The 56,934-nt window shown below is 66.2% G+C and carries 48 protein-coding genes and 1 tRNA gene (2 of these 49 running past the window's edge); 12 read left to right on the forward strand and 37 right to left on the reverse strand.

Annotation, left to right across the window (positions count from 1 at the left end; translation table 11 throughout):
• The 3 genes in view from AC0KXH_RS01100 to AC0KXH_RS01110 are tightly spaced (at most 42 nt apart) and all read left to right on the forward strand, a layout consistent with a single transcriptional unit that may run on beyond the window.
• Positions 1-449 carry the 3' end of a 3-hydroxyacyl-CoA dehydrogenase NAD-binding domain-containing protein gene (locus AC0KXH_RS01100; protein WP_488224004.1) on the forward strand. The gene continues 1,657 nt to the left of window position 1, outside the view, so the window shows 449 of its 2,106 coding nt (coding positions 1,658-2,106); its start codon lies off the left edge, out of view; it ends in the stop codon at positions 447-449.
• Between the two features lie 42 nt (positions 450-491).
• Positions 492-1,691 (forward strand): acyl-CoA dehydrogenase family protein, encoded by a 1,200-nt coding sequence (locus AC0KXH_RS01105; protein WP_488224005.1) that lies wholly within the window; start codon positions 492-494, stop codon positions 1,689-1,691.
• A gap of 12 nt (positions 1,692-1,703) precedes the next feature.
• The gene (locus AC0KXH_RS01110) at positions 1,704-2,846 is read left to right on the forward strand and encodes an acyl-CoA dehydrogenase family protein (RefSeq protein ID WP_488224006.1); all 1,143 of its coding nucleotides are present in this window, start codon (positions 1,704-1,706) and stop codon (positions 2,844-2,846) included.
• A 99-nt stretch (positions 2,847-2,945) separates the two neighbouring features.
• Here the strand turns inward: AC0KXH_RS01110 and AC0KXH_RS01115 are convergent, their stop codons facing one another.
• Positions 2,946-3,812, reverse strand: coding sequence for an alpha/beta hydrolase family protein (locus AC0KXH_RS01115; protein ID WP_165562302.1), 867 nt, complete (start codon positions 3,810-3,812; stop codon positions 2,946-2,948).
• A gap of 92 nt (positions 3,813-3,904) precedes the next feature.
• On the opposite strand from AC0KXH_RS01115, the gene AC0KXH_RS01120 reads away from it, so the two are divergent.
• Positions 3,905-4,492, forward strand: a complete 588-nt coding sequence (locus AC0KXH_RS01120) for a TetR/AcrR family transcriptional regulator (protein WP_061338079.1) — start codon at positions 3,905-3,907, stop codon at positions 4,490-4,492.
• Positions 4,493-4,501: 9 nt separating this feature from the next.
• On the opposite strand, the gene AC0KXH_RS01125 is transcribed toward AC0KXH_RS01120, so the two are convergent.
• Positions 4,502-5,284 (reverse strand): IclR family transcriptional regulator, encoded by a 783-nt coding sequence (locus tag AC0KXH_RS01125; RefSeq protein ID WP_043217876.1) that lies wholly within the window; start codon positions 5,282-5,284, stop codon positions 4,502-4,504.
• Between the two features lie 354 nt (positions 5,285-5,638).
• On the opposite strand from AC0KXH_RS01125, the gene rpmB reads away from it, so the two are divergent.
• On the forward strand, positions 5,639-5,875 hold the full coding sequence (gene rpmB / locus AC0KXH_RS01130) for a 50S ribosomal protein L28 (protein WP_041108857.1): 237 nt from the start codon (positions 5,639-5,641) through the stop codon (positions 5,873-5,875).
• Between the two features lie 11 nt (positions 5,876-5,886).
• Positions 5,887-6,042: a 50S ribosomal protein L33 gene (gene rpmG / locus AC0KXH_RS01135; protein WP_003284185.1), complete on the forward strand. Its 156-nt coding sequence runs from the start codon at positions 5,887-5,889 to the stop codon at positions 6,040-6,042.
• A 73-nt stretch (positions 6,043-6,115) separates the two neighbouring features.
• On the opposite strand, the gene aptA is transcribed toward rpmG, so the two are convergent.
• Positions 6,116-7,441, reverse strand: coding sequence for an omega-aminotransferase AptA (gene aptA, locus AC0KXH_RS01140; RefSeq protein WP_041108855.1), 1,326 nt, complete (start codon positions 7,439-7,441; stop codon positions 6,116-6,118).
• 266 nt (positions 7,442-7,707) lie between these two features.
• Here aptA and AC0KXH_RS01145 point away from each other — a divergent pair, with 266 nt between their 5' ends.
• Positions 7,708-9,201 carry an aldehyde dehydrogenase gene (locus tag AC0KXH_RS01145; protein WP_043217880.1) on the forward strand — a complete coding sequence of 498 codons (1,494 nt, stop codon included), beginning with the start codon at positions 7,708-7,710 and terminating at the stop codon, positions 9,199-9,201.
• A 66-nt stretch (positions 9,202-9,267) separates the two neighbouring features.
• Here the strand turns inward: AC0KXH_RS01145 and AC0KXH_RS01150 are convergent, their stop codons facing one another.
• The 10 genes from AC0KXH_RS01150 to AC0KXH_RS01195 form a co-directional block, all read right to left on the reverse strand.
• Positions 9,268-10,668, reverse strand: a complete 1,401-nt coding sequence (locus AC0KXH_RS01150; protein ID WP_488224007.1) for a glycosyltransferase family 2 protein — start codon at positions 10,666-10,668, stop codon at positions 9,268-9,270.
• Positions 10,665-11,789, reverse strand: a complete 1,125-nt coding sequence (locus tag AC0KXH_RS01155; protein WP_488224008.1) for a HEAT repeat domain-containing protein — start codon at positions 11,787-11,789, stop codon at positions 10,665-10,667. The genes AC0KXH_RS01150 and AC0KXH_RS01155 overlap by 4 nt, the downstream gene beginning before the upstream one ends.
• A complete protein-coding gene (locus AC0KXH_RS01160) occupies positions 11,779-12,909 on the reverse strand; it encodes a YaiO family outer membrane beta-barrel protein (RefSeq protein WP_312762732.1) in 1,131 nt (376 codons plus the stop codon). The genes AC0KXH_RS01155 and AC0KXH_RS01160 overlap by 11 nt, the downstream gene beginning before the upstream one ends.
• Entirely contained in the window at positions 12,906-13,295 is a 390-nt protein-coding gene (locus tag AC0KXH_RS01165) for a response regulator transcription factor (protein ID WP_041108847.1), read from the reverse strand. The genes AC0KXH_RS01160 and AC0KXH_RS01165 overlap by 4 nt, the downstream gene beginning before the upstream one ends.
• Complete coding sequence (locus tag AC0KXH_RS01170; protein WP_488224009.1) at positions 13,292-16,159, reverse strand: ATP-binding protein; 2,868 nt, start codon at positions 16,157-16,159, stop codon at positions 13,292-13,294. Before AC0KXH_RS01170 ends, AC0KXH_RS01165 begins: the two co-directional genes overlap by 4 nt.
• A 65-nt stretch (positions 16,160-16,224) precedes the next feature.
• Positions 16,225-17,886 (reverse strand): diguanylate cyclase, encoded by a 1,662-nt coding sequence (locus AC0KXH_RS01175; RefSeq protein ID WP_041108915.1) that lies wholly within the window; start codon positions 17,884-17,886, stop codon positions 16,225-16,227.
• Positions 17,879-18,265 carry a response regulator gene (locus AC0KXH_RS01180; RefSeq protein ID WP_041108843.1) on the reverse strand — a complete coding sequence of 129 codons (387 nt, stop codon included), beginning with the start codon at positions 18,263-18,265 and terminating at the stop codon, positions 17,879-17,881. The genes AC0KXH_RS01175 and AC0KXH_RS01180 overlap by 8 nt, the downstream gene beginning before the upstream one ends.
• Positions 18,262-20,673, reverse strand: a complete 2,412-nt coding sequence (locus AC0KXH_RS01185) for an ATP-binding protein (RefSeq protein WP_488224010.1) — start codon at positions 20,671-20,673, stop codon at positions 18,262-18,264. Before AC0KXH_RS01185 ends, AC0KXH_RS01180 begins: the two co-directional genes overlap by 4 nt.
• 49 nt (positions 20,674-20,722) lie before the next feature.
• Positions 20,723-21,109: a response regulator gene (locus tag AC0KXH_RS01190; RefSeq protein WP_043217889.1), complete on the reverse strand. Its 387-nt coding sequence runs from the start codon at positions 21,107-21,109 to the stop codon at positions 20,723-20,725.
• Entirely contained in the window at positions 21,072-24,077 is a 3,006-nt protein-coding gene (locus tag AC0KXH_RS01195) for a PAS domain S-box protein (protein WP_063613240.1), read from the reverse strand. Before AC0KXH_RS01195 ends, AC0KXH_RS01190 begins: the two co-directional genes overlap by 38 nt.
• Before the next feature lie 408 nt (positions 24,078-24,485).
• Between AC0KXH_RS01195 and desA the strand changes: the two genes are divergently transcribed.
• Complete coding sequence (desA, locus tag AC0KXH_RS01200) at positions 24,486-25,676, forward strand: delta-9 fatty acid desaturase DesA (RefSeq protein ID WP_061338071.1); 1,191 nt, start codon at positions 24,486-24,488, stop codon at positions 25,674-25,676.
• A gap of 143 nt (positions 25,677-25,819) precedes the next feature.
• Positions 25,820-26,815 carry a GGDEF domain-containing protein gene (locus AC0KXH_RS01205; protein WP_041108836.1) on the forward strand — a complete coding sequence of 332 codons (996 nt, stop codon included), beginning with the start codon at positions 25,820-25,822 and terminating at the stop codon, positions 26,813-26,815.
• Positions 26,816-26,857: 42 nt separating this feature from the next.
• On the opposite strand, the gene AC0KXH_RS01210 is transcribed toward AC0KXH_RS01205, so the two are convergent.
• From AC0KXH_RS01210 to AC0KXH_RS01325, 24 genes are all read right to left on the reverse strand, one after another.
• Entirely contained in the window at positions 26,858-28,348 is a 1,491-nt protein-coding gene (locus tag AC0KXH_RS01210) for a sigma-54 interaction domain-containing protein (protein WP_488224579.1), read from the reverse strand.
• Between the two features lie 28 nt (positions 28,349-28,376).
• Entirely contained in the window at positions 28,377-30,977 is a 2,601-nt protein-coding gene (gene tssH, locus AC0KXH_RS01215) for a type VI secretion system ATPase TssH (protein ID WP_488224011.1), read from the reverse strand.
• Positions 30,978-30,986: 9 nt separating this feature from the next.
• Entirely contained in the window at positions 30,987-32,060 is a 1,074-nt protein-coding gene (gene tssG, locus AC0KXH_RS01220) for a type VI secretion system baseplate subunit TssG (protein WP_488224012.1), read from the reverse strand.
• Positions 32,024-33,814, reverse strand: coding sequence for a type VI secretion system baseplate subunit TssF (tssF, locus tag AC0KXH_RS01225; protein WP_488224013.1), 1,791 nt, complete (start codon positions 33,812-33,814; stop codon positions 32,024-32,026). Before tssF ends, tssG begins: the two co-directional genes overlap by 37 nt.
• 54 nt (positions 33,815-33,868) lie before the next feature.
• Positions 33,869-34,579: a hypothetical protein gene (locus AC0KXH_RS01230; RefSeq protein ID WP_488224014.1), complete on the reverse strand. Its 711-nt coding sequence runs from the start codon at positions 34,577-34,579 to the stop codon at positions 33,869-33,871.
• A complete protein-coding gene (locus tag AC0KXH_RS01235; RefSeq protein WP_488224015.1) occupies positions 34,566-35,201 on the reverse strand; it encodes a DUF2931 family protein in 636 nt (211 codons plus the stop codon). The genes AC0KXH_RS01230 and AC0KXH_RS01235 overlap by 14 nt, the downstream gene beginning before the upstream one ends.
• A complete protein-coding gene (locus AC0KXH_RS01240) occupies positions 35,198-37,126 on the reverse strand; it encodes a PAAR domain-containing protein (protein WP_488224016.1) in 1,929 nt (642 codons plus the stop codon). Before AC0KXH_RS01240 ends, AC0KXH_RS01235 begins: the two co-directional genes overlap by 4 nt.
• Before the next feature lie 9 nt (positions 37,127-37,135).
• The gene (gene tssE / locus AC0KXH_RS01245) at positions 37,136-37,543 is read right to left on the reverse strand and encodes a type VI secretion system baseplate subunit TssE (protein ID WP_041108826.1); all 408 of its coding nucleotides are present in this window, start codon (positions 37,541-37,543) and stop codon (positions 37,136-37,138) included.
• Between the two features lie 4 nt (positions 37,544-37,547).
• Positions 37,548-39,026 carry a type VI secretion system contractile sheath large subunit gene (gene tssC, locus AC0KXH_RS01250; protein WP_488224017.1) on the reverse strand — a complete coding sequence of 493 codons (1,479 nt, stop codon included), beginning with the start codon at positions 39,024-39,026 and terminating at the stop codon, positions 37,548-37,550.
• A 26-nt stretch (positions 39,027-39,052) separates the two neighbouring features.
• A complete protein-coding gene (tssB, locus tag AC0KXH_RS01255) occupies positions 39,053-39,559 on the reverse strand; it encodes a type VI secretion system contractile sheath small subunit (RefSeq protein WP_041108822.1) in 507 nt (168 codons plus the stop codon).
• A gap of 32 nt (positions 39,560-39,591) precedes the next feature.
• Entirely contained in the window at positions 39,592-41,154 is a 1,563-nt protein-coding gene (tssA, locus tag AC0KXH_RS01260) for a type VI secretion system protein TssA (RefSeq protein ID WP_488224018.1), read from the reverse strand.
• Between the two features lie 348 nt (positions 41,155-41,502).
• Positions 41,503-42,405, reverse strand: coding sequence for a D-hexose-6-phosphate mutarotase (locus AC0KXH_RS01265; protein ID WP_488224019.1), 903 nt, complete (start codon positions 42,403-42,405; stop codon positions 41,503-41,505).
• Positions 42,406-42,518: 113 nt separating this feature from the next.
• Complete coding sequence (locus AC0KXH_RS01270; RefSeq protein ID WP_043217900.1) at positions 42,519-43,208, reverse strand: ABC transporter permease; 690 nt, start codon at positions 43,206-43,208, stop codon at positions 42,519-42,521.
• Entirely contained in the window at positions 43,205-43,900 is a 696-nt protein-coding gene (locus AC0KXH_RS01275; protein WP_041108814.1) for an ABC transporter permease, read from the reverse strand. The genes AC0KXH_RS01270 and AC0KXH_RS01275 overlap by 4 nt, the downstream gene beginning before the upstream one ends.
• A 115-nt stretch (positions 43,901-44,015) precedes the next feature.
• On the reverse strand, positions 44,016-44,771 hold the full coding sequence (locus AC0KXH_RS01280) for an ABC transporter substrate-binding protein (protein WP_488224020.1): 756 nt from the start codon (positions 44,769-44,771) through the stop codon (positions 44,016-44,018).
• A gap of 15 nt (positions 44,772-44,786) precedes the next feature.
• Complete coding sequence (locus AC0KXH_RS01285; RefSeq protein ID WP_041108811.1) at positions 44,787-45,560, reverse strand: ABC transporter ATP-binding protein; 774 nt, start codon at positions 45,558-45,560, stop codon at positions 44,787-44,789.
• A gap of 235 nt (positions 45,561-45,795) precedes the next feature.
• On the reverse strand, positions 45,796-47,832 hold the full coding sequence (locus tag AC0KXH_RS01290; RefSeq protein WP_043217903.1) for a BCCT family transporter: 2,037 nt from the start codon (positions 47,830-47,832) through the stop codon (positions 45,796-45,798).
• Positions 47,833-47,940: 108 nt separating this feature from the next.
• Complete coding sequence (locus tag AC0KXH_RS01295; protein ID WP_488224580.1) at positions 47,941-48,684, reverse strand: substrate-binding periplasmic protein; 744 nt, start codon at positions 48,682-48,684, stop codon at positions 47,941-47,943.
• A 158-nt stretch (positions 48,685-48,842) separates the two neighbouring features.
• Positions 48,843-50,975, reverse strand: a complete 2,133-nt coding sequence (locus AC0KXH_RS01300) for a TonB-dependent receptor (RefSeq protein ID WP_041108805.1) — start codon at positions 50,973-50,975, stop codon at positions 48,843-48,845.
• Between the two features lie 273 nt (positions 50,976-51,248).
• Positions 51,249-51,324, reverse strand: a tRNA-Phe gene (locus AC0KXH_RS01305).
• 120 nt (positions 51,325-51,444) lie between these two features.
• A complete protein-coding gene (locus AC0KXH_RS01310) occupies positions 51,445-51,717 on the reverse strand; it encodes an oxidative damage protection protein (RefSeq protein ID WP_041108776.1) in 273 nt (90 codons plus the stop codon).
• Positions 51,714-52,781, reverse strand: coding sequence for an A/G-specific adenine glycosylase (gene mutY, locus AC0KXH_RS01315; RefSeq protein ID WP_488224021.1), 1,068 nt, complete (start codon positions 52,779-52,781; stop codon positions 51,714-51,716). The genes AC0KXH_RS01310 and mutY overlap by 4 nt, the downstream gene beginning before the upstream one ends.
• Positions 52,778-54,997: an AsmA family protein gene (locus AC0KXH_RS01320; protein ID WP_488224022.1), complete on the reverse strand. Its 2,220-nt coding sequence runs from the start codon at positions 54,995-54,997 to the stop codon at positions 52,778-52,780. The genes mutY and AC0KXH_RS01320 overlap by 4 nt, the downstream gene beginning before the upstream one ends.
• 117 nt (positions 54,998-55,114) lie before the next feature.
• Complete coding sequence (locus AC0KXH_RS01325) at positions 55,115-55,522, reverse strand: acetyl-CoA sensor PanZ family protein (RefSeq protein ID WP_165562273.1); 408 nt, start codon at positions 55,520-55,522, stop codon at positions 55,115-55,117.
• A gap of 156 nt (positions 55,523-55,678) precedes the next feature.
• On the opposite strand from AC0KXH_RS01325, the gene hisB reads away from it, so the two are divergent.
• The 3 genes in view from hisB to AC0KXH_RS01340 are tightly spaced (each overlapping or abutting the next) and all read left to right on the forward strand, a layout consistent with a single transcriptional unit that may run on beyond the window.
• Entirely contained in the window at positions 55,679-56,272 is a 594-nt protein-coding gene (gene hisB, locus AC0KXH_RS01330; RefSeq protein WP_041108772.1) for an imidazoleglycerol-phosphate dehydratase HisB, read from the forward strand.
• Complete coding sequence (gene hisH, locus AC0KXH_RS01335) at positions 56,272-56,910, forward strand: imidazole glycerol phosphate synthase subunit HisH (protein WP_003282884.1); 639 nt, start codon at positions 56,272-56,274, stop codon at positions 56,908-56,910. The genes hisB and hisH overlap by 1 nt, the downstream gene beginning before the upstream one ends.
• On the forward strand, positions 56,911-56,934 hold the 5' portion of the coding sequence (locus AC0KXH_RS01340) for a DUF2164 domain-containing protein (RefSeq protein ID WP_061339644.1). It continues 237 nt past the right edge of the window; only the first 24 of its 261 coding nucleotides appear in the window; it begins with the start codon at positions 56,911-56,913; the stop codon falls past the right edge of the window.

The following is a 56,934-nucleotide window of genomic DNA, read 5'->3' on the forward strand; positions in this document are numbered from 1 at the left end:
AGCTCTGCGAAGCCGGCATGCTGGGGCAGAAGACCGGCGCCGGCTACTACCGCTACGAGCCCGGTAACCGCACGCCGCTGGAGAACCCCGACCTCGCGCCGATGCTCGACGCCGCCTCGCGTGAGAAGGGCCTCGAGCGGCGCGAACTGGACGAGCAATACATCATCGAGCGGACGATTTACGCATTGGTGAACGAGGGCGCGAAGATCCTCGAGGAAGGCATCGCCCAGCGCGCCAGCGACATCGACGTCATCTACCTCAACGGCTACGGCTTCCCGGCCTTCCGCGGCGGCCCGATGTTCTATGCCGACAGCGTCGGCCTGGACCAGGTGCTGGCGCGGGTCAAGGCGCTGCACGCGCGCTGCGGTGACTGGTGGAAGCCGGCGCCGCTGCTGGAAAAACTGGCCGCCGAAGGCCGCACCTTTTCGGACTGGCAGCCCGGCCAGTGAGCCGCCTGCCAACCCCCTGTCGAACGATCAGAGGATGCATCAATGAACGTCAATTTCACGGCTGAAGAGCTCGCGTTCCGCGACGAGGTGCGGGCCTTCCTCGAGAGCGAACTGCCGGCGGACATCGCCGCCAAGGTCAAGCTCGGCAAGCACCTGTCCAAGGAAGACCACCAGCGCTGGCAGCAGATCCTGGTCAAGCGCGGCTGGTATGCGCCGGGCTGGCCGGTAGAGCTGGGCGGGACCACCTGGGGCCCGGTCGAGAAGCACATCTTCGACGAAGAGTGCGCCGCCTATGGCGCGCCGCGCACCGTGCCCTTCGGCGTCAACATGGTCGCCCCGGTGATCATCAAGTTCGGCACCCAGCAGCAGATCGACCATTACCTGCCGCGCATCCTCTCCGGCGAGGACTGGTGGTGCCAGGGCTACTCCGAGCCGGGCGCCGGCTCGGACCTGGCGAGCCTCAAGACCCGTGCGGTGCGCGAAGGCGATCACTACATCGTCAATGGCCAGAAGACCTGGACCACCCTCGGCCAGCACGCCAACATGATTTTCTGCCTGGTGCGCACCGACCCGGAAGCGCAGCAGCAGCAGCGCGGCATCAGCTTCCTGTTGATCGACATGAGCACACCAGGCATCAGCGTGCGCCCGATCATCACCCTCGACGGCGATCACGAGGTCAACGAAGTCTTCTTCGACAACGTCAGGGTGCCGGTGGAAAACCTGGTCGGCGAAGAGAACAAGGGCTGGACCTGCGCCAAGTACCTCCTGACCCACGAGCGCACGGGCCTGGCCGGCATCGGTGCGTCGAAGGCGGCGCTGGCGCAGCTCAAGCGCATCGCCATGAAGGAAACCGCGGGCGGCCGGCCGATGCTCGACGACCCGCTGTTCCGCGCCCAGGTCGCCGAGGTCGAGATGCAGCTGATGGCCATCGAGATGAGCACCCTGCGCATTCTCGCCGCGGCGAAGGAAGGCGGTGTGCCGGGTGCCGAATCCTCGATCCTCAAGGTCAAGGGCACCGAGATCCGTCAGGCGATAACCCACCTGCTGCGCAAGGTCATTGGTCCTTACGCGCTGCCCTTCCTCGAGGAAGAGCTGGAGCTCGATTACAGCGGTGAGCCGCTGCACGCCGACTACAGCCCCGCGCTGGCCGGCCACTACTTCAACTTCCGCAAGCTGTCGATCTTCGGCGGCTCGAACGAAATCCAGAAGAACATCGTCTCGAAGATGATTCTCGAGCTGTAAGGGGGCACCGCAATGGACTTCAAACTGACCGAAGAACAACAAATGCTGCAGGACACCGCGGCCCGCCTGGTGCGCGACGCCTACCCGTTCGAGCGGCGCGAGAAGTATCGCGAATCCGAGCAGGGTTTCTCCGTCGACTTCTGGAACCAGCTCGGCGAGCTGGGCCTCACCGCCGTGCCCTTCGCCGAGGACTTCGGCGGCTTCGGCGGCACCGGCGTCGAGACCATGCTAGTGATGACCGAGCTGGGCCGCGGCCTGACCCTCGAGCCCTACCTGCACTCGGTGGTGTTCGGCGGCGGGCTGATCGATCAGCTCGGCAGCGACGCACAGAAGCAGGACCTGCTGCCGCAGGTCGCCGCCGCCTCGCTGCAACTGGCCGTGGCTGTCGAAGAGCCGCAGAGCCACTACTACCTGAACGATGTGCAGACGAGGGCCGAGGCGGCCGGTGACGGCTTCAGGCTGTCCGGCCGCAAGGCAGTGGTCATCGGCGGGCACACCGCCGGCCGGATCATCGTCTCGGCACGGGTGAGCGGCGAGCGCTTCGATGAGCAGGGCATCGGCCTGTTCCTGGTCGACCCGAACGCGCAAGGCGTGACCCGCCGCGTGTACCCGACCATCGACGGGCGCAAGGGCTGCGAGCTGTTCCTCGACAACGTCCAGGTCGGCGCCGACGCGGTGCTCGGCGAGCCGGGCAACGCCTTCGCCGCGCTGCGCTACCAGCAGGGGCGCGCCATCGCTGCGCAATGCGCCGAAGCGCTGGGCAACATGGACGAGGCCTGCAAGCTGACCCTCGACTACCTGAAGACGCGCAAGCAGTTCGGCGTGCCGATCGGCAAGTTCCAGGTCCTGCAGCACCGCATGGTCGACATGCAGACCGAGCTGGAGCAGGCCACCAGCATGGCGATCCTGGCCGCGACCTTCGCCGACGGCGAAGACAACGACGACCGCCGCCGCGTGCTGGCCGCGGCCAAGTACATCTGCACCCGCGCCGGCCGCAAGATCGCCGAAGAAGCCATCCAGCTGCACGGCGGCATCGGCATGACCTGGGAATACAACCTGGCCCACCACGCCAAGCGCCTGGTCATGATCGGCCACGAGTTCGGCGACGAGGATCATCACGTCAAGGCGTTCGCGGGGTTGATGCAGGTGGCGTGAGGGCGGCCGGCCGGTGGAAAGCTCGCGCAGCGGTTTTCCACCGGCTCGGCCCAGATCGGTGGAAACGCCTTCGGCGTTTGCCACCCGGCGCCCGCCGGCTCAGGCCGGCGCCAGGGCTGGCAGCAGGTGCTGTTCCCACAGCGCTTCGCGCTGCGCGGGGCGGAAAAAGCCGAAATGGCCGATGCGTGACGCGCCGACATCCTGCGGTGCGAGGCGCTGCATGCGCTTGGGTGCGTTGACGTAGAAGCCGTGCAGCGAAGCGGTGCTGCGTGCGGACATCATTTCGTCGTCGGTGAACGACAGCGATACCAGTGGCGTCCGCACCGCGGCGAAGGCGTCGCGCATCCAGTCGCCTTCGGCGCCGACCAGATATTCCGGATGCAGGCACCAGCGCCGCCACTGGCGAATGACGCCGGCAGGCAGGTCGCCCACCGCACCGAGACGCTTGCCGGGGAAATAGCCGAACAGTGGGGTCAGCGCGGGCGCCAGGGCATGCCAGAGCAGCCATGCCTGCTTGCGAATCTGCGGGCTGTTGTCGCGCCAGTAACCGCTCCCGGCGGCGATGGTGATGACTCGCGCGATGCGTTCATGGCCCTCGACCAAGGGGACGATCTGCGCACCGAGGCTGTGTCCGAGCCAGTACAGCGGGCGGTCGCCGGCAGCTTCGGCGGCGGCGTCGAGCACCGCGCTGCAGTCGTCGCGCGCCCAGCCCAGGATGTCCACCTCGAGTGCGCGCAGCGGGCCACAGCGCGATTCGCCAATGCCGCGATAGTCGAAGGTCACCGCCAGGTAGCCGCGCTCGGCCAGCCAGGCGGCGAAGTCGCGGTAGAAGCGTTGGGGGACGCCGATGGCCGGAGCGAGCAGTGCGACCCCACGGGCTTCGCCGCGCGGCGCGTACCAGTAGCTGGCCAATGCCTGGCCCTGACGGTTTGCGAGGTGGCGTGCCTGGGGGTGCAAGGGCTTCATTATTGTTCTCCGGTGCAGGGCAGGGCGACGGCGTGGCAACATAGGCCGGCTGGAATATAGTTCTAGAATAATTTTCTAGTCAAGGAGCGCCTATGGCCGGCAATGGCCGCAAGCAGCAGATTCTCCAGGCGGCGCTGGCCTGCTTCAGCGAGCACGGCGTCGACGGCACCACGATCGAGATGATCCGTGACCGCTCGGGCGCCAGCATCGGCAGCCTCTATCATCACTTCGGCAACCGCGAGCGGATCATCGCCGCGCTCTATCTGGAAGGCATTGGCCAGTACGCAGCCCTGCTCGAAGCAGGCCTGATCGACACGCTCGACGCCGAGGCCTGCGTGCGCCTGTTCGTGACCGGCTACATCGATTGGGTGGTCGAGCATCCCGATTGGGCGCGCTTCATCCTGCACAATCGCGGGCGGGTGGAAGCCGGCGAGGCTGGCGAGCGCCTGCGGCAGTTCAACCAGGCCCATGGCGAGCGGATCGCGGGCGTGTTGCGCAAGCACCGCCAGGCCGGCGCGTTTCGTGAGTTGCCCGGCGAGTGCTTCGTTTCGGTGGTCATCGGGCCGAGCCAGGACATGGCGCGCAACTGGCTGGCCGGGCGCAGCAAGCGGCCGCTGGCCGAGTACCGCGAGCTGCTGGCGCAGATCGCCTGGGACAGCGTGCGCGCAGCGGCGGTCTGAACGGCGACGTTAGACGCCGAGGCTTTCGATGTCGCGGGCGAGCATTTCCAGCTGTTGCGCCAGCGAGCTGCGCAGGGTCGCCTCGTCGAGCTGGAACGATGGCGCTCCGCAGGTCAGCGCCATGATGCTGCCGTCGGCCAGGCGCAGCGGCACGCCGGCGGCGCGCACGTTGCGGTCCCAGTCGCCGAGCGACAGGCAGAAGCCGTCGCGCTCGTACTCGGCGAACGAGCCGCGCAGCGAGGCTTCGATGGGCGCCCATTCATCGCCGTACTTGGCGGCCAGCGCGGCCAGCAGATGCTCGCGCTCCTTTTCCGGCGTGGCGGCAAGAAACGCCCGACCTGCAGCGGTGGTCGCCAGCGGCAGGCGCACGCCGGCATCCATGCGCAGGGTGGTGACCTCGGCGGGGCGGCAGTTCTCGACGTAGATCATCGACAGCCGGTCGCGGCAGGTCAGGCCGACCGTGGTGTGCGTGCGCCGGGCAAAGTCGTCCATGTAGGGCTTGGCCAGCTGCCGCACGCGCAGGTTCGAGACATAGGCATAGCCGAGCGCCAGCACGCCGGAATCGAGCTGGTACTTTTCCAGCTGCGGTGAATAGCTGAGGTAGCCGAGGCGGGTCAGGGTGTAGGTCAGGCGCGAGATGGTCGGCTTCGGCAGGCCGGTGAGGCGGGCGATGTCCTGATTGCCGAGCACTACCGAGCCGTGGGTGAAAGCCCGCAGCACCTCGAGCCCGCGGGCCAAGGCCTCGACGAACTTGCGATCCTTGGGTGGGCTGGAGTCGGGGTGGTCGGTCATGCTCTGGGGTTCCGGCAAAAGGGCAGCGGGGCGAACGATAACAGATCGCCCCGTCAGCGGCAGTGCGGCATGCGGGGATGCGCGAGGCGGGCTTATAAAGGAAGCGGAACGCCGGCGAGACGGCATCGCGCAAGATGCGCGCAGCAGCAACCGTTCGGGTGGAAAAACCACACCGCGCTTGTTGCACCGGGGGGTTTCTGATATAAAGCAGCGCTCTTTTCTAGGGGCACGCTTTGTTCGTTCGCAGCGTAGCCGGTAAGACCCCGATGAAACGCGGCGCCAAGCGCCAGATGACAATTGATTTCAAGCGGCCAACCCATGCCGGGTTGGGCATGTGGTTTAGAGGGCTGAGGCATGTCGAGAGTCTGTCAAGTTACCGGTAAGGGTCCGGTAACCGGGAACAACATTTCCCACGCACACAACAAAACCCGTCGTCGTTTCCTGCCGAACCTGCAGCATCACCGCTTCTGGGTCGAGTCCGAGAAGCGCTTCGTGCGTCTGCGCGTTTCCGCCAAGGGCATGCGCATCATCGACAAGCGTGGCATCGACGCCGTTCTGGCCGAGCTGCGCGCCCGTGGCGAGAAGGTTTAAGGAGAACAATCATGCGTGACCTGATCCGTTTGGTGTCCAGCGCCGGTACCGGCCACTTCTACACCACCGACAAGAACAAGCGCACTACGCCCGACAAGATCGAGATCAAGAAATTCGATCCCGTCGTTCGTAAGCACGTGATCTACAAGGAAGCCAAGATCAAGTAATTGATCGGCCCTTGAACGAAGAACCCGCCAATCGGCGGGTTCTTTCGTTTTGGCGGCTTGTGCAGGCAGCCGCTCAGGCGGCTGCACGAATGCCGTCGGCGAAGCGCTCGATCATCGCATCGATGTGCGGTTTGTCGATGATCAATGCCGGCGACAGCGCAATGGTGTCGCCGCTGGCACGCACCATCAGACCCTTTTCGAAGCACTGACGGAACACCTCGTAGCCGCGCTTGCCGACCCCGTCGGGGTGTGCCTCGAACTGCACGCCGGCAACCAGCCCGACGGTGCGGATGTCGATCACGTGGGGCAGGTCGCGGAGGCTGAACAGCGCCTCCTGCCAGTACGGCTCGAGCTCGATGGCTTTTTCGAACAGCCCCTCGCGCGCATAGATCTCCTGGGTCGCCAGGGCCGCGGCACAGGCCACCGGATGCCCGGAATAGGTGTAGCCGTGAAAGAACTCGATGGCACTTTCCGGGCCGGTCATGAACGCCTCGAACAGGTGATCGGCCACGAACACTGCACCCATCGGCACCGAGCCGTTGGTCAGGCCCTTGGCGCAGGTGATCATGTCCGGGGTGACGCCCCAGCGTTCGGCGGCGAAGGCCTTGCCGACACGGCCAAAGCCGGTGATGACCTCATCGAAGATCAGCAGGATGCCGTGCTTGGCGGTGATCTCGCGCAGGCGCTGCAGGTAGCCGACCGGGGGCAGGATCACGCCGGCCGAGCCAGACATCGGTTCGACGATCACAGCGGCGATGTTCTCTGCGCCGTGCAGCGTGACCAGTCGCTCCAGCTCGTCGGCCTTTTCCACGCCGTATTGCGGCAAGCCGCGGCTGAAGGCATTGCGCGCCAGGTCCAGCGTGTGTGGCAGGTGGTCGACCCCCGGCAGCAGGGCGCCGAAGGCGCGGCGGTTGTTCGGCATGCCGCCGACCGAGATGCCACCGAAGCCGACGCCGTGATAAGCCAGTTCGCGGCCGATCAGTCGCGTGCGCGTGCCTTGGCCGATGGCGCGCTGGTAGGCCAGCGCGACCTTCAGCGCAGTGTCCACCGACTCCGAACCCGAGTTGGTGAAGAACACCCGGCTGAGCCCGGCGGGGGTGATGTGGCTGAGTTTCTCGGCCAGCTCGAAGGGCAGCGGATGACCCATCTGGAAGGTCGGCGCGAAGTCCATCTGTGCGATCTGCCGGCTGACCGCTTCGCTGATTTCGCGTCGGCCGTGGCCGGCGTTACAGCACCAGAGGCCGGCGGTGCCATCGAGGATCTGGCGGCCGTCGCTGGCGGTGTAGTAGAGCCCCTCGGCCTTCTCCAGCAAGCGCGGGCTGGCCTTGAACTGGCGGTTGGCGGTAAAGGGCATCCAGAAATGATCGGGCGAGGCGCTGGGGTGGAAATCGTTGGCCATGGCAAGCTCCGGCAGGAATGCGGGTTCGGCGGCTATGCTGTGAGGCGACCGGGCGGTGCTTGCACAGCGATACCTGGAGTCTATGTTTAATAAAACGAACAAAACAAGCCGATATCCTGGGCTTTCGTAAAAAATATTGATAGCCCAGAGCCGCTCATTTAGGGTGCCTGTCTGACGAGGCGAAAACCGCCTGGCGGGTCCTGCGGGATCCCGTCGCTCGGCTGGTTGGCGCAGCTCATTCGACTCCATCCACAAGAGGACGCTCCATGACCACTCTGACCCTCGCCGACTGGCAACAGCGTGCGCGCGATCTGCACATCGAAGGCCGCGCCTTCATCCAGGGGCGCTACACGCCGGCGGCGAAGGGCGAGGTGTTCGACTGCATCAGCCCGGTGGATGGGCGGCTGCTGACCCAGGTAGCCAGTTGCGACGAGGCCGACGCCGAACAGGCCGTGGCCAGCGCCCGGGCGGCCTTCGACAGCGGTGTCTGGTCGCGCATGGCGCCGGCACGGCGCAAGGCCGTGCTGGTGCGCTTCGCCGAACTCATCGAGGCGAACGCCGAAGAGCTGGCGCTGCTGGAAACCCTGGACATGGGCAAACCGATCGCCGACGCCCTGGCGGTGGACATGCCGGCCGCCGCGCGCGCGATCCGCTGGAATGGCGAAGCGATCGACAAGGTCTACGACGAGGTGGCCGCAACGCCGGAGGACCAGCTGGGGCTGGTCACCCGCGAGCCGGTGGGTGTGGTCGCCGCCATCGTGCCGTGGAACTTCCCGCTGCTGATGGCCTGCTGGAAGCTCGGGCCGGCGCTGGCGACCGGCAACTCGGTGATCCTCAAGCCGTCGGAGAAATCCCCGCTGACCGCGCTGCGTGTCGCCCAGCTGGCGATCGAGGCCGGTATTCCGGCCGGTGTGCTGAACGTGCTGCCCGGCTACGGGCACACGGTGGGCAAGGCGCTGGCATTGCACATGGATGTCGATACGCTGGTGTTCACCGGTTCCACCCGCGTGGCCAAGCAGCTGATGATCTACGCCGGCGAATCGAACATGAAGCGGGTCTGGCTGGAGGCCGGCGGCAAGAGCCCGAACATCGTCTTTGCCGATGCGCCTGATCTGGCTGCGGCGGCCCAGGCAGCGGCCGGCGCCATCGCCTTCAACCAGGGCGAGGTATGCACTGCAGGGTCGCGCCTGCTGGTGGAGCGCTCGATCAAGGAGCGCTTTCTGCCGATGGTCGTCGAGGCCCTCAAGGGCTGGAAGCCGGGCAATCCGCTCGATCCGGCGACCAACGTCGGCGCGCTGGTCGACAACGGGCAGCTGAATACCGTGCTCGGTTACATCGAGGCCGGCCGCGAAGCCGGGGCCAAGGTGCTGCTGGGCGGCGCGCGCACCCTCGAGGAAACCGGTGGCGTCTATGTCGAGCCGACGCTGTTCGACGGGGTCGACAATGCGATGAAGATCGCCCGCGAGGAAATCTTCGGCCCGGTGCTCTCGGTCATCACCTTCGACAGCGCCGAAGAGGCGGTGGCGATCGCCAACGACACCCCCTACGGGCTGGCCGCTGCCTTGTGGACCGCCGATCTGTCCAAGGCGCACCGCACGGCGCGCGCCCTGCGCGCCGGCAGCGTGTGGGTCAACCAGTATGACGGCGGCGATATGACGGCGCCCTTCGGGGGGTTCAAGCAGTCGGGCAACGGCCGCGACAAGTCGCTGCATGCGTTCGACAAGTACACCGAGCTCAAGGCGACCTGGATCAAGCTGTAGCAGCCGACACGGCGCTGGCACGGATCACCGCCCGATCCGTGCCGGCAGCGCCACAGAGCGGCCGAGTCACTGGCCCCAGCTGCCACTGCGGCGCATTACACCCCACTGATGTTTGCGCCGTGAGAACCACTGCCACAGGCCGCGCACGCGCCACAGGGTGTTGAGCTGGCGGTAGCCAAAGTTCTCCAGCACCGCCATGAGAAACAGCTGCAGCATGTCGCGGCGGCGGCTGTAGACGTGAAACGACAACGTCTCGAGCAGCAGGCCGTTGACCGACAGCAGGATGCCCATTCCGATCGCCACGAGCAGGAACAGGGCCAGGGCCGCCGGCGATACGGCACCCAGGGCGAAGCCGCCGAGCATGAACCCATAGCCCGCCAGTTCGATCAGCGGGCCGAGCCATTCGAAAAGCGCCATGAACGGCCAGGCCAGCCAGCCGGGCGTGCCGCCGCGCGGGCTGAAGGCCAGGCGCGTATGCCGGCCGAGGCTTTCGGCCAGGCCGCGCTGCCAGCGGCTGCGCTGGCGGCCGAGGGTACCGAGGTCTTCGGGGCATTCGGTCCAGCAGATCGGGTCGGGCAGGTAACGGATGCGGTAGGGAATGCGCGCCTTGCGATGATGGCGATGCAGGCGCACCACCAGCTCCATGTCCTCGCCCACGGTATCGGTGCGGTAGCCGCCGACGGCCATGACCCGTTCACGGTCGAACAGGCCGAAGGCGCCGGAGATGATCAGCACCGCGTTGAGCGGCGACCAGCCGAGGCGGCCGAAGAGAAAGGCGCGCAGATACTCGACGATCTGAAAGCGCGCCAGCCAGTTGCGTGGCAGCCCGGCGCGGATGAGAAAACCGCCGCGCACCTGCGAACCGTTGGCGATGCGCACGGTGCCGCCGGCGGCAATGGTGCGCTCGTCTTCGAGGAACGGCTGGACCACCCGCAGCAGGCTGTCGCGCTGCAGGATGGAGTCGGCGTCGACACCGCAGAACAGGCCGTAGCGCGACGCGTTGATGCCGGCGTTCAACGCATCGGCCTTGCCGCCGTTGGCTTTGTCCACCACCCGCAGGTTGGCGTAGCGACGCGAGCGGTAGATGGCAGTGACCGGCTGGTGCGGCACCGCCTGGCGCAGCGGCTCGGGATGCGGCAGCAGCTCGAATTCCTCGATCAGCAAGGCCAGGGTGCGGTCGCTGGAGCCATCGTTGATCACCACCACCTCGAACTCGGGGTACTGCAACTGCAGCATCGAGCGCACCGAAGTACGAATGGTCGCCTCTTCGTTGAAGGCGGGCATGAGCACCGACACCGGTGGCTCCACGCCCAGGTAGGGCGCAGCTTCGCCCGCTTCGGCGCGCCGCCGCATGTAGCCCATCAGGCTGGCCATCGACAGCAGGTTGAGCAGCAGATAGGTGCCATTGAGCAGCAGGAAGTAGCCGATGAAGCCCAGCTGCAGCCACCAGAGCCAGTCAACGCTCATCGCTTCAGCTCCACCATGGCACGGCGCAGGGCGTCCTGGCCGTAGCGGTCGTCGACCTCCTGCAGCAGATGCTGCAGTCGCTCCGGCGTGGCGCCGGGCAGGTGCGCCAGGGCGTCGGCCGCGGCCTGGCGTACCGCCCAGTTGCTGTCGGCGAGCAGGGGCACGAACAGCGGACTGTCGTCGCGGCGCGCCTGGCGCTGCAGCGCTTCGAGGGCGGCCAGACGCACGTCGGCCCCGGCGTGTGCCAGGGCTCGCTGCAGGCGCGTCCGATCACGCGGGTCGGCAAGCTCGCCGAGGCAGCGCAGGGCGATCTGCAAGGCTTCGGCGGCGGCGCCCTCGTCCAGCCGGGCGCGAGCCCAGGGCGCGGCGTGACGTGGGTCGCCGTACACCAGCAGTGCCGCCATGCGCGTGCGCTGCGGCTCGTCGAGCAGGTTCAGCAGGGCCAGCAACGGGCCGGTAACCGCCTCGGCGCCGGCCTGCAGACAGAGTCCGGTGAGCCGTGGCAGCGCCCAGTCCGCGCGCTGCGCGGCGAGCGGCAGGAGGGTCTGCATGGCGCGCGCCGGGTCCATGGCGATGAGCGTCTGCGCCGCGGCCAGGGCAACGCTGGTGTTGCGGTTGCGCAGCAACGGCAACACCGCTTCCCAGTGACGCGGGTCGGCCAGGTGGCGCAGGCAGGTCAGGCCGATCAGCCGGGCACGAACGCGGCCGCGCAACAGGTCCAGCGCCCGGCGCTCCATGCCCAGGGCGACCAGCGCGCGATTCATCCGCTCGTGGGCGGCGCCGCGCAACTGCAGCTGGGTGCGGTTCCATTGCAAGAGAAACCACAGCCGATGGTTGCGGGCACGCGGTGCCGTCGCTTCAGGCAGTTCGTCGCTCAGGCTGCACAGTGCGAAGTAGGGGCGCCAGTGATCGTTGAAGGCCTGCCGGCGACGGCCGCGCAGCCGGGTCAGCTCGCCCAGCAGGAGCACCTGCAGCAACACCAGCAGGGTCAGGCCGGCCAGGGCCAGCGCGCAGTAGAACGCCAGCTGCAGGATTGCATCTTCCGGGCGTAGCGCCGCGAGGAGGTCTGCCGGCGCTTCGCAGAGCCAGGCCGGGCAGCGCATCGATCCGTCAGAAGGCATGGCGCAGGCCGAGCTGCAGCCACTGGCGGTCGTAATAGTCGCCCTGGCGGTGATGGCCGATTTCCCAGGTCAGCGCCCAGCGCCGGCTGAACCAGTGGCGACCCTGCAGGCTGATGGCGCGCACGTCGCTGGTGATCACCTGGCGCTCCTCGACCGCCTCCTCCTCCCCCGCGGTGAGGCGCAGGCCGGCGTAGCTCAGGCCGTCGTAGTAATAGTCCAGCGCCAGGTCGTGGCCGATCGGCGTGCCGGCGTTGGCGACATCGGTGAGGTTGAGGGTGTAGCCGGCGCGCCAGTTGCCCCAGTAGCGTTCGGCCGCCAGCGCCAGGCGGTCGACCCGGGTGGTCGCATACTCGGTACGCCGCAGGCTCAGCGCGCCGAGATAGCCATGCGGCAGTCGGCGCTGCAGGCGCAGGTCGGCATGCCATTCGGGCAGGAAGTAGGGCGAGGGCTGGTAGCCGATCTCCGGTTGCAGCGCCCAGTTCGCGTCCAGCGGCACCACGGCGCCGAGTTCGGCGCCCTCGTCCCACTCGCCGAAACGCTGCTCGCGCAACAGCGCGGCATACCAGCCAAGCCCCTCGGGCTGCGTCGAGCTGTAGTCCAGGCGCTGGCTGCGCCAGTTGTCGAAGCCGTTGTCGAGCCAGTCCTGGCGGGCAGAGATCTCCAGTTCATGCCGGCGGGTCGCTGGCGCGGCGACGGTTGGCGCGGCGCCTGTCACCGGCACGCTGAGGGCGGCGCGCGCCTGCTGGATGACTTGCTGCACTTCGGCATAGCCCGGTGCGAGGCGCTCGGCGCGTTCCAGCGGGACCAGCGCGCGCTGCGGGAAGCCGGCCCAGAGCAGCGCTTGGCCCTGGCCGAGCAGGTAGTCGGCGTTGTCCGGCTGCTCGCTCAGCAGGCGCTGGTACAGGGGCAGCGCCTGCTCGGCGTGGCCCTGCCAGGCGAGCACGCGCGCCAGCAGAAAGCGTGCGTCACGGTCCTGCGGTGCGGTGGCGAGATGCGTCTCCAGCGTCTGGCGCGCCGCGTCCAGGCGCTGCTCGCGTACCTGGCGCTCGGCCTCGGCGACGCCGGCGCAGGCTCCGGTGCCGTACAGCGCGAGCGACAGCCACAGGGCCAGGCGTCTCATCGGCGCGTCCTCAGCAGGCGGCGGATGCGCGCCAGCAGCTCTTCGGGCTGGAATGGCTTGGTCACATAGTCGTCGGCGCCGAGTTCCAGCGCGCGCACCACGTCGACTTCGCGGGCCTTGGCGGTGAGCATCAGGACCGGCAGCGTTTCCCAGCCGGGTTGCGCCCGCAGCCGCTCGATCAGTTCCAGACCGTCGTGATAGGGCAGCATGATGTCCATCAGCGCCAGGTCGGGCGGTGCGTTCGTAGCCAGGCAGTCGAGCGCCTGGCGGCCGTCGGCCGCGTGCTCGACGGCAAAGCCGTGGCGCTCGAGCAGAAAGCGGATCAGAAAGGCGATGTCCTCCTCGTCCTCGACCATGAGAATGCGTTGGCTGGCGGATTCGGTCATCGGTGAACCTCGTCAGTGTCGGGTTGTGCGCGTGGCGGCCAGTGTTGCAGCAGGTGCTGGATCAGCCTGGCCAGTTGCTCGCCGTCGTGGCGCGACTTGACCAGCTGGCGCAGGGTCAGCCGGCTGTCGTGGACCGGGGCGTCGAGCGCGGAGAACAGGATCACCGGAGGCGGCGGGTCGCTCTGCGCCAGTTGGTCGAACAATTCGCTGCCGCTGCCGTCGGGCAGCATCAGGTCGATAATCGCCAGATCGAAGGATTGCGCGGCGAGCAGCTGGCGCGCCTCGCTCAGCGTCGCTGCGCCGTGCAGCTCGACGTCCAGCGCCTCGAAGCGCCGCGCCAGGAGGGTGCGCAGATCCTCGTCGTCCTCGACATGAAGCAGGCGTGGCCGGCCGTGGCGGGGCGGCAGGCAGGCCTGGATCACGCGCAACACCTGCGTGGGGTCGACGGGCTTGCTCAGCCAGTCGATCACGCCGACCGCGCCGCCGCGCAGCGCGCCGTCATCTTCCGCACGGCGCTGTGGCTGCAGCCCGACGATCAGCACCGGCAACTGCTGATAGCGCGGCTGGCTACGCAGGTTTTGCAGGAAATCCAGGCTGTCCGCGTCGTCCAGCGCCGGGCTCAGCGTCAGCGCATGGATAACGTATTGCCCGAGCAGTTCGCGGGCCTGCCCGGCGCTGTGTGCGATGACGGCCTGATAGCCCTGCGCACCGAGCGCCTCGGCCAGTTGCACGGCGGCGGCCGCGTCCGGCTCGAGGATGAGAATCCGTGCCGGTCCGCTGCCTGATGCCCGCGGCTCGGGGGCGACGACTGTGGTATCGGGCGGTGGGTCGGCGTCGGCTGGAAGCGGCAGGCGGAACCAGAAGCGCGTGCCCTCGCCGGCCCGGGTGTCGAAGCCGATCTGCCCGCCCATCTGCTCGATCAAGGCGCGGGTGATCGCCAGCCCCAGGCCGGTGCCACCGCGCTGGCGGGCGTCGGAGGCGTCCGCCTGGGCGAAGCGCTCGAAGATGCGCGGGCGGAAATCCTCGGCGATGCCAGCGCCGCGGTCGCGCACGCCGATTTCCAGCTGCTGGCCGTGCCGTTGCAGGTCGACCGTTACCGCGGCACCGCGCGGCGAATGCTTGATGGCGTTGGACAACAGGTTGGCCATCACCTGGGTGAAACGATCCGCATCGAGCCGCGCTTCGCTGGCGAACGGCTCGGCCTGCGGGGCCAGCTCGAGGCTGACGTCGTATTCGCGGGCGTAGGGCGCGAGGTCGAACAGCGACTGTTCCAGCAGGGGGCGTACATCGCAGCGGCGCAGATCGAAGGCCAGCCGGCCGGCCTCGAGCTTCTCGATGTCGAGGATGTCGTTGATCAGCCGCACCAGGCGCTCGGTGTTCTTGTGCGCGATGCCGAGCAGCGGTTTGAGGCCTTCGTCGAGCGGCCCGGCGGTGCCGCTGATGAGCATGCCCAGTGCGCCGCGAATGGCGGTCAGCGGGGTGCGCAGCTCGTGGCTGACGGTCGAAATGAACTCGGTCTTCATCTGCTCCATTCGGCGGCGCAGCGAGATATCCACCGCCACCGTGACCACCCGGGTGCCCCCCGGGGCGATGCGCAGGGGGCGCTTGACCACCTGCAGCCAGCGCTCCTGGCCGTCGGCATCGGTGAGCGCGACCTCGCTGATGCGCAGTTCGCCGTTGCCGCCCTGCAGTTCGCCCTGGCCGAACAGCAGTGGCTGCAACAGGTGCGCGGCCGGCACCTCGGCCGGCGTGCGCCCCTCGATATCGGTCGGTTGCAGCCCCAGCACGGCCGCCAGGGCCGTATTGCACAGCAGAAAGCGCCCCTGCGCGTCGCGGACGAAGATGAGGTTTTCGTCGCTGTCGACCACGCGGCGGAGGAACAGCTGCTGCTCGCGCAGCGAGTCGCGGCTGTACTCCAGTTCGCTGACGTCGCGGGCGATCGCCAGCTGTTCGCCTGCTCCGGTCGGCATCAGGCGCACCTCGAAGATCCGCCGCGTCTGCGGTTCGCACCACAGGCTCTGGCGCAGCTGGCCGTCCTCGTGGCGCGCTGCCAGGTCGAGCAGCAGCGGCTCGATGATGTCCGGCGGCGGTCCGCGGTGCGGTGCACCCTGCGAAAGCGTGGTGACCCGGCGCTGTGCGTCGACCGCGTAGAGGTGGTCGGGAATGGCCTGCAGCAGCGCGTCGAGGCGGGCTTCGCCGGCCTGGGCGCCTTCAGCCAGCCGCTGGCGGATGCGCAGGTTGCGCTGCACGGCCCAGAACGCGGCCAGCGACAGCAGTGCCACCAGCAGGCTGCCGATCAGCGCCAGCCGCTGGCTGTGTTGTGTCGCCTGCGCCACGGCCTCGTTGGCAGCGGCCAGACGTCGGCGCTCGTGCTGTTCGACGGCATTGAGCATGCCGCGCAAGCGATCCATCAGCTCCTTGCTGCCCGAACGCTGCAGCCGCTCGATGGTGATGGCCAGGCCCTCGCTGCGGCGCGACTGGATGTTTTGCGCGGCGACCTGCAGCCGTGCGGCGATGGTCGAGTCGAGGGTGTCGAACCAGTGCCAGCTGGGGTATTCGCGCCCACGCAGCTGTTCGAACAGTGCGCGTCGCCGCCATTCCAGCTGTTCGAGGCCGCGTTCGTAGGGTTCGAGGTAGCGCGAGTCGGCGGTCAGCATGAAGCCGCGCGCACCGGTCTCGATGTCCTGCAGCGACGACAGCATGGCCTGGATCGAGGTGATGATTTCCAGGCTGTCGCTGACCGAACGATTGGTTTCAAGCAGCGCTTCCTGGGTGCGCTTGCCCTGCCAGCCGAGGGCGACGAGCAGGATCGACGCGAACAGAAACGCCAGCCAATGCCAAGCTTTCGCGGGGCGTGCCGGCAAACCAGGACTCCTCTGGCCGGGATCTATACCTCGCTATAGACCCGGCGGAGCCGGCACGGTTCGCCTCAGCGGCTGGCCGAGGCCTGTGCGGCGGCGATGCGCACCCGATTGCGGCCGTCGTGCTTGGCCCGGTACAGCGCCTGGTCCGCGCGCTCGAGCAGGGCGCTGGCCGCGGCATCGCCTTCGGTTTCGCAGATGCCGGCGCTGAAGGTGACGCGAAACGGCCGGTCGCCGCTGCCGTTGAAGGTCAGTTCGGCGAAGCGCTCGCGGATTTCGTCGAAGATGCGTGCCGCCTCGGCCGCGGGGCACTCGGGCAACACCACGACGAACTCCTCGCCGCCGTAGCGCCCCAGGCTGTCGATACGGCGCAGGCGCTGGCGCAGCAGGTTGGCCAGCGCCCGGATCACGCTGTCCCCGGCGGCGTGACCGTGGGTGTCGTTGATCGCCTTGAAGTGGTCGAGGTCGAGCATCACCACGCTGGTCGGCTTGTTTGCCCGCGAGGCGCGGTAGGCTTCCAGCGCCAGTTGTTCCTTGATGTCGGCATGCTTGAGCAGGCCGGTCAGGCTGTCGCGCGCCAGCGCGTTGCTGAGCGCCCGTGCCCGCTGAGCATGGGAGAACACCGAGGCGATCAGCTGGCTGTCGCTGATCGGCTTGGTGATGAAGTCGTCGCCGGCCTTCAGCAGCGCAGCCATTTGCCGGGCGATGTCGGTTTCGGCGGAGAGGTAGATGATCGGCACGCGCAGCCATTCGTCGTGCAGGCGGATCATCTGCGCCAGTTCCGGGCCGCTGCAGCCGGGCATGTTGACGTCCAGCAGCAGCACCTCGGGATTGAAGGCCTGCATCATGTCCAGCACCTGCTCCGGCGCGGAGGTCAGCCTGACCTGCATCTGCGAGTTCTGCAGCACCAGGCTGTAGTGCTCGGCGAGGACCGCATCGTCGTCGACGATCATTACCCGGTAGGGCTCGTGTTGCGGGCGGTTCAGGCAGCGCTCCAGGCCGGTCTCCAGCTGGGTGATGTTCAGCGGCCGGGCGAAATAGCCCTGGGCGCCGGCGCGCACGGCGGCGAGCTGGCTGGCGAAGTCGAAGCGGTCATGGATGACCAGCAGCGGAATCGGCGCCTCGAGCCCCTGTTGCAGTGTGGCGACTTCCGCCAGGTCGGCGTCGTCGCGCACGCTGACCACCAGCGCATCGGGGGCCTGCCGGGCGATCGCCTGGCGCAGCGCCGGGCGGTCCTGGCACAGCAGCACCTCGTAACCGAAATTGCGCAGCGCCTGGGCGGTGGCCTGCGCGGCCAGGGCGAGGCTGTCGAGCAGGTAGATGCGGCAACCCGACGACAGCTCTTCATCCGTTTCCGGGTGCAGCGGCAATGCCAGCTCGCTGTCGATGACGAACGCTTCGCCAGCGAACTGGCCGATGCTGCTGGCCAGCGCTGCCAGGGCCTGGCCGCTGGGCTTCTGGCTGTCGAGCCAGCGGTCGATGCGTTGTTCGAGGGCGCGCGCGCGATTGCCCACCTGGGTAAAACCGAAGGTGCCTGCGGCCCCCGCCATGCGGTGCAGGCGGTCGCGCAGGTTCTGCACCTGCTGGCGGCGCGACTCCAGCGCCCCGGGCTGCTGCAGCCGGCTGGCCAGCGCGGCCAGTTCCGGCAGCTCGCTTTCCAGGTGTGCGGCGTACTGTTCACGTTGTGCCTGTAGCTGCTGTTGCAGCAGCAGGCGTGCCTGCTCACCCATGCGCGGCATCCCAGATGTCGCGCAGCTGCCTGGCCAGCTGCAAGGGGTCGAAGGGCTTCTTGATCACGGCGCGCAAACCTTGCTCCTGCAGTTGCTCGAGATTGTCCAATTGAGTCTGGCCGGTGAGAAACACCACCGGCACCTGCGTCAGGTCGAGCCGCTCGCCAAGGGCGTGCAGCAACTCGACGCCATCCATCTGCGGCAGCATCACGTCGAGCAGGATGAGGTCGGGCGCGAAGTCGGCCGCCTCGTCGAGCGCCTGCTGGGCCGACGAGCAGGTACGCACTTCGAAGCCACCGAGCTTTTCCAGGGCGATGCGGGTGATGACCTGGATCGACGGCACGTCTTCGACGTGCAGGATGCGCCGTAGCGAATTCATGTCGATGCGACGCCGTTGACCGGCGCCTCCTGGCAGGGCAGCTCGAACCAGAAACAGGCGCCCTGGCCCGGCTCGGAGTGAAAGCCGATATGTCCACCCATTCGTTCGATCAACTCCTTGCTGATGGCCAGTCCCAGGCCTGTGCCACCCTGCTGGCGGCTGTCCGATGAATCGGCCTGGGCGAACTTCTGGAAGACCCGCTCGCGAAAGCTGTCGGCAATGCCGGGCCCGTGGTCTCGGACGCTGACGCGGACGAAGGCGTCACGTCGGTCGGCGCGCACGTCGATGTGCTCGCCGGCCGGGGAAAACTTCGCGGCGTTGGACAGCAGGTTGCTCAGCACCTGCTGCAAGCGCATCGCGTCGACCTCGACCAGCACCGGGTCGCAGTGCTCGAGGCGGAACTCGACGCCGCGGCGCTCGGCGTAACTGTAATTGGCGCGCAGGGCGCTGCGCAGCAGCGGTGCCAATGCTTGCTGGCGCATGTCGAAGCGCATCTTGCCGGCGTGCAGCTTGTCCATGTCCAGCAGGTCGTCGATCAGGGCGCTCAGGCGCTGGCTGTTCTGGTGCGCGATCTCCAGCAGCTCGCGCAGCGGCTCCGGCACCTGGCCCAGAACGTTGGCGCTGATCAGCGCCAGCGCCCCAGTGATCGACGTCAGCGGGGTGCGCAGCTCGTGGCTGACGGTGGAGATGAATTCGCGCTGCAGGCGCTCGATGCGCTTGCGCTCGGTGATGTCGTAGAGCACCGTCACCGCGCCCATCAGCTGGCCGCCCGTGCCGTACAGCGGGTTGGCGTTGCAGATCACGTAGCGCGGCGCGCCGTTGCAGACGATCGCCATTTCCAGGTCGGCGATGTGCTCGCCGGCCAGGGCACGCAGCAGCGGAATCTGCTCGGTCGGCATCGGCGTCACGCCGTCGGCGAGGTAGAGGTGGTAGCGCCTGGCCCACTGCATCGGCGAAATCGCCTCGGCATCGCCGCCATGCCACTGCTTGGCCTTTTCGTTGAAGACCGTCAGGTTGCCTTCGGCATCACAGGCGATCACCGCTTCGGACAGGGCCTCGAGCAGGCGGCGGTTCATCTCCTGCTGCTTGTCGAGTTCGAGCTGTTCGGCCTTGCGTTCGGTGATGTCGGTGACCAGGCCGTTCCAGAGCACCGTGCCGTCGGCCTGGGGCAGCGGGGTGGCGCGTGCCTCGACCCAGCGCAGCCCGCGCTCGGGATGCTCGACGCGGTATTCGGCCTGCCAGGGCACCAGCTGCCTGGCCGCCTGACGCAGGCTGCGCTGCACCTCGCGCAGGTCGGCCGGGTGCACCCGCTTGTAGATGGTGCGGATGTCGTTGCTGATCTGCCCGGCGCTGAGCCCGAAGATGTCCTGCACGCCCTGGCTGATGTAGGGGAACTCGCCACCGCCGCGCGGGCGCCAGTGGAACTGGTAGAGCATGCCTGGCACCTGCGCGGCGATCTGCTGCAGGCGCAGCTGCAGCTGCTCCTGGTAGGCCAGGTCGAAGGCGCTGAGCAGGTAGCCATGCAGGCGCTCGTCCTCGTCGCGGATGGCCATCACGTGCAGCAGCACCGGGACATCGCTGCCGTTGCGGTGGCGCAGGCGCCACTGCGCCATTTCCGGCAGGCCGCGCTCGAGCGGCAGGGTGAGCACGTCGAAGCAGGCCTGCACCGGGTGGCCGAACTCTTCGGCCAGCAAGCGCGCACGGCGCTCGAGCATGATCGGGTCGAACAGGGTGTTGCAGATGCCGCGGCCGACCAGCTCCGCTGCGCTGTAGCCGAGCAGTCGCTCGGCAGTCGGGTTGAGGCTCTCCAGCCGGCCGAGGATGTCGGTGGTCATCACCGCGGTGGCGGCGCTGCTGAGGATGGCCTGCTGCAGCGCGGCCTGCTCGGCGTGCCGGCGCGCCAACAGGCGCTGCTCGAACAGGCGCATCACCTGGCGGCCGAGGCGACCAAGCGCGTCGCGCTGATCGGCGCTCAGCCTGCGCGGCTTGCGGTCGATCACGCAGAGCGTGCCGAGGTTGTGGCCGTCCGGGGTGCACAGCAGGGTGCCGGCATAGAAGCGGATGCCGGGCTCGCCGGTCACCAGCGGGTTGTCGCGAAAGCGCGGGTCAGCCAGGGCGTCCGGCACCTCGAAGATTTCGCTGCCGCGGATCGCATGGCTGCAGAAGGAGATGTCGCGCGGCGTTTCACTGACCGCAAGGCCCACCCGGCTCTTGAACCACTGGCGGCGGTCGTCGACCAGCGAGATCAGCGCGATCGGCGTATCGCACAGGCGCGAAGCCAGCTGGGTGAAATCGTCGAAGGCCGCCTCTTCGGCCGAGTCGAGGATTTCGTAGCGCAGCAGCGCCGCCAGCCGGGACAGCTCGTTGTGGTGCGCATCGGCATCCGTGCCTGCTTTGGGTGGTTGCATGAATGGCCTGTACGGGGGTCGGTAAGAAGGCGCGGGGCCTGGGGCTACCCTAGTATCGGCCAGCACTCCAGATCGAGCGAATCTGCTCGGCCAGACGCATCGGGTCGAAGGGTTTGATGATCACGTCGCGCGCACCGAGCTTGCGCAGGTGATCGATCTCGCTGCTCTGCACCTTGGCCGTCATGAAGGCTACCGGAATTTTCTCCAGATCGATGCACTCGCGCAGCCGGGCGAGGGTTTCCGGGCCATCCATGCCGGGCATCATCACATCCAGCAGGACGAAATCGGGGGCGAAGCCGGGTGCTTCGCGCAGGGCCTCGGCGCCGGACGAGCAGCTCAGCACCTCGAACCCGCCAACCGCTTCCAGGGCCAGCTTGGTGACCGACTGGATGGAAGGGTCATCCTCGATGTGCAGGATCCGTCTCAGCTCGCTCATCCTCGTTCTCCGCTGTTCGTTCAAAGGTTGTGTCGGTTGAAGCCTGTGCCGGCGGCCGGGCGACCGGCAGTTCGAACCAGAAGCAGGTGCCACGGCCGGGCTCGGACTCGAAGCCGATGCGCCCGCCCATGCGTTCGACCAGCTCCTTGCAGATCGCCAGCCCCAGCCCGGTGCCGCCCTTCTGGCGCGTATCGGACGAGTCGGCCTGGGAAAACTTCTGGAAGATCCTGGCGCGAAACTCGTCGGGGATGCCCGGCCCCTGGTCGCTCACGCTGATCCGTGCCCAACCGGCCCGGGCACCCGCCGAGAGTTCGACGGTGCCACCGGCCGGCGAGAATTTGACCGCGTTGGAGAGGAAATTCGCCAAGACCTGCTGCAAGCGATTCTCGTCGACGTTCAGCTGCACGGCCGGCACCGCCGTCAGACGCAGCCGGACCTGCTGCTGCTGGGCATGGCCCTGGCTGCTGTCGAGCGCCTGGGCGAGGATCGGTGCCAGCGGCTGGACCTTCAGTTCGAACTTCATCTTGCCGGCGACCAGCTTGTCCATGTCGAGCAGGTCGTCGATCAGCCGCGCCAGGCGCTGGCTGTTCTGGTGGGCGACCTGCAGCATGCGCCGCAGCTGCTCGGGCTGGGTGTCGAGCGCGCCGCCGGCGATCAGCCCGAGGGCGCCATTGATCGAAGTCAGCGGCGTGCGCAGCTCGTGGCTGACGATCGAGACCAGCTCGCTCTTCATCCGCTCGACACGCTTGCGTTCGCTGATGTCGCGCACCAGGCCGATGAACTTGCGCTGGCCGTGGTGGCTGAATTGCGAGACGCGCAGCTCGATGCTGAACACCTGACCGTCACGGCGCTGGGCCTGCAGCTCGCGGGTCCGCTCCAGCACGCGCGGCTGCGCGCCGCTGACATATTCGCCCAGGTAATGGTCGTGCGCCGAGCGCACCGGCTCGGGCATCAGCAGCGAGAGGTTGCGCCCGACGATCTCGTCACTGCGGTAGCCGAAAATCCGCTCGGCGGCATGGTTGAAGGATTCGACCAGGCCGTGCTCGTCGATGATCACGATGGCATCGATCACATTGTCGATGAGCATGCGCAGGTAGCGCTCGCGCTCCAGCATCTCGGCCTCGGCGCGTGCCTGCGCGGTAACGTCCCAGATGAAGCCGTCGCACCAGCCCAGCGGTTCGTCTCGGTCATGCAGCAGGCGGGCTCGCTCGCGAACCCACACGGTGCTGCCGTCGGCGTGGCGCAGGCGATAGGTCAGCTCGTGGCTGCCGCGCTCGGGCGCCAGCCGGGCCCAGTCGCGGTCGTCCGGGTGGATCAGGGCGCAGTAGCGCTGTGCGCCGTCGCCGGTGAAGTGCTCGGCGGGGTAGCCGGTCAGGCGCTCGATGCCTTCGCTGACATAGCGCATGCGCCGCTCGCCGTCGTTGCGGCAGCGGTACACCGCGCCGGGAAGGTTGCCGACCATCGCGCGGAAGCGGCTTTCGCTCTTCTGCAGCGCACGGGTGGCTTCCATCACTTCGGTGATCTCCGTGACGAAGCCTTGCCAGACTACCGAGCCGTCGCGCCGGCGCTCGGCACTGGCGCGGCATTCGACCCAGATCAGCCCGCGCTCGGGGTGGCGGATGCGGCATTCGGTCGAGGCGCTGCCACCCTGCAGCGCCAGGCGCAGCAACGTCCCCCTGAGTCGCGGCAGGTCTTCGGTGTGCACCGCCGCCAGCGCGCAACCGGCGTCACGGATCAGGCTCGAAGGCGGCAAACCGTAAACCGCGCGTGCACCTTCGCTGACATAGAGAAACGCATAACGACCGTCGGCGAAGCGCTTGAGTTGAAAGACCATGCCCGGCAACAGGCGGGCGATCTTGCGCGCCCGGTCGAGCAGGCGTCGGCGGTTGCGTTCCTGCTGGCGCCGGCTCAGCTGGTGGCGTAGCTGTGCGCGGATGCGCCGGTACAGCAGGACCGCAAGCAGCAGCAGCAGCGCTTCGGCAATCAGCCAGGCGAGCGCCCATTTGAGCAGCAGTTGGCGGCTCTCGCGGGCATGCTCGGCGACCAGTTCGGTGACGTCGCGCCAGACCAGCGCGGCGGCGAGCGGGCCGGTAGCGTTGCCGGCCTCGCCTGCACGGGTCGGGAGCGGAATCTGGTTGAGCAGAAAGGTCCGCTCGTCGGCATCGAGCAGGCGCCAGACCCGTCCCTCGGCGGGACTGGGCAGCGTGCCCATCTGCGCCCAGTGCAGGGCCTGGGTCGCCGAGTGCCCGCCCGACAGCCAGTCCGGCCCCAGCTGCACGCCGCTTGGTGGGTAGCCGAGCGCCTCGGTCAGCGCGACCCGATTGATCATCAGCGCCAGCCCGGCGTCGAGCCGTTCGCCGAGGTCGACCAGCTCGGGCAGCAAGCCGAGGCTGACTTCGAGCGCGCCGATCGGCTTGCCGGCGGCATCCTGGATCGGGGCGACGGCGCGAATGCTGGCACCGTAGCCGTCGATCTCGGCGTCCGAGCGCGGCTGGCCGTTGCGCATCACCTCGCGCAGCAGCGGCCGGCTCTCGGTCATGGTGCTGCCGAAGCGCCCGGGGTCCTGCAGACGCAGCAGGGCGAAACCGTTATTGCCCAGGTAGAGGTGCAGTTGCACCGGCTGGTGCTGCTGCATGGCCCGCCAAGGCGGCTCGAGCACCTCGATCGCCCTTCGCCGCAAGGCATACAGCTGGGTGTCCTGGCCTGCGGCGGGGGTGTCGAGGCGCCGTGCGGCTTCGCGGACCAGGCCCACCAGCAGCGGATTGTTCGCCAGCCCGTCGGCGAGCATCTCGGCCTGGGTGCGTTGGCCATGCTGGGCGTTCTGTAGCGCCAGGTGCTGCAGCTCGCCCTGCTTGGCGATGGCCAGCCGATGCGCCGCCTGGCGCGTCTGGAAATCGTACAGCGCAAGCGCTCCGAACAGCACGGCGAGCAGCAGGCTGCCGATACCGAAGACCCGTTGGGGTTGCATGGTTTTCATCGGCGTCGGGATTCGCCGCGGGGCATCGAGCTGGCGCTGATGGCGGGACGGCGGCTTCGGTAGGAGCGCAAGGGCAACCTCGGGCGGCCGAATGACGGCGCAGGTCAAATAGGTGGTGGCTTATTGATATCAGACACCGGCGCGAATTGTAGAGCATCCGGAATTTTGTCGCAGGGTCTTTCAGAGCCGGCCGTCGGCATCGCCTGGCGTGCCGCGAAAAACTGCAACGGGGCTGGCGAGTTAGCCGCGGCATAGCCTCCATCGGCCGGATGGGAGGCGCAACGCGTACGTCGGGGCGACGAGCTGCAGGCTGGATTGGCCGCGGATGCACGACATAATGCGCTGAGCCCGGCCTGCTGCCGGGCGTCGTTTTTCTCCGTTGCGAGGCACCTGCTGCATATGTGGTACACCGGTTTTCTCGATCTGTCGGCCTGGCAGCTCATCGTCGCCACGCTGGCCCTGACCCACGTCACCATCGTCAGCGTGACCGTCTATCTGCACCGTTATTCGGCGCACCGTTCGCTGGAGCTGCACCCGGCGCTCAAGCACTTCTTCCGCTTCTGGCTGTGGCTGACCACGGCGATGAACACCCGCGAGTGGACCGCCATCCACCGCAAGCACCACGCCAAGTGCGAAACCCCGGATGACCCGCACAGCCCGGTGCACAAGGGGCTGGGCACCGTCCTGCGCAAAGGGGCCGAGCTGTACATGGCCGAGGCGAAGAACGAGGAGACCCTGCGCATCTACGGCAAGAACTGCCCGGACGACTGGATCGAACGCAACCTCTACAGTCGCTTCCCGAACCTGGGCATCGTCCTGATGCTGGCGCTGGATCTCGCGCTGTTCGGCATCATCGGCCTGACCGTCTGGGCGGTGCAGATGATCTGGATCCCGTTCTGGGCCGCCGGCGTGGTCAACGGGCTCGGCCATGCGGTGGGCTACCGCAACTTCGAATGCCGCGACGCTGCGACCAATCTGGTGCCCTGGGGCATCCTCATCGGCGGCGAGGAGCTGCACAACAACCACCACACCTACCCCAACTCGGCCAAGCTCTCGGTACGCAAATGGGAGTTCGACATGGGCTGGGCGTGGATTCGCCTGTTCAGCCTGCTCGGCCTGGCCAAGGTCACCCGCGTCGCGCCGATCGCCCATCGCATCGAGGGCAAGGGGCATCTGGACATGGACAGCGCCATGGCGATTCTCAACAACCGTTTCCAGATCATGGCGCAGTACCGCCGGCTGGTGATCGTGCCGCTGGTGCGGCAGGAGCTCGGCCGTGTGGATGCCTCGGTGCGGCATCAGTTCCGTCGTGCCAAGCGCCTGCTGGCGCGCGAGCCGAGCCTGTTGCAGGACGAGCAGCAGGCGCACATCAGCGCCATGCTCGAGCAGAGTCAGCCGCTGCAGGTGATCTACGAAAAGCGCCTGGCGCTGCAGCAGATCTGGACGCGGACCAGCAGCAACGGGCACGAGATGCTGGCCGCGATCCGTCAGTGGGTGCAGGAGGCCGAGGCCAGCGGTATCCAGTCGCTGCGCGAGTTCGCCGAGCACCTCAAGACCTACTCGCTGCGTCCGGCCCCGGCAAGCGCCTGAGCCGCTTTTCCGGTCAGTCGTCCGCTGCCTGACAAATTCCCGGGGCGCTCCGGAACTTTGCATATCGGCGACTCTCTGAAAGGCATTCTCAACCCGCCGTAGGCGCCGAACTAGAGCGCCTGCGGTAATTCTGGAATGCCTTTATGCAGTTGCTTGGCAATCGCACCAGCGCGGGCGGCCTGTTGCCCGGCGCCGATCCCCAGATGCTCGTGGCGCTGATGCATGCGCGTGCCGAAGTGGCACGCCTGCGCGAGCGCGACCATCTGTTCAGCACCCTGCTCGGCGGGGTCAATGCCGTCCTCTGGGCCTTCGACTGGCAGGCGCAGCGGATGATCTACGTCAGCCCGGCGTACGAGCGCATCTTCGGGCGCTCCGCCGCACTGCTGCTCGCCGACTACAGCGAGTGGCGCAACAGCATCTATCCGGACGACCTGGAATACGCCCAGAAGAGCATGCTCGACGTGCTTGACGAGGGCGCGGTGGAAACCCGCGAGTACCGCATCATTCGTGGCGATGGCCAGCTGCGCTGGTTGAGCGACAAGTGCTTTCTCGGGCGGCCGGCGCAGAACGGCCAGGGGCCGATTCTGGTCGGCATCGCAGAAGACATCACCGAGAAGAAGCAGCTCGAGGGTGAGCTGCAGCGGTTGGCTACTACCGATGTGCTGACCCAGAGCAGCAACCGCCGGCACTTCTTCGAGTGCGCCGGGCGCGAGTTCGAGCATGCCCGGCAGTTCGCCACGCCGCTGGCCTTCCTGCTGCTCGACATCGACGACTTCAAACGCATCAACGATTGCCACGGCCACCAGGTCGGCGATCAGGTGCTGCAGCGGGTGGCCGAGTGCGGCAGCCGTGTGCTGCGGCGCGGCGACCTGTTCGGCCGGATCGGCGGCGAAGAATTCGCCTCGCTGCTGCCCGGCTGCCAACCGGACCTGGCCGAGCAGATCGCCGAACGCCTGCAGGGCGAGATCCAGCGGCTGAGCTTCACCACGCCGCGCGGCGAGCGCTTCCGGGTGACCGCGAGCTTCGGCCTGACCTATCTCAAGGCCAGCGATCTCGAGCTCTCGGCGCTGTTCGCCCGCGCCGACGCGGCCATGTACCGGGCCAAGCGCCTGGGCAAGAATCAGGTGATCGTTGCCTGAGCCGGCCGCCACGGCCGGCGGGGCTGATGTGTAGCCCTCGGCTCAGAGGTTGCTGGTACTGACTCCCAGCCGCTCCATCCGGTAGAGCAGGGTGCGGCGCGGCAGGCCGAGTTCGCGCGCGGCCTGGCTCTGGTTGCCGCCGTTCTTGCGCAGGCTGTCGACCAGCAGGTTGCGCTCGACGCGTTCGAGCCGTTCGCGCAGGTTCAGCGTGCTGTCCAGCGCGTCGTCCACCGCGCGCAGGCTGAAATGCTCCGGCAACAGCTCACCGCCGTCGCAGAGCAGGACGGCGCGCTCGACCAGGCCCTTGAGTTCGCGCACATTGCCGGGAAAGCCGTAGGCGGCCAGCTGCTCCAGCGCCGCATCCGACCAGCGTACGGTGTCGCGTTGCAGGAAGCCGCAGGCCTTGTCGGCGAAATGCCGGGCCAGGCGCAGGATGTCCTGGTCGCGCTCGCGCAAGGGCGGCAGCTCGATGGGAAACAATGAGAGGCGGTAGTACAGGTCCTCGCGAAAGCGCCCTTCCTCGACACGTTTGTGCAGGTCCTGATGGGTCGCGGCGACGATACGCACGTCGACCTTGTGGGTGCGGGTGCTGCCCAGCGGTCGCACCTCGCCTTCCTGTAGCACACGCAACAGCTTGGCCTGCAGGGTCAGCGGCATGTCGCCGATCTCGTCGAGAAACAGCGTGCCGCCATTGGCCGCATCGAACAGGCCTTCGTGGTCGCGCTCGGCACCGGTGAAGGCCCCCTTGCGATAGCCGAACAGTTCGCTTTCGAGCAGGTGCTCGGGCAGCGCCGCGCAGTTCTGCACGACGAAGGCCTGGCTGCGCCGCGAGCCGCAGTCATGGATGGCGCGGGCGACCAGCTCCTTGCCGGTGCCGGTCTCTCCGGTCAGTAGCACGCTGACCGGGTTGTGCAGCACCTTGCCGATCAGGCTGTACACGGCGCGCATGCGCGGGCTGTCGCCGATCAGGCCATAGCCGCTGGCGCAGCGCGGAGTATGGGTTTGCTCGGACGGCGCCGGGTGTGCCACGCCGCGCAGGCGGTTGAGCAGTTGCACTTGGCCAAGGGCAAAGCGACCGAGGCTGGCCAGCGGCTCGACGGCTTCGGCGAGGTCCTGCCCGGCTCGGCTTGCGACCACCAGCAGCCCGACCGCGTGGCCCTCGGCATTCGGCAACGGCAGGCACAGCAGGCTGCGCCAGGGGCGTGCCGCTTCGGGCAGAAAACCCGTCGCGTGCAGGCTTGCGTCGAGCGAGGCGATGCTCAGCAGCCGGTTCTGGCTCAGGCAGTACTGCAGCAGTTGCTCGCCGTCATAGTCGCTCGGCAGGCTGGCGGCGTCGTGGCGCCGTTCGCCGTCGAACCATTCTGCCGACAGCGTCAGCCGTGTATGGGTCGCATCGAGCAGGTAGAGCTGCGCCAGCGGGCATCCGGCCAGTTGTGCAGCGACTTCCATCAGCCCGCCCAGCCAGGCGCTGGTGTCTGTACTCCAGGCGAGTTCGGCGAGTTGTGCTAGCAGGCGGCTCGCCGCGCCGGGCATGGCCGCATCGGGGATCACCGCCGAGACCTTAAGCGAACTCACAGACAACCGCTCCATCACCGTCGAGTGTGGCATGCACCTGCTGCAGGGCTTCGCCGTTGGCCATGGCAGCGAGCAGGCGGTCGACCACCTGCGGCTGCAAGGTCTGGTCGATCAGGTGGTCGATCAGCCGCGCGCCGCTCTCGCTGTGCGTGCAGCGTTCGGCGAGGTGATCGACCAGCGCCTCGCAATGGCTGAAGCGCAGATTGCGGCGCGCCAGCCGTTCGCCGAAGCGCGCGAGCTTGACGCCCACCAGTTCGGCCAGTACCTCGCCGGCGACCGGGTAGTAGGGCACCACCTTCATGCGCCCGAGCAGCGCCGGCTTGAAGTGACGGCTCAAGGCGGGGCGGATGGCCGTCTCCAGGTCCTCGGCCGCGGGGCGCTGGCCGGCGGCGCACAGGCGTGCGATCTCGTCGCTGGCGAGGTTGCTGGTCATCAGGATCAGGGTGTTGCGGAAGTTGATCTCGCGGCCTTCGCCGTCGTTGGCCACGCCCTTGTCGAAGATTTGATAGAAGACATTCATCACGTCCGGATCGGCCTTCTCGACCTCGTCGAGCAGCACGACGGAATAGGGCTTCTGCCGCACCGCCTCGGTGAGCATGCCGCCTTCGCCGTAGCCGACGTAGCCGGGCGGCGCACCGATCAGTCGCGAGACCGTGTGCTTTTCCTGGAACTCGGACATATTGATGGTGGTAAGGAAGCGCTCACCGCCATACAGCAGGTCGGCCAGGGCCAGCGCGGTTTCGGTCTTGCCGACGCCGCTGGGGCCGACCAGCAGGAACACGCCGACGGGCGCGTCGGGGCGGTTCAGGCCGGCCGCGGTGGCGCGCATGGCCCGGTCCAGCGCGGCGACCGCCTGTTCCTGACCGCGTACACGCCGGCGCAGGTCGTCGGCGAAGCTCAGCACCTTGCTGTTGTGTTCGCGCGCCAGCTGCGACAGCGGCACGCCAGTCCAGTGGCTGATCACTTCGGCCACCAGGCGCGGGCAGACCTCGAAGCTGACCAGCCGCTCGCTGGCCTGGGCCGCCGCCAACTCGGCCTGCAGGGCACGTAGCTCGGCTTCCAACTGCTCGAGGCTCGGGCGTGGTTCGTCGCTGGCGCCCTCGTCATTGCCCAGGCGCGCGGCGGCGCATTGCTTGCGCTGCTCCAGCAGGCGTTCGGCGAGATCACGCTGCACCGCCCAGCGGGTTTCCACCTGCTCCAGGTCGGCGCGAGCGGCGACCAGGCGGTCCTCCAGCGCATCCAAGGCGTCGTGGTCGACGATCAGGCCGGCGTCCAAGTCGCGGCGCATGGCTTCGCCCTGCCGTTCACCTTCGGCGATCTCGCCACGCAGGCGTTCCAGCGCCTCGGGGGCAGCAGCCAGGCTGATGCGCACGCGGGCGCAGGCGGTGTCGAGCACGTCCACGGCCTTGTCCGGTAGCTGCCGGCCAGCCAGGTAGCGTGCCGACAGTTCGGCCGCGGCGACCACGGCATCGTCGCGCAGGTAAATGCCGTGGCTCTTCTCGTACACCGGCGCCAGGCCACGAAGGATGGTGACCGCCTCGTCGACTGTGGGCTCGTGCAACTGCACCGGCTGGAAGCGCCGCGCCAGCGCCGGGTCCTTCTCGAAGTACTTCTTGTATTCGCTCCAGGTGGTCGCCGCGATGGTGCGCAGCTCGCCGCGCGCCAGGGCCGGTTTGAGCAGGTTGGCCGCATCGCCACTACCAGCCTGGCCGCCGGCGCCGATCAGCGTGTGCGCCTCGTCGATGAACAGGATGGTCGGTTTGGCGGCGCCCTTGACCTCGTCGATCACGCCCTGCAGCCGACGCTCGAATTCGCCTTTCACGCTGGCGCCGGCCTGCAGCAGGCCGAGGTCGAGGCAGAGCAGCTCGACGTTCTTCAGCGTCTCCGGCACTTCGCCAGCGGCGATGCGCAGGGCCAGGCCCTCGACGATGGCGGTCTTGCCGACGCCCGCCTCGCCGACCACGATCGGGTTGCTCTTGCGGCGGCGGGCCAGGATGTCGATCAGCTGGCGGATCGCGCCGTCGCGGCACAGCACCGGGTCTAGCTTGCCGTCGCGGGCCTGCTGGGTGAAGTTGTGGGTGAAGCGCGCCAGGTTCGATTCGCCGCTCGCGGCCGGTTTTCCGGGGGCCGTCTGGGGTTGCTGCGCCAGCGCGAAATCACGTACGCGTTCGATGTTCAGCTGCGCCAGCAGTGGCTGGTAGCGGCTACCGGCATAGCGCATCGGGTTGCGCAGCAGCGCGAGCAACAGCGCGGCCTGGTCGATCTGGCTCTGGCCGAGTTCGAGGTTGCCGACCAGCAGGGCGTCCTGCAGCCACTGCACCAGCTCGGCGGAAAATACCGGGTTGCGCGATTCGCTGTGCTCGCCGCGGGCCTGCAGGGCCTGGGCCAGCTCGCCCGCGTCCACTTCGGCGTCCTGCAGGGCGCGTAACAGCAGGCCGTCGGCGCGCCCGAGCAGACCGAGCAGCAGGTCTTCGACCAGGATCTTGCTGCCGCCGCGTACCACGCAGCGTTCGGCGGCGCCTTCCAGGTCGCGCTTGGTCGGCGCGTCGAGCGCCTGGACGAGTTGTTGCAGGTCTACGTTGATCATGTCGGTTCCTTAATGAAGCTTGCTGCCGAGGGTGACCATGCCGTCGGCCCGTTCGGTGCCGAGCCAGCTGGTCCAGCCGAGGCGGCAGGGGTTTCCTTCCCCGATGCGCAGCTCGCGGATGTCGTCCTGGCGCAGGGCCAGGCGGATGTCGTAGTCCAGCGGGTCGCGCAGGGTGAAGCGCACCAGCGCGCAGAGCGGCTGGTAGCCCGTGCCGACCGGCAGGAATTCGTGAAAGCGGTCCCAGCTGAGCTGGCGGATGTGGATGCGGAACTTGCCGCCGCGATCGCGTACCCGCTCGCCCAGCACGAGGTTTTCGCCGAGCTGACTGTTGGCGCGGCCGAGGCGGTTCTGCTGCTCGCCGAGGATGTCGACCTGGCGCTCCAGGCATTGCTCGATGCGCAGGTCGGCATGCTTGAAGTAGTAGCGCAGCACCGACTCGATCAGCGCCGCCGAATGCGCGCGCAGGCTGAGCAGGCCGAGGTAGGGCAACAGGCGCTTCCAGTTCAGCTCGCTCGCCGCGCGGATCTGCTCGCCGCCGAGCCCGATGAGGGCGAACAGCTGTTCGGACAGCGGGTCGCGCGCGCGCGTGGTGAAGCGCGCGTAGTAGCGGTACTTCTGCCAGATCGGCAGCAGCAGGCGCTGCAGGCGGTCGTTGAACAGGTCGAGAAATTCGCGCGTCGGGTTGCCGTCGATGCTGTCGCCCAGCGCCTGGTCGGCATAGAAGGCTGGCAGCGGCGAGCCGGCGCCGAACAGGCTGACCAGGTTCAGCCGCAGCCGGGCGCGCCAGCCGCGGCCGTCCTCGTAGAACTCGACGGCGTCGATATCGGTGCCGGGAAAACCAAGGCTCGGGTTGGCCTGGAAGTCCAGGCGCTCATACAGGGCCTGCTCGTCGAGCTCCGGATGCACCGCGCGCAGGCGATCCAGCGCCAGCAACACGCCCTGGAACAGGCTGTACTCGCGAATGCCCTGGCTCAGCCGGCCGAGCCCGGCGCCGTGCGGCCCGCTGCTCAGAGCAGGGGCTGTTGCGCTCAAAGTAGTTGTTGCACTCAAAGTAGGGGCTGCTGCCCCATGCGCGGCGTCCATTGGTACACCTCTCCCTGTGTACTGCTCACGCGCAGCTCGTGGTACGAGTTGAGGCTGGCGTAGAGTGCGAAGAATTCGTTGAGCACCGAGGCGAACAGGAACAGGTCGCCTTCGCCCAGGTAACCGTCCGGGTCCATGGTCAGCTCGGTCCGCACGCCGCGCACCGGCAGGCCGCGGTGCAGGCGGTCTACATGCTGATGGGCGATGGCTTTCAGCCCGCCGAGCAGGCGCTTGCTGACCTTCTCGGCGTGCTGGTCGTAGTAGCGCGGCAGGTCGTAGGTCTCGAGGATCACCTTGAGCGCCTCGACGTTGGCCAGCGACAGGTAGTTGAGCGACATGTTGCTGATCAGCTTCCACAGGAAGTCGCGGTGCAGCGGCGGCGCATAGCTCGGCGTGACCGGGCTGATGTTGCGAAAGGTGAGGAATTCGGGCGTGTCCTCGCAGGGCAGGCAGATGTCGCCCAGGCGCAGCTTGCGCGGCAGGTTCTGGTTGGTGCAGGTCAGCTCGATCGACAGCGTCTCGTGGCCGTCCAGGTCGCGCAGGCCGAACGCCAGGTAGGTTTCCAGGCCATCGCCGAGCAGCGACGGTTGCTGGCGGACGCTGTAGTGCGGGCGCGCCACGGGGACGTCGAAGCTGGGGTCGTGCTCGAAGGACTCGAACGGCACGTACTCCTCGTAGCCCTTGCCGCCCGGCTTCCAGCCGGTGACCCGGTTGACCGAGAAGATGCCGCAGCCGCTGCTGTCCAGCTCGGCGGGGCGCACCAGGTACTGGTCCTGCTTGCCGTCCAGGCGCACCGGGATGGCATCGTGCTCGAACAGGTTGACCACCGGCGTGCAGTACAGCCGCACGTTGTCGCGCGTCGGCCGGATGCGCTGCGCGCCGGCCTTGCGGATGTCGAAGCGCAGCTCGAACCCGCGCGCCTGCTCCAGGCGCTCCTTTGGCAGGCGTTGCAGCGCGTCGAGGCCGCCGAGGTCGACAAAGAGAAACTTTTCCTGGAAGGCGAAGTATTCCTGCAGATGCCGGTAGCCGCGAAAGGTGTTGAGCGGGTAGGGGATCAGCGCCTCGTCTTCGGCGAAACCGACCGGCTCCACCTTGCCGGCCTCCAGCGCCAGGGGCGGCAACGGCAGGCCCTGGGCGTCGGTGAATGGCTTGCCCTGGGCATCCAGTGCGATCAGCTGAATACCGTCAAGATGGCGCAGCAGGCTGAGGTAGAGCATCTGGCTGACGTAACGCTCGCCGGCCAGGTGCAGCCGCAGCCGGCGCACGTCGACCTCGCCCAGATGGCCATCGGCAGTCATGCCCAGGCGCAGGCTCAGCAAGGCGCCGTCGCCCTTGACCGAGTAGTTCAGCTCGGTCAGTTCCAGCGGCAGCACCTCGGTGGCATAGGCCGTGCGGAAACGGCAGGTCACTCCGCGTACCGGCTTGGCCTCGACTGGCGTGTGACGCGGCACGCTGAGCGCCTTGCCACTGCGCTTGACTGGATCGAACTGCAGCATGCTGAACGCCGGCAGCGGCCGCATGTAATTCGGCCACAAGAGGTGCATCAGCGAGTGGGTCAGCTCCGGCAGCTCGTCGTCGAGTTTCTGCCGCAACCGTCCGGTGAGAAAGGCGAAGCCTTCGAGCAGGCGCTCGACATCCGGATCGCGTCCAGCCTGCCCGAGGAACGGCGCCAGCGCCGGGCTGCGCTCGGAAAAGCGCTTGCCCAGCTGGCGCAGGGCGGTGAGTTCGCTTTGGTAATGATGGTTGAAGGACATTGCTAACGGTTCATCCTTGTCGTTACGTATCCGACGCGCTTAAGCGGGGCTCTCCTAGCGTCGGCGGTAGCATCCCGTGCTGGATCCCATGGCCACGAGCAGGCAGTTGCCGCGTGGCGCCAGCCTCATCTTGTGGAAGAAGGTCCTCGGCTCGCCTTCCTGAAGGAGGGTACGTATAACCGTGAAGTGGCGTTCGTCGGGCAGAACCTCTGCCCATACGAAGTCGTCATTGGTACGGGAGGCGCGCACGCCGAGCATCTTCAGCGTGCGGCCTGGGCGTAACGGTAGAACCACATCCTCGAACACGCTGGCATTCCAGACCGTCTGTTGCTCGCTATCGTCGTCAAACACCCATCGGACTTCGAGAGGCGTCTGCATGGCATCGAGGGACATCGAGAAACTGCTGAGCCGGTAGTTCTCGTGGTTCTCCGCTGCCGCCGAAGGTTCGGTGAAGTCGGTGGTAGCAATACCTAGCGTCTCTTTGGGCAGGATGGGCTTCGGCCTGACGTCCAGTTCAACCTGTCCGTCGACCATGGACCAGCGGCCCCTCGCATTGATGTCGGTGGAGCCGTAGTAAAGCACCGCCTCGAACGTGCCCTGCTCACGAAGCAGCAGCTGTGAGCCCATTTCCATCACGCCGACCAGTTCGTAATGTCCGGCCAGTTCACGCGGTGGCGGGGACGTGCTGCTGCAAGCGGCTAATGTCAGCGCGAGGGCGGCGAGTGCCGTGCGGGCGCAGGACGAAGAGAATTTACCAAGAGCCATAGGGCACTCCATGCTGCTCGATATAGGCCTTGGCCTCATCCGAGAGGAAGTAATAGTGTCCATCGGACTTGCCGCCGTATGGTCCGACCTTGCTGATAGCTGCCTCGAAGCGGCCGATTTCGATGGGCTCCAGGCAGGGGCCACTGACCCAGGCCTTGGCGATACCGCCGGGGGCCAGGCCGATGGTGATGACCTTGCGATACACGCCCTCGACGAGGCGCTTTTCTCCAAGACAGTAAGGAGCATGTGGCTTGAGCATTTCCTCTCGCACCCATTCGGGGATATTGATGCGCACGTTGTAGGTCTGCGGCTCGACCAGCGATTGCCAGCGCACGAAGATGATTTCCGGCAAGTCGATGCCGGGCAGGTTCTTGCCGGCTCCGCCTCCAATTCGCTCTGGCCAACCCGCAACTGTGCTGGCGTAGGACGCGACTCCGCTGCTGACGCGCTCGTAGACCAGCCCACGCTGGTCGATCACGTCCACGCTTTCGAGCCAGACCTCCATATGTTTGGGTGCCCCGATCCCGACGAACCAGGCACGATAGGGCAGTCCGGGCTGGCCCTGGCTGGTGGCACAGCCGCCGAATAGAAACAGTGCGCAGACGAGGAGGAAGGCTCTCATTCGGGGTAACCCTGTTGAGGCTTGTTGTTGTAGGTCAGGCGGACGTTGGGCGCGGGCTTGCTGATCAGCAAGCCACTACTTGGCGTCCAGTGGGCAGAAAGATGGATATAGCGTGACCAGAGCAAGCGCTCGTCTTCTTCTTCCAGACCGTACCGGCCCCCTTGGGCGTAGGCCATCAATTTGTCCGCAATGTCTTGCAGCTCGGTGGGGAGTGCCAAAGCCGGGTCTCTGTCTTGGATAGGCCGTAACGGTACATTGTTCTGCGCAGCCAGCTCCCGCATAACCCGCAGATAGACCAGCGACAACTCGCCACGAACCTGGCGTTTGATGGGTAGCAGGCCGTAGACCACGTCCTCCGGCGGCCGCTTGAAGCCGCGCTCGTAAAAGACAGGTTTACGACTGGGCCAGACCTTGGGTTCCTTCAGCGCTTCGTCAGGCAGGCCGAGGGCCTTCCATTGGTGATACTGCCGCCACGTCTCGCGTGAGGCATGGGTCTGTTCGGGCGGCGTATTGGCCGGCACTGTGGAGCTGAGCGGGCGACTCAGCAGCAGCTGCTCGAGCATCAGGGGGCGGTAGCCGCCGCCAATATCCGAGTGCGCGCCGGGCAGACAGATTTCCTGGTGATCCGGGGCGACCCTGTTGAGGGCGAAGTTCCAGCGCTTCTCGTCGCGGGCGGTCAGTTGCAGCACCTTGCGCGCGCAGCCGGGCGGCAGATAAAGGTTGATGCCGGGGTTGAGGTGGTTGGCTGGATCATAGTCGCCTTTCAGCGGGTCGATAACGGCAGCCACGGTATCGAACAGGCCGATAAAGTTGATACGGGCATGGGCAGCCCAATCGAAGTTGTCGACCAAGCCGTACTGGCCGGGTCGCAGGGTGCCAGCCAGTACGCCGCCGCCGGGCTTGAGCAGTTCGTTGGCGAAATGCCGGGCCGCCGCTGCACCGCGGCTGAAACCGAAGATATCGAACTCAAGAGTGTCGATTTGCAGGTCGGGGTTGCTTCCCTGGAAGAGGCTGAGTTGTTCCTTGACGGTCTCTGGGCTTTGCTTCACCCGCGCCAGTATCCCAGTATCGCCCCGTCCGGTGATCTGGCCATAAAGCGAGTCGGCTTCGCCACTGCTGGTGCCGATGCCATCCAGATAAACCTTGAGAAACCCCTCTCTTACGTTCGCGTCGAGCGTCTGGAACGAATCGTCCCGATACAATCCATACAACCGCGCCACATTGCTCGGCGCGTTGCCGTAGCTGCCGTCGGGCGCCTCGGTGAAATAGCCGTCGTCGTTGCTGTCGCTGAAACCATGGCGCTGGCAGTAGTCGATGACTTCCTGCAGGGTGCGCTCGCCCAGCTGTTGCAGGTCGTCGTCGCGGCATTGCTCGGTGACGGCGGCATTGGCCAGGTTGTTGCCGGTACCGTCGAAGAACACGCCGATTCGCAGGGTGATGGCCTGGCGCGCCTGTTGCTGCGGCTGCTCGACCAGCTCCTCTTCTTCGTCTTCCTCTTCAACGCCCAACGGCGCGAGGTCGCCCGGCTCTTCCTGCCAGGTGCGGGCTATTGGTTCAGATGAGCGAAAAGCCTCGGCGACAGCGGCGGCCGCAGTAACTGCCTTGGCAATTCCAAGGGCGGCAGGCGCGAGGAAGGGCGCCGCGTTGTGGCTGCTGCCGATGACCACCGTACCCGAACCGGCGGTGACGACATTGCCGTGGTTGCCCAAACTGCCCACCACCGCAGCCGGCTTGCCATTGATCAGCACGGTGGGTATCACCGCGCTGGCCATCGCCCCGCCGCAGGCGGAGGCGTCGCCCATGCGTGCGGCCGGCAGGCCGTCGAACAGCACGTCGGGCGAGCCGGCGGCGATCGGGTTGTTGCCATGACCCGGGACGGGACAGGCGGTGGGGTCGCCCAGGCGGGCGGCGGGTTTACCGGACATGGCGCTTCCTTACTCCACGCTGACTTGGCCGCTGCCGTCCAGGCGTGCGGAGAAACTGACCTGCCGCTTGCAGCCTTCGATCTCCAGCAGGCCTTCGATGGCGAAGGCGAGCGTGAGCGGATCGTGATCGCGCGGCAGCGGTACCACACGGACCTGGCGCAGGCGGGGTTCGTACGCTTCGATGAAGCGTTCGATGGCGGCACGCGCCTGCTGCAGCGAGTCGTGCAGCGAGAGGCGCATGTCGTTCAAATCGGGCAACCCGTAGTCGGGCAGCGTCTGCACGCTGCCCGCCCGGGTGCTGAGCATCTTGGTCAGATGGGCAGCCACCGAGGCCATCGCCGCGATCTCGCGGCTCCAGCCGGCGCGCCGATCGGCGTCGCCACCGAGGCGCTCGAAGAGGCTGCCGTATCCGTTCAAGTGCTTATTCCTTGTCCAGCTTGCCGACCAGCGACAGGGTGAAGTCGGCGCCCATGTACTTGAAGTGCGGGCGCACGTTCAGGCTGACGCGGTACCAGCCCGGCTCGCCTTCTACATCGCTGACGACGACCTGGGCGGCGCGCAGCGGACGGCGGCTGCGTACTTCGGCGCTGGGGTTTTCCTGGTCGGCGACGAACTGGCGGATCCACTTGTTCAGTTCCAGTTCGAGGTCGGTGCGCTCTTTCCAGGCGCCGATCTGCTCGCGCTGCAGCACTTTGAGGTAGTGCGCCAGGCGGTTGACGATGAACAGATACGGCAGCTGGGTGCCGAGCTTGTAGTTCAGCTCGGCGTTCTTGCCTTCCTCGCTGTTGCCGAAGAACTTCGGCTTCTGCGCCGAGTTGGCCGAGAAGAACGCGGCGTTGTCGCTGCCCTTGCGCATGGTCAGGGCGATGAAGCCTTCCTCGGCCAGTTCGTACTCGCGACGGTCGGAGACCAGCACCTCGGTGGGGATCTTGGTCTCGATTTCGCCCATGCTCTCGAAGTGGTGCAGCGGCAGGTCTTCTACCGCGCCGCCGCTCTGCGGGCCGATGATGTTCGGGCACCAGCGGAACTTGGCGAAACTGTCGGTCAGGCGGCTGGCGAAGGTGTAGGCGGTGTTGCCCCACAGGTAGTGCTCATGGCTGCCGGCGACGTTTTCCTTGTAGACGAAGGATTTGACCGGGTTGTCTTCCGGGTCGTAGGGGTTGCGCAGGAGGAAGCGCGGTACGGTGAGGCCGACGTAGCGGGCGTCTTCCTGCTCGCGGAAGCTTTGCCATTTGGCGAACTGCGGGCCTTCGAAATGATCCTTCAGGTCCTTCAGGTCCGGCAGGCCGGTGAAGCTTTCCAGTCCGAAGAATTTCGGGCCGGCGGCGGCAATGAAGGGGGCGTGGGACATGCTGGCGACACTGGAAACGTACTGCAGGGTCTTGATGTCCGGGGCGCTCGGGTCGAAGAAATAGTTGGCGATCAGCGCGCCGACCGGCTGGCCGCCGAACTGGCCGTACTCGGCGGTATAGATGTGCTTGTACAGGCCGGACTGGACCACTTCCGGGCTGTCCTCGAAGTCATCTAGCAGGTCCTGCTTGGAGGCGTTGAGGATTTCGAGCTTGATGTTCTCGCGGAAATTGGTGCGGTCGACCAGCAACTTGAGGCCGCGCCAGGAGGATTCGAGCGCCTGGAATTGCGGATGATGGAGGATCTCGTCCATCTGCTGGCTGAGCTTGGCGTCGATCTCCGCGATCATGCGGTCGACCAGCGCCTTCTTCACCGGCTCGTGCTCGTTCTGTGGCTTGAGCAGTTCTTCGATGAAGGCCGATACGCCGCGCTTGGCGATGTCGTAGGCCTCGTCGTCAGGGGTCAGTTTGGTCTCGGCGATGATCCGGTCGAGAATGCCGAGGTCGGCGAGGTTGTTGCCGCTGTCGACGGCTGCTGCGCTAGTGCTCATGGTGTTGGCGTTCCTTGTCCAGGTGATCAGGCGTCCAGGTGTTCTTTCGCGGCCAGGCCCAGCTCGCCGAGCACGCGCTCGCGCGAATCGTCATCGGCCAGCACGCTTTCGATGGCCTTGCGGAAGGCCGGGGCATTGCCCAGCGGGCCCTTGAGGGCGACCAGGGCGTCGCGCAGCTCCATCAGCTTCTTCAGCTCCGGGACCTGCTCAACCAGGTTGGCCGGGTTGAAGTCCTTCATCGAGTTGATGCGCAGCTGCACCGCCAGCTCGTCATCGGTCTGCTCGTCCTGCAGGCGGTTCGGCACGCCGAAGGTGAGGTTCAGCTCCTGCTTGGCCAGGACTTCATCGAAGCTGTTCTTGTCGATGGCGATGGGCTTGCGGTCTTCGATCTTGCGATCATCGGCGCGCTGGGTGAAGTCGCCGAGCACCATGAGTTTCAGGGGTAGTTCGATCTCTTCCTGGGCGCCGCCGGTGGCGGGCTTGAAGGTGACATTGATGCGTTCCTTGGGGGCTACCGAGCCTTCTTTGGCCATGGGTGTTCTCCTTGAATGGGTGGCCCGGGGGCCTAATCGAGCACCACCTCGAGATCGAGGTGGCACAGCCTGCGGTAGATCTCGTCCTTGCTTTCGCGTACCGCGTGGTTCTGCGGCAGCACTTCGCAGCAGTGGTGCAACAGGCGCAGCACTTCCAGGGCGAGATCGGGTTCCCAGTCGCCAAGGCCGGTGGCGCTCAGCGTCTGGTCGAGTGATTCAAGTTGGGTCTTGGCCAGTTCGTGTTTCTTCGCCTGCATGCACAGGCGCGCCAGGGCGAGCTGCCAGTGGAAGCGCTCACGTCCGCCCTGGGCGCCGGCCAGACCGGCCTTGAGGTGCTGCACGGCGGCTTTCAGGCCGTCCTTGCGTAGCAGGGGCAGGCTCTGTTCGAGTGCGCTTTCCCAGGCCGGTAGCTGGCCTGCTGCAACCGGCGTCGGCTCACGGCGCGCGTCCGGCGCTTGCAGGTGCGGCAATACCTGGCTGGCGATCCAGGCTCGGGTCTCGGCATCGGCAAAAGGCGCGCCGTCGTGGAAGCGCAGCTCGTCGAGACCGGGCAACCGCTGGAGGAACAGCGCCAGCTGAATCTCCACCTCGCGCATGGCCAGCGGCGCGTCGAGGGCCTGCAGGCATTCCCAGACCAGCCGCTGGCCGTCGAGCCAGAAGGGTGCGCGGGCGATGCTGGTTTCCAGATCGACGGCCAGTTCGGCGAAGGCGCCCTGGTCAAAGCGCTCCTTGAAGCTGGCCAGCTTGTCGGTGGGCAGGCCGCGCAGCGCGGTGACCTGTTCGGCGTTGCGTTCGGGCAGCGCCTCGATGCCGAGCCACAGCAGGGTGCGCGAGAGGCGCAGCGGCTTGAGGTCGGTGGCCTTTTGCTTGAGCCACCAGGCGGCCAGCGGGCGGGCCTGTTCCTGCAAGGCGCGCAGGGTTTTTTGTGCGTCCTTGTCGCTGTCGATTGGTGTGCTGCCGCTCAGCACTTGCGTGGCGACCTGCTTGACCTGAGCGATGGCGGCGCCGACCGCGCCGGGTTGGGGTTTGTCCTGTGTGGCCCTGCGGATCATGCCGTCGAGCTGGCGGCAGAGCGGCAACAGCAGCGGAGCGTCTTCACCCAGCGCATTGGACAGGCAGGCTTCCAGGCCGTGCAGGCTATCGGCGAGGGCGCGGAACAGGGCGAGCTGCTCACCGACCGGCACCTCGTCGGTCAGGACCTGCTCGAGTCGCGGCACCAGCCAGCTGATCGCGGCTCCGCGGGTGCGCGGCTTGCGGGGATGCAAGGTGTGCCAATGTTCGGCACAGAGGCGATGGATGGCCTCGAGGCCGGCATGCAGCCCGCTGAAGGACTCGCGCTGGTACAGACTCCAGGCGAGCCAGGCTGCAATGCGAAGGTCCTTCGACTGGGTCTCGAGCAGAAGCTCGCAGCCGCTGCGAACCTTCTGCCAGTCGATCACCGCGGTTGCATGCACGGCCGTCGCCTTGGCCAGCTCATGCTCGAGCAGCTCGAACTCGCTGCTGTAACGTACGTCGTCGCCCGCGAAGCTCGCCTCGCCGATCGGGCGAGTAACCAGCTGAAGATAATGTTTGCTCAGCGCAGAAGAAAAGGTCATCCGTGACTCTAAGTTCATCCGTGAACTTGACGGCCAATACTTAATATCCGATTAAGCGGGCCATAAAAGGCAGGCTGCGCAGAAAGTTGCGCAACTGTTTGCGCAACAAATTGCGCAAGCCTTATGGGGCGTGCATCCTAGACGGGCCTTGGCGCCTTCCTCAAGCGTTAAAACGTGACTCGTGTAGCAGCGATTAATATTGTTCTGAAATGAGGTGGAACTTTAAGAACTGTGATTTTCTTCAAATTAAAAAGAAAAGTCGCAGGCCATTGAAGTTGGTCACGCAATAGTCGGCAATTACTTACAGGCAAGGGTGCGCTGGTTCACGGCGGAAATGTGGCAGGCTTGTTAGGCCTGCGAATTAGCCAGAAAGCGAACGCCAAGGGTATGGTACTCGCCGGGCGCGAGTCGGCGGGCATCGTCGAGCACGTTGGCGGTTTCGATGCACAGCATGCGCTGCCAGGCATCGGTTGCAAATTGCGACAGGCGCTTGGACTTCTCGATCCAGGGGTTCCAGAGGATTGCCGAGCGAGACCCTGTACTCAGCAGCTGGAGGCTGCGCCTTCCAGCGGTATCGACGAGCGTGAGCGTGTCGGCCAGCGCCAGATAGATGCGGTCCGTTTCGCCATGGAACCTGAGGTCGCCCTGCTGTTCATGGTTCTGCCAGTCGGCCAGCGTATCGACATAGGGGCAGGCGTCGAGGCCGGCCACGCGCGTCTGATGGATGTCAGCCGTGGCCAGGTAGCTGTGCAGGGCCTGGCTGATGCTGACCGGATGATCGTCGAGGTTTCGACTGCTGAGGCTCACTTCCAGCGCTTCGCCGAGGCGGATGCGCAGGGTGACCTCGACCCGGTGTGGCCACCCGGGCAGTTCGCCGGCGGCCGCCTCGGCGCAGGTGAGTTCGATGGTGGCGGCATCCGCTTCGCAGCCGCTGGTCACCACCTGCCAGTCGATGGCCCGCACCAGACCGTGGAACGGTGCGCTCTGGGTCCCCGCATACTGGTTGCGGATCGCTTGTGGATTGCGTGCCAGATCGCCGAACCAGGGCCAGCAGACCGGGATGCCGCCACGTACCGGCTGGCCACGCTCGAAGATCGCCTGCTCGCTGAGCCAGATGACGGGCTCCATGCCGTCCTGACCGTAGCGGAGTATCTGAGCGCCCTGTTCGGCGACCAGCAGCTCATTGCTGCCGCGGCGCAGGCGCCAGCAGGCGAGTTGACCCATTTCGATGCGCTGGATATCGACGAGCATGGTTTGGCTCCTTGGCAAGATCGGACTGGTGGGTCAGACCGCTGGGACGCTCAGGGATTCGCCCGAGCGCCGGCATGAAACGGTGCGCCCGGCTGCACAGCAGCCGGTGCCGGTCAGCGCCCCTGGCAGGCGTCGACCCGCAGCCAGCGCTCGAGTGCCTTGAAACCCTGCATGAGGATGAAGGCGATCACCAGGTAGATCAGGCCGGCGGTGAGGAACATTTCCTCATGCATGTAGGTGCGCGCGGCGATCTTGCGGGCCATGCCGGTCAGTTCCAGCAGGGTGATGGTGCTGGCCAGGGCGCTGGCCTTGAGCATCAGGATCACCTCGTTGCTGTACGCAGGCAGGCCGATGCGCGTGGCGCGCGGCAGGATGATGTGCAACAGCGCCTGGCTGCGCGACATGCCCAGCGCCCGTGCGGCCTCGATCTCTCCGTGCGGCACGTTCTGGATCGCGCCGCGAATGATCTCGGCGATATAGGCGGCGGTGTGCATGGTCATGGTGATGATCGCGCACCAGTACGGGTCGCGCAGGTACGGCCACAGCGCGCTCTGGCGCACCGCGTCGAACTGCGCCATGCCGTAGTAGACGAGAAATAGCTGGACCAGTAGCGGCGTGCCACGAAAGAAAAAGATGTAGGCGTAGGGCAGGGCGCGCACCGGGAAATGCCGCGAGGCCCGCGCGATGCCCAGGGGCAAGGCGAAGATCAGCCCGGCGATCACCGAGATGCCCACCAGCTGTAGCGTCAGCCAGGCGCCTTCGAGAAAGCTCGGCAGCCACTTGATGAAGAGGTCCCAACTCATGTGGCGCTCCTCACGAAGCCGCGGCCGGCGCGTTTTTCCAGGAAATGCATGCCGGTCATCGCCAGGATGGTCAGGCACAGGTAGATGAAGGCGGCGACGAGGAAGAAGGTGAATGGCTCCTTGCTCGCAGTCACGGCGATCTGCGACTGGCGCATGATCTCTTCGAGACCGATTACCGAGACCAGCGCGGTGTCCTTCATCAGGATCATGAACAGGTTGCCCAGGCCGGGCAGCGCCAGGCGCCACATCTGCGGCAGGATCAGGCGCAGGAAAATGCGCCGCTTGCCCAGGCCGAGCGCCAGGCCGGCCTCACGATGGCCCTTGGGAATCGCCAGCAACGCGCCGCGAAACACCTCGGTGGCATAGGCGCCGAAGCACAGGCCGAGGGCGATGGTGCCGGCGACGAACGGGCTGAGCGCCAGGTTCTCGATGCCGAACAGCTCGCCAATCGCGCGTACCAGGCCGATGGTGCCGAAGTAGATCAGCAGCACCCAGAGCAGCTCGGGTACGCCGCGAACGATCGTCGAATAGGTGCCGCCCAGCCAGCGTAACGCGCTGAGCGGTGAGGTCTTGGCCAGGGCGCCGAGCAGGCCGAGCACCAGCCCGAGTGCAAGGGAGGCCAGGGCCAGTTGAATGGTCATCCAGGTGCCGGCGGCCAGCGCCGGACCGAAGCCGTGAAGGTCGGGAATCATAGTCGCTCAAACACCGAAGCCCGGCATTCCGGCCCCGAGAGAGGTCTGCGCCCGCTTGTGACCGGCGCCGCCTGCCTCGGGGCCTGGCGTCATGCCGGGCCTCGGTTCGGTTGGATCAGTAGATGCTGAACGGGAAGTACTTGTCGTTGATCTGCTTGTAGGTGCCGTCAGCGATGATTTCGGCCAGGGCCTTGTTCAGGCGCTCGCGCAGTTCGTCGTTGCCCTTGCGCACGGCGATGGCGATCTTGTCGTCATCGAATACCGGCTCGCCCTTGAACTCGAAGTCCTTGCCGGCGTCGCTCTTGAGCCATTCCCACTGCACGAAGGTGTCGGCGAGGATGCCATCGACGCGTCCGGCAGCAAGGTCCAGATAGGCGTTTTCCTGGGTGTCGTAGAGCTTGATGTCAACCACGTCGTCGAGGTTGTCTTCCAGCCAGGTGCCGGCGATGGTGGCCCGCTGGGCGCCGATGACCTTGCCGTCCAGGTAGTCCTTGTCGGTCTTGAAGTCCACCGACTTGGGCGCCACGTACTGCAGCTTGTTGGTGTAGTAGTGATCGGTGAAGTCCACCGCCTGCTTGCGCTCTTCGGTGACCGACATGGAGGCGGCGAGGAAGTCGAATTTGCCGGCGTTCAGTGCGGGAATGATGCCGTCCCAGTCGGAGGTGACCACTTCGCACTCGACCTTCATCTTGGCGCACAGCGCGTGGGCGATATCGAGATCGAAGCCGACTACCTTGCCGCTGGCGTCGATCAGGTTGAAGGGTGGGTAGGCCCCTTCGGTGCCGATTCTGAGTTTTTCCGCGGCGAATGCCTGAACACCGAGGACCAGGGAAACGGCGGCGGTCAGCAGGATCTTCTTATAGCTCTTCATGCAGTTGTTGCTCCGTTAACGATGGCTGGACATGAATTGTTTACAGCGCGCCGATTGCGGGTTGTCAAATACCTGCTCGGGCGTTCCGTGCTCCTCGACCAGCCCCTGATGAAGAAATACCACCTCGCTGGAGACCTGCTTGGCGAAATTCATCTCATGGGTGACCAGCAGCATGGTCCGGCCTTCCTCGGCGAGCGACCGGATTACGCTAAGCACTTCCTGTACCATCTCCGGGTCAAGCGCCGAGGTGGGCTCGTCGAAGAGGATCACCTTTGGCTGCATCGCCAGGGTGCGGGCGATGGCCGCGCGCTGCTGCTGGCCGCCGGAGAGCTGGTTCGGATAGACGTGGCGCTTGTCGGCGATGCCGACCTTGGCCAGCAGCGCCTCGGCCACCTCGGTGGCCTCGGCCTTGCTCTGGCCGAGCACGCGACGCGGCGCCTCGATGATGTTGTCGAGAATCGTCATGTGCGGCCAGAGATTGAAGTTCTGGAAGACGAAGCCCAATTCGCTGCGGATGCGATTGAGCTGCTTGCCATCGGCCGCGACCAGATCGCCTGCCTTGTCGCGCTTGAGCTTGAGCTGCTCACCAGCGACGTAGATCTCGCCCTCGTTGGGGTTTTCCAGGAGGTTGATGCAGCGCAGAAAGGTGGACTTGCCGGAGCCCGAAGAGCCAAGGATGGAAATCACATCGCCATCGCGAGCGGTCAGCGAGATGCCTTTGAGTACTTCCAGATCGCCGTAGCGCTTGTGCAGGTTGCGGATTTCCAGTGCGGGTATGGCCTCGGCCATGCGTGTTCCTCTGTGCAGGCCGGCTCTAGCCCCTGTGGCCTGGTTTTCGAATGTGTGCGCTCCGGCGGGCGGCTCGCCATCCTGGCGAGGCGCAAAGCTAGCATGCGCTCGGGCGGTCGCCAAGCGCGAAGCGCGTCGCTGCGACCGCAGTCAGGCGGCGAAAAGCGCCTATCACGCAGCTTGTACGCCAACCCGCCAAACTGTCCGAACGGTCGAGAAAACGCCCGGCAACGGTTCAGCGCGCAGGCTGTTGTGCCTCGTTGTTGAGCATCTCGTCGTGCTCTTCCATGCGCCAGGGCAGGCTGCCGGGTGAAATGTGCAGGAAGTGCAGGTACTTCTCGAACTGATCGAGGATGTCGCTGATGATGTCCTGCTGGTCATAGCCATAGATGTCGTAGGACTGGCCGCCACGGCGCAGGAACACCTCGGCGCGATAGTAATGCTCGTCGCCGTCGGCACTGGTCGGCTGCGCAAACGAGGGCGTGGCGTAGCTCATCAGGCGGATTTCGTAGATGAAATCCAGCTGGTCGTCCTTGATCACCTCCAGATAGAGCCGCGCATTCTGCTCGTCGACGTGCACTTCGGCGGGCCAGCCCTGTTCGACGAGGCCGCGTTGCACGCGGCGCATGGCCTTGAGCACCGTCGAGCCCATGAACGCCTCGACTTCCTCACGTGCCGGGAAATTCACCAGGCCGGCCAGGCGGCGCTTCCAGACGCCTGGCCCGGTCGCGCTGAGCCGGCCGCCCTGCGCCTGCGATTGCAGGTTGAGCTGGTGGCCTTCGATCACCAGCGCGCGCCACATGCCGAGCGCGATCAGCATCATCAGTACGCAGAACGGCAGGCCGCTGGTGATGGCCATGGTCTGCAATGCGCTGAGCCCGCCGGCCAGCAGCAGCGTTGCGGCGACCAGGCCTTCGATGCTGGCCCAGAACACGCGCTGCCAGACGGGCGTCTGCGCCGCGCCGCCAGCTGCGATCGAGTCGATGACCAGCGAGCCGGAGTCCGAGGACGTCACAAAGAAGGTGACGATCAGGATCACCGCCAGCAGCGAGGCGAAGGCGCTCAGCGGCAGCTGTTCGAACAGCTTGAACAGGGCGATGGCATGGTCGGCCTGGACCTCCTGGATCAACGCCGTATAGCCCTCGACCATGATCAGGTGCAGGGCGGTGTCGCCGAACACCGAGAACCAGAAGAAGGTGAACAGCGTCGGCACGATCATCACGCCAAAGACGAACTGGCGGATCGTGCGGCCGCGGCTGATCTTGGCGATGAACAGGCCGACGAAAGGCGACCAGGAGATCGTCCAGCCGAAGATGAACAGCGTCCAGTTGCCGATCCAGTCGCTGCGGCTGTAGGCCTGCAGGTTGAAGGTGCGCTCGACGATATTGTTCAGGTAGCTGCCGGTGTTCTGCAGGAAGGTTTCGAGAATGAAGATGGTCGGCCCGACCGCGAGCACGAACAGCATCAGCAGGGTAGCGAGCAGGATGTTGAGCAGCGAAAGGTTTTTCACGCCCTTGTCGAGCCCGGCGACCACCGAGGCGATGGCCATCAGTGTGATGATGACGATCGCCACCACCTGTACCCACTCGCTTACCGGAATGCTCGGCCACAGGTAATTAAGGCCGGCGTTGATCTGGGTGACCGACAGGCCCAGCGTGGTGGCGATGCCGAACAGTGTGCCGAGGATCACCAGCACATCGACGAAGTGGCCGATCGGCCCATAGATCCGGTCGCCGATCAGCGGATAGAGCGCCGAGCGCAGCGACAACGGCAGGCCATGACGAAAGGCGAAATAGGCTAGCGCCAGGCCGACGATGCCGAAGATGCCCCAGATATGGAAACCCCAGTGGAAGAATGCGATCTGCATGGCCTGCTTGGCCGCGTCCACGGTTTCCGGTGCGCCGGCCGGCGGTGTCGAGTAATGCAGTACGGGCTCGGCGACGCCGAAGAACAGCAGGGCGATCCCGTAGCCGGCGGAAAACAGCATGGCGAACCAGGCGGGGAAGCTGTACTGCGGCTCGGCATGGTCCGGGCCGAGCTTGATGTTGCCCCATTTGGTGAGCGCAATGCCGACGATGAAGATCAGGAAGAACGCCACCGAAAGCATGTAGAACCAGCCGAACGAGCGGGTGATGTAGGCGAGTACGGCATCGAAGGTCTGCGCGGCGAGGCTCGGGTTGCTGATTGTTCCGATCACCAGCAGCAGAGTGATCGCGACGGCGGGAATGAACACCGGATAGACGATGATGGCCTTGGGTAGTTTTCTATCCATGGGGCTGTCTCCAGGTCGGTCGGCTGAAGTGGCGCTGGCAGAACGCCTCTTCAGATAGACGGTCGCAAGCGGCCAATGATTCAGCTTTTTTGCCTGGCGAGTGCCGAACTAGTCCGCCGGTTCGAGTTGATAGCGCCGCAGAATGGCCGCCACGCTGCCGTCGGCCATGGCGGCGGCCAGCGCATCGGCAAAGCGCTGGAACTCGGCTTGCCCGACGCGTTTGCGCGACAGCCCGATGCCATAGGAAACGGTCGCCAGTACGCCGACTTCGCGCAGATTGTCCAGCTGCAGTTCATCGATCAGGTGCCAGGCGACATCCTGATTGACCGCGGCGAGGCCGTCCGCGCCAAAGCGGCCGGCGGCAAGCATCTGTAACAGCCGGCGGTTGTCGGCGACCAGCTGCAGGTGCACGTCCGGCACGTCGCGCACCTGCTCGCGGAGCACGATGGAGGTGCCCGAGGGGCCGTAGACCCCCAGCGTGCGCCCGGCCAGATCCATTGGCTGGTGATAGACGAAGGCGCTGCCGTTCAAGCCATAGAGGCCATAGTGCGAGGTCACCAGCATGCGCGAGACGTGGAAGGTCTGTTCGCGCTGCGGTGAGCGGATGACCGTGAATATCCCGTCGACCTGGCCGGCCTCGGCCAGTGCCAGAGCGCGGCGCCAGGGGTAGACGGTGATCGAGCAGGGCCGCGCCAGCCTGGCGCAGACAGCCTGGACCACCTCGGCCATCGGACCTGCGCCTGCGGCATCGGCGGTGCCTGGTGCGCTGTGCGCGGCCGGGTAGGTGAACGGCGGGAAATCCTCGGTCACGAATTGCCAGGCTCCCGCGGGCATGGCCAGGATGAATGCCATCCCGGCCAGAATCGTCGAGGCAACGCTCCGCACGGCATGCTCCTGCTGAAAACCAGGCCTCCTGGACCTACCGGCAGAGCATAGCGTAAGGCCGCTTGCGCGCCGCCAAGATTGGTTCTCGCGTGTCGCTATAGCACCAGGCGAGAACCGGCGGTCGGTCAGAAGCTGACCTGATAGCCGAGCGTGAACGTGCGGCCACGGCCGTTGAACACCCGGCCGTTACGCGTGACGTCCGATCCGCTGTTGGCTGCCTGGGTGTAGTAGGTCAGGTAGTCGCGGTTGAACAGGTTCTCTATGCCCAGGCTGACTTCGCCGATCGGCAGGCGATAGCCGAGCGAGGCATCCACGAGTGTGTAGCCATCGAATTCAAGACCCGGCGTGTCGAAGCTACGGCTGGCATAGTGGTTGGCCTGCAGCAGGCTGTGCAGATTGTCGTTCCAGTTGGCCTGCCAGCTCAGGCCATAGCGATCCGGTGAAATGTTCGCACCATCGAGATCGGTATCGACCTTGCCGTCACCGTCAGTGTCCGACTGGCCGTTGACCTGGGCATAACTAAGCTTCAGGCGATGCGCCTCGTTGACCTGCCAGCCGCCGGTGAACTCGATGCCGTCGATTTCGGTCCGCTCGCGGCGGACTTGGTAGACGCCGCCAACGCTGTTCAAGCGCGAGCCCAGATCGGCGTCCGATTCGTAGTAACTGATTTCGGCGTCGAACGGGCCGTGATTCAGACGCAGGCCCACTTCGCGGTTCTCGGTCACGATCGGTTGCAGGTCGAGGAACTCGTCCACGCGGGTGCCTGGTGTGCCGATGCCGCGCAGTACGCGGCCGACGTCGGGCATGCCGAAGCCTTCCGAGTAGTTGGCGAACAGCTGCGCCCAGTCGTTCATTTGCCAGACCAGGCCGGCGTTGTAGAGGGTTTCCTCGAAGTTGGGCTGGCCGCCTTCGACCGCGACGCCACCCAGCGGGCGGTTGGTCGAGGCGATGGTGCGGAAACTGTCGACCTCGAGCTCGGCGAACTCATGCCGCACCCCGGCAAAGAGGGTCAGTTGCTCGAGCGCGCGGATCTCTGCCTGAAGGAACGGCGCGTAGTTGCGGAACACGGTTTCCGGCACCCATTCGCGGTCGGTCAGGATCAGCTGCTGGCTGGTCGTGTCCTGCAGTACGTCCAGGCCGCCAGTGAGTTTGAGGTGGTTGTCCAGCAGGCCGTCGCGGCTCAGCGTCAGCTTGCCGCCGAACTTGTCGGACTCGTTCTGCGACTGATCGAACAAGGTGCCCAGCGGCGCGATGGCGGCGTCCTGGAAGGTGCCGTTGTAGCCGCCGCCGAAGCGGGCGCGGAAGCGCTGGCTGTAAAGCTGTAGGCCCAATTCGTTGCCGTGGAAGTCCGCATTCTTGTACGTCAGGCTGGTGGCCAGCACTTCATTCTGCGGCGCCTTGCCGAGCGGTTCGCCCTTGCGCGAAGTGGCCGGAATTCCGGCGTCGGCATCGCCCGGAACGTTCACATAGTCGTGCTCACCCTCGACCTGATAGCGGTTGATCATCAGACCGAGGCTCTGATTGTCGTCCAGCCAATAGCCCAGCTTGAGCAGCAGGTCGTGGCTGGTCGAGTCCATCACGTCGCCCTGCGTATCGTCGACTCCGATGAGGTCGCCATGGGCGTCGTAGAACATGCCCTGGGTCTGCCAGCTGGCCGAGGCGAGGTAGTCGAGGTTGCCCTGGGTACCTTCGACACGGTAATCGAGCTTGTAGCCCAGGCCTTCCGAATCGTAGTCGCCTGGTGCGGTGACGCTCACGCCGGCGTGCTGGCGCAGCGTTCCGCTGGCCGGACGGCGGGTGACGTAGTTGATGATCCCGCCGGTCGCGCCCAGGCCATGCTCGGCGCTGGCGCCATGGATCACTTCGATACGTTCGACCATCGATAGATCGATCACATAGCCGTCGCGCTGGCTGTCGCGCAGCGGCGTGGACTGGGGCACGCCGTCGATCAGAATCAGCGCCGAGCGCCCGCGAAAGGTCTCGCCGGCGCTGGTCATCTTCTGCCGGCTCGGCGAGTAGGAGGGAATCAGGTTGCTCAGCACTGCACCGTGGTCGGAGGTAATCGCCAGCTGCTGCTCGATCTGCTCGCGCGTGATCACCGTAATCTTTTGTGGCGTCTTGCCCGCCTCGCTGCCTGCGCGCGTGGCGCTGATGGTGATCGCCTCGAGCTCCTTGGCGTCTTCGGCGAGGCTTGGCAGAGCATAGAGAGAAAGGACTGCCAGCGAAGCAGACAGGTACAGATTCGATTTACCAGACACGTGGGCGCTCCCTGAATTGGATTTGTGATTTCGGTCGGCGCGGCAATGTAAGGTAAACGTAAAGCAATGTCAGCAGCTAATACGCATATTTCTCATTTAAGAAATGATGAAGGGTGGCCGCTGCGCAGATCTCTGCGAGCGATGCAAGATGAGGGGTGAGCCAGGGCTGGCTATGGGCGGTCACGGGCAAAAATGCAGACAACAAAAAAACCCGCACGAGGCGGGCTTCTTGTGGGCTTTCGGGTGATGCTGACACCACCTGAAAACGAAAGGTGGTGCCCAGGGACGGAATCGAACCGCCGACACGGGGATTTTCAATCCCCTGCTCTACCAACTGAGCTACCTGGGCAACGGGGCGCTATTAGACGGATTTGGCCTTTGCCTGTCAAGCGCGAGGAAAAAGATTTTTTCCAGTCGGGACGGGTGCTTAGCGTCGCCCGCTGCGCTAAGGCGGGCTTCGCTGCGCCGGTCACTCGCTCGGCGGAACGTAGCCCTCGGCCTTGGCGTACTCCTCGCCGGAAAGAAACTTGTCCATTTCAGCCTGCAGGAACTTGCGGTCCTCGGCGTTCATCATGTTCAGGCGCCGCTCGTTGATCAGCATGGTCTGGTGCTTCTGCCAGTCTTCCCAGGCCTTCTTCGAAACGTTGTTGTAGATATCCTCGCCCTTGGGGCCCGGATAGGGCGGGCGGTCGAGGCCCGGCAACTCTTCGTTGTACTTGCGGCAGTGCACGGTGCGGGTCATGGCGTCTCTCCTGCAATCAGTTCGGCGGCGGCGCGCTTGAGCAGCGTTTTCACCGGGGCGGCGAGCCCGAGGCGAGGTGGGGAGGCGAGGTTATACCAGAGCCAGTCGGCCTCGGCCACGACATGGCCGGCGGACTTGACCCTGATCAGCCAGGGTTCGATGGCGAGCTGGAAATGGCTGAACGTGTGGGTCAGCTCGGGCAGCCCATGCGGTTCCTCGAGCTGCAGCCCGTGTCGTTCGACCAGGGGCTGCAGCTCGCCCAGGTCGTCGACCTCCGGCAGGCTCCAGAGGCCGCCCCAAAGCCCGCTGGACGGGCGGCGATAGAGCAGGATGGCGTTGTCTTCATTGGCCAGCAATGGCATCAGGGTGCGCTTCTGCGGCAACGCCTTGCGCGGTTTCGGTTCCGGAAAGGCCGTTTCGCGGCCGAGCAGGTGGGCTTTGCAGCCGTCACGTAGCGGGCAGAGCAGGCAGCTCGGCTTGCTGCGTGTGCAGAGCGTGGCGCCAAGATCCATCATCGCCTGGGTGTAGTGGTTGACGCGTCGCATCGGTGTGTAGCGCTCGGCGACCTCCCAGAGCTGCCTGGCGACTCTGGGCTCGCCGGGGTAGCCGGCCTGGGCGGTGTAGCGGGCCAGTACGCGTTTGACGTTGCCGTCGAGGATGGGCGCGCGCAGCCCCATGGACAGGCTGGCGATCGCGCCCGCGGTGGAGCGGCCGATGCCGGGCAGCTCGGCGAGCGCCGTGACGTCGCGCGGGAACTCGCCGCCGTGGCGCTCGACGACGAGCTTCGCGGTCTTGTGCAGATTGCGCGCGCGGCTGTAGTAGCCGAGGCCGGTCCACAGGTGCAGTACCTCGTCCTCGGAGGCCGCAGCCAGCGCCTGTATATCCGGCAGCGCGGCCATGAAGCGATCGAAGTAACCGAGCACGGTGCCGACCTGGGTCTGCTGCAGCATGATCTCCGAGACCCATACGCGGTAGGGCGTGATGCCCTGCTGCCAGGGCAGGTCCTTGCGGCCGTGGCGGTCGTACCAGCTGAGCACCGCGTCGCCGAACTGCTCGGGCGTCATCGCTTGAACAGTCCCTTGAGCGCGTCCTTCAGCTCCGGGCTGACCTTGTCGCCGAGCTTTTCCTCGATCTTTTCGCTGAGCTTCTCGCCGGCCAGACGGGCGGCGATCTTGCCCAAGCCATCCTTGTCGAAGCGACAGGCCTTGGCGCCCAGTTCGAGCGGGCCGCGGCAGCGTAGCGGCCACTCGACGCCGACATAGCGCTCGTTGACTTGGCAGGCCGGGTCAGGCATCGCGCCCTTGTCGCCCTCGATGACGATGCCGACGCGGTAGTCCATGCCGAGTACGCGCAGGTCGATATCGCCGTTGCCGTTGACCGTGAGGCCCGGGATGCTGACCTTGAGGTCGGGGTTGTTCGCCACGCCGTCGCGCAGTCGGAGATTGCCCTTCAGCTCGCGGAAGGGAGTGTCCTTGGCGCGCGGTTCGCTGCCGAGTTCCTTGCGATTGAGCGTGGCGATGGCGCGGCACAGTTGCTGCTCGAGGTTCGCATCGACCAGCACGCCGTTGTCGACGATGAAGCCGAGGGTGCCGTTGAGATTGTCCACCCAGTCCTTCTGGCTATTGCCGAGCGTGGTGAGATCACCGTCGAGATTCAGCAGGCCCTTGAGCGTGACCTTTTCTCCCTGGCTTTCGAGCAGGCGTTCGACCGGTATCCGGCTGAGGCTCTTGTGCACCTTGATCGTCGGTTGCGCCGGGCGTGCATCGAGGCTGGCGCTGGACTCCAGGCGCCCGCCAAACAGGCCGCCACGCAGGTGCTCAAGGGTGAGCAGGCCGCCCTGTCCACGCGCCTTGAGGCTGACTCCTTCGAACGGCAGGCGCTCGAGCCTGAGGCTGTCGAGCAGCAGCGTCACGGACGCATCCAGGCTGCGCAGGCGATCGACCGGCAGCACCTTCTCGGCACTCCAGGCCTGCTGGGTGGGCTTGTCCGGCAGAGGAGTGGTACCGCTGCCGATGGCGCTCGCTTCGGTCTGCTCGACTTCGCTCTTGCGCGCCTGGCTGGCGCCCTGTTCGGCCGGCGTTGCCGGCAGGTAGCGATCGAGGTCGAGACGGTCGCCCTTCAGCTCGACGAGCAGGGCCTGGCGCTTGAAGTCGCTGATGCCGAGCCGGCCGGTGAAGTGGCTGTCGTCGACCTGCAGCTTGAGTTCTTCAAGCAGCAGGCTCTCGGGCGTACCGTTCAGATGCGTGACCAGTTCGACCTTGGTCAGGGCGTTGGCGTCGGCCATGGGCGGAAGGCTTTGGCCGAGCCCTTCGAGGAAATCGCCCAGATCGAACTCGGCGATCGATAGCGCGCCGGAAAGCTTTGGCTCGCTTTCCAGGTCGCGGACCTTCAGTTCGCCCAACCCGCGCAACTGATTGGCGGTCAGTTTCAGGCCGGTCCATTCGGCGATCTGCGCGGCCCGATCGACGAGCAGCTGGCCCTGCGCGCTGAACGCCAGTGTCTTGCCCTGCAGCGGCTCACCGGAGGCCTCGCCATTTAGACGCAGGTTATCCAGCTGGTAACGGCGCAGTTCGTTGTCGAAGCGCAGCTCGCCTTGCAGTTCGGTGCGGGCGCGCATCACCGGCTGATTACTGCCGAAGAACGCGCTGAGCTTGACCGGGATGGCGCTGCGCTCGCGGATCGCGCCGGTGCTCAGCTCGATCCCCTCGGCGCTGTACTGCTGGCCGCTGCGCGCGTCGTGGTAGGCCACTCGCGCATCGCTGACGGTCAGGCTGTCGATGTCCAGCTGGATCGGTTTGCCCGGGCGTGCCTCGCTGGCCGGGCGGGCAGGCTCGCTTTGGTTCGGGGATGGCTCGGCGGCTGCGGCGGGGCCGGTCGCTGACTCGCCGAGCCCCTCCCAGTTGCCATGGCCCTGCTCGTCACGTGCGAGCATCAGGTTCAGGCCGTTGACGGTAATGTCGCTCATCTGCACCTCGCGGCGCAGCAACGGCAGCACCCGCACGGACAGACCGAGCATGCGCAGGTCGGCGAAGGGCTGCTCGGGCGTGCGTGCGCTGGCCAGCGTAGTGTCGTGCAGTTCCAGGCCTAGCCAGGGAAACAGGCTCCAGCCGATGTCGCCCTTGATGTTGAGCTCCAGCCCGGCCCGTTCGCGAGCCAGTTCGCGGATTTCGTCCTTGTAGTCATTGGGATCGAACAGGTGCGTCAGGGCGAAGCCCAGGGCAACGAGGATCAGCAGTAGGCCGAGGGCAAGCAGCCCGAGGATCTTGCCGAGCGATTTCATGGACGGGTCCTTGTGTCGGAATCGTTGTAGAAGCGAGGCCGGAGTATAGCGCTGCGCCATTTGACGTCGGGCCGGCAGGGCTTGGAGCGAGTCACGGCGAGCGGGTTCCGCGCAGGCTCACTGTGGCGCCAGCGGGTCCAGCGGAAGGTGCGTGCGGGCGGCCAGAGCGCTGGCTTCGAGGTGCCCGGCGGGGGCGCTCAGGCGCAGCTCGCAACCGGCTTCGCTGGCCATGCGGCGGGCTTCGTCGAGCAGCCGCCGGCCGACACCGCGCTGGCGGGTGATGCGCCGCACGCACAGGTGCGACAGGTGCCAGGCGCGGTCGCCAGGGGTCAGCAGTGCAGCGCCCAGCAGGCGGTCATTGAAACGACCGGCAATGAGCGTGCCGGCGGCCAACCCGGCTGCGATCAGCGCTTGCGCATCGGCATGCGGCTCGAAGAGCCATTGCGGCGCGTCGGCGTAGATCTTCGCCAGGTCCTGGCGGTCTTGCTCGCTTGGCTGGCGAAGGGTTTCGACGTAGACGGGCATGGCCTTGGCTCTTGCGTGAGGGGCGCCAAGCATAACGTCGCGCTGCGCCAGACGCACCGCCATCAGGCGATCCTCCACCGAGCGCGGCGATACCCCCGTGGCGGGGTTTGCGCCTATAATGCAGCCCTTTTCGCCCCACGATCAGCGGAGCTGTGGATGTCCGAACGTACGGCTTGCGTAGAGCGCAACACCCTGGAAACCCAGGTCAAGGTCACCATCAATCTGGATGGCACCGGCAAGGCGCGCTTCGCCATCGGCGTGCCTTTCCTGGAGCACATGCTCGACCAGATCGCCCGTCACGGGCTGATCGACCTGGATATCGAGTGCAACGGCGACCTGCACATCGACGACCACCACACCGTCGAGGACGTGGGTATCACCCTTGGCCAGGCCTTCGCCAAGGCGGTCGGCGACAAGAAGGGCATGACCCGCTACGGGCATTCCTACGTGCCGCTGGACGAGGCGCTGTCGCGCGTGGTGATCGACTTCTCCGGGCGTCCCGGGCTGACCATGAACGTGCCCTACACCCGTGCGGTGGTCGGCAAGTTCGACGTCGACCTGTTCCAGGAATTCTTCCAGGGCTTCGTCAACCACGCCCTGGTGACCCTGCACATCGACAACCTGCGCGGCACCAACACCCACCACCAGATCGAAACCGTGTTCAAGGCCTTCGGCCGCGCGCTGCGCATGGCTATCGAGCTCGATCCGCGCATGGCCGGGCAGATGCCCTCGACCAAGGGGTGCCTGTGATGCAGACCGTCGCCGTCATCGACTACGGCATGGGCAACCTGCACTCGGTGGCCAAGGCGCTGGAGCACGTTGGCGCTGGCCGCGTGCTGATCACCAGCGATGCGCAGGTCATTCGTGAGGCCGACCGCGTGGTGTTTCCCGGCGTCGGCGCGATTCGCGACTGCATGGCCGAGATTCGCCGGCTGGGCTTCGATGAGCTGGTTCGCGAAGTCAGCCAGGATCGCCCGTTCCTCGGTATCTGCGTCGGCATGCAGGCGCTGATGGAGCGCAGCGAGGAGAACGACGGCGTCGACTGCATCGGCCTGTTCCCCGGTCAGGTGCGCTTCTTCGGCAAGGACCTGCACGAGGACGGCGAGCACCTGAAGGTGCCGCACATGGGCTGGAACGAGGTCAAGCAGGTGGTCGACCACCCGCTCTGGCACGCGATTCCGGACAACGGGCGCTTCTATTTCGTGCACAGCTACTACATCGAGGCCGGCAATCCGCGCCAGGTGGTCGGTCGCGGCCATTACGGCAACGACTTCGCCGCCGCGCTGGCCGATGGCTCGCGCTTCGCTGTGCAGTTCCACCCGGAGAAGAGCCACACCCACGGCCTGCAGTTGCTGCAGAACTTCGCCGCCTGGGATGGCCGCTGGTAAATGAGCCGGGCCAAGCTCAAGCCG

It is taken from the genome of Stutzerimonas sp. CXK-1, assembly GCF_057738225.1.

Coding starts and splice junctions, on each gene's coding strand:
- AC0KXH_RS01165 (WP_041108847.1), bottom strand. CDS start 13,295: ATGACCGAATCCGCCAGCCAACGCATTCTCATGGTCGAGGACGAGGAG.
- tssA (WP_488224018.1), bottom strand. CDS start 41,154: ATGACCTTTTCTTCTGCGCTGAGCAAACATTATCTTCAGCTGGTTACT.
- AC0KXH_RS01185 (WP_488224010.1), bottom strand. CDS start 20,673: ATGCAACCACCCAAAGCAGGCACGGATGCCGATGCGCACCACAACGAG.
- mutY (WP_488224021.1), bottom strand. CDS start 52,781: ATGACGCCCGAGCAGTTCGGCGACGCGGTGCTCAGCTGGTACGACCGC.
- AC0KXH_RS01150 (WP_488224007.1), bottom strand. CDS start 10,668: ATGAGCGTTGACTGGCTCTGGTGGCTGCAGCTGGGCTTCATCGGCTAC.
- AC0KXH_RS01175 (WP_041108915.1), bottom strand. CDS start 17,886: ATGGGTGAGCAGGCACGCCTGCTGCTGCAACAGCAGCTACAGGCACAA.
- AC0KXH_RS01120 (WP_061338079.1), top strand. CDS start 3,905: ATGGCCGGCAATGGCCGCAAGCAGCAGATTCTCCAGGCGGCGCTGGCC.
- AC0KXH_RS01325 (WP_165562273.1), bottom strand. CDS start 55,522: ATGCCCGTCTACGTCGAAACCCTTCGCCAGCCAAGCGAGCAAGACCGC.
- AC0KXH_RS01160 (WP_312762732.1), bottom strand. CDS start 12,909: ATGAGACGCCTGGCCCTGTGGCTGTCGCTCGCGCTGTACGGCACCGGA.
- AC0KXH_RS01290 (WP_043217903.1), bottom strand. CDS start 47,832: ATGGATAGAAAACTACCCAAGGCCATCATCGTCTATCCGGTGTTCATT.
- AC0KXH_RS01210 (WP_488224579.1), bottom strand. CDS start 28,348: ATGCCCGGCGCGGCGAGCCGCCTGCTAGCACAACTCGCCGAACTCGCC.
- AC0KXH_RS01265 (WP_488224019.1), bottom strand. CDS start 42,405: ATGCTCGTCGATATCCAGCGCATCGAAATGGGTCAACTCGCCTGCTGG.
- AC0KXH_RS01125 (WP_043217876.1), bottom strand. CDS start 5,284: ATGACCGACCACCCCGACTCCAGCCCACCCAAGGATCGCAAGTTCGTC.
- tssH (WP_488224011.1), bottom strand. CDS start 30,977: ATGATCAACGTAGACCTGCAACAACTCGTCCAGGCGCTCGACGCGCCG.
- AC0KXH_RS01145 (WP_043217880.1), top strand. CDS start 7,708: ATGACCACTCTGACCCTCGCCGACTGGCAACAGCGTGCGCGCGATCTG.
- desA (WP_061338071.1), top strand. CDS start 24,486: ATGTGGTACACCGGTTTTCTCGATCTGTCGGCCTGGCAGCTCATCGTC.
- AC0KXH_RS01155 (WP_488224008.1), bottom strand. CDS start 11,789: ATGCCTTCTGACGGATCGATGCGCTGCCCGGCCTGGCTCTGCGAAGCG.
- AC0KXH_RS01320 (WP_488224022.1), bottom strand. CDS start 54,997: ATGAAATCGCTCGGCAAGATCCTCGGGCTGCTTGCCCTCGGCCTACTG.
- AC0KXH_RS01105 (WP_488224005.1), top strand. CDS start 492: ATGAACGTCAATTTCACGGCTGAAGAGCTCGCGTTCCGCGACGAGGTG.
- AC0KXH_RS01270 (WP_043217900.1), bottom strand. CDS start 43,208: ATGAGTTGGGACCTCTTCATCAAGTGGCTGCCGAGCTTTCTCGAAGGC.
- AC0KXH_RS01275 (WP_041108814.1), bottom strand. CDS start 43,900: ATGATTCCCGACCTTCACGGCTTCGGTCCGGCGCTGGCCGCCGGCACC.
- AC0KXH_RS01295 (WP_488224580.1), bottom strand. CDS start 48,684: ATGGCATTCATCCTGGCCATGCCCGCGGGAGCCTGGCAATTCGTGACC.
- AC0KXH_RS01195 (WP_063613240.1), bottom strand. CDS start 24,077: ATGCAACCCCAACGGGTCTTCGGTATCGGCAGCCTGCTGCTCGCCGTG.
- AC0KXH_RS01180 (WP_041108843.1), bottom strand. CDS start 18,265: ATGAATTCGCTACGGCGCATCCTGCACGTCGAAGACGTGCCGTCGATC.
- AC0KXH_RS01240 (WP_488224016.1), bottom strand. CDS start 37,126: ATGTCCGGTAAACCCGCCGCCCGCCTGGGCGACCCCACCGCCTGTCCC.
- hisH (WP_003282884.1), top strand. CDS start 56,272: ATGCAGACCGTCGCCGTCATCGACTACGGCATGGGCAACCTGCACTCG.
- hisB (WP_041108772.1), top strand. CDS start 55,679: ATGTCCGAACGTACGGCTTGCGTAGAGCGCAACACCCTGGAAACCCAG.
- rpmB (WP_041108857.1), top strand. CDS start 5,639: ATGTCGAGAGTCTGTCAAGTTACCGGTAAGGGTCCGGTAACCGGGAAC.
- tssC (WP_488224017.1), bottom strand. CDS start 39,026: ATGAGCACTAGCGCAGCAGCCGTCGACAGCGGCAACAACCTCGCCGAC.
- aptA (WP_041108855.1), bottom strand. CDS start 7,441: ATGGCCAACGATTTCCACCCCAGCGCCTCGCCCGATCATTTCTGGATG.
- AC0KXH_RS01280 (WP_488224020.1), bottom strand. CDS start 44,771: ATGAAGAGCTATAAGAAGATCCTGCTGACCGCCGCCGTTTCCCTGGTC.
- AC0KXH_RS01205 (WP_041108836.1), top strand. CDS start 25,820: ATGCAGTTGCTTGGCAATCGCACCAGCGCGGGCGGCCTGTTGCCCGGC.
- AC0KXH_RS01115 (WP_165562302.1), bottom strand. CDS start 3,812: ATGAAGCCCTTGCACCCCCAGGCACGCCACCTCGCAAACCGTCAGGGC.
- AC0KXH_RS01285 (WP_041108811.1), bottom strand. CDS start 45,560: ATGGCCGAGGCCATACCCGCACTGGAAATCCGCAACCTGCACAAGCGC.
- AC0KXH_RS01230 (WP_488224014.1), bottom strand. CDS start 34,579: ATGGCTCTTGGTAAATTCTCTTCGTCCTGCGCCCGCACGGCACTCGCC.
- AC0KXH_RS01110 (WP_488224006.1), top strand. CDS start 1,704: ATGGACTTCAAACTGACCGAAGAACAACAAATGCTGCAGGACACCGCG.
- AC0KXH_RS01310 (WP_041108776.1), bottom strand. CDS start 51,717: ATGACCCGCACCGTGCACTGCCGCAAGTACAACGAAGAGTTGCCGGGC.
- tssG (WP_488224012.1), bottom strand. CDS start 32,060: ATGGACGCCGCGCATGGGGCAGCAGCCCCTACTTTGAGTGCAACAACT.
- rpmG (WP_003284185.1), top strand. CDS start 5,887: ATGCGTGACCTGATCCGTTTGGTGTCCAGCGCCGGTACCGGCCACTTC.
- AC0KXH_RS01235 (WP_488224015.1), bottom strand. CDS start 35,201: ATGAGAGCCTTCCTCCTCGTCTGCGCACTGTTTCTATTCGGCGGCTGT.
- AC0KXH_RS01190 (WP_043217889.1), bottom strand. CDS start 21,109: ATGAGCGAGCTGAGACGGATCCTGCACATCGAGGATGACCCTTCCATC.
- tssB (WP_041108822.1), bottom strand. CDS start 39,559: ATGGCCAAAGAAGGCTCGGTAGCCCCCAAGGAACGCATCAATGTCACC.
- tssF (WP_488224013.1), bottom strand. CDS start 33,814: ATGTCCTTCAACCATCATTACCAAAGCGAACTCACCGCCCTGCGCCAG.